Below are 56,888 nucleotides of genomic sequence, written 5' to 3'. Positions count from 1 at the left end.
GCTGGTGTTGTTTCGCGTTGTCATAGCAGCCCTGGCGCTGCATATTTATCTTGGAAGCCGCGGTGTTAATTTCTGGGACTATCGTCGCCACGCGCTCGGTTTTGCCGGACTCGGCCTGTTGAACAATGTCATTCCCTTTTCTTTGCTTTTCATCGGGCAAACAGCGCTAGGTGCTGGTCTTGCCTCTATCTTCAATGCAACGACCCCTATCTGGACGGTCATATTGGCGACCATACTGACCGCCGACGAAAAGGTTACGGCAGCCAAGCTTGCCGGCATTTTCATGGGTATCGTGGGTATTGTGGTCATGATCGGGCCTGGAATTTTGACTGGCCTTGGCGGGCCGCTATGGGCCGAGCTTGCTGTCATAACCGCAACTATATCCTACGCCTTCGCGAGCATCCTGGCCAAACGCTTTAAAGGCATCCCGCCAACAGTAACGGCAACCGGACAGATGACAGCATCCACTCTTATCATGATCCCTGTCGTACTCCTCCATGACGGCATGCCGCATTTGGATGGGATTAGCCTGGGCGTCTGGTCCGCCATTCTCGGATTGGGGCTGCTATCGACAGCTTTCGCCTATATCCTGTTCTTTTCAATCGTGAAAGCTTCGGGAGCAACCAATGCCTCCCTCGTCACCCTGATTGTTCCGGTCAGCGCGGTTTTACTTGGAACAATTTTTCTTAGCGAGAAACTGGCGGCGCAAGACATTGCCGGGATGGCCCTCATCGCTTTGGGTCTGCTGATCATTGATGGCCGTATTCTAGCGCTTTCCAGAAAGCCGAATAGATAGAATTGTCATAAAATTTCTGTAGTTAGCCCGAAACTCCAAGGCTTAATCCTGTTCGAAATGTGGCAAAGCAACACACTAACGAAAACTGCGATAATTTTACCGCACTGCAAAATTTTACCGCCAGCAAAGAATTTTTTCGATTTTTTCGACATTTTCAAACGTTTAAATACGTTTAGTTTCAAAAACTTATCGCTACTGTAGAAAAAATTTCTACACTCTTTGTCATCGTTCGGTAATATTTGGGCTTTTTCTGTGGCGAATTTGCGCTATGTTATGAGGGTTAACTGCAGGAGACAAGCGATGGGACTAACTCGATCGATGAATGTCCTTATGATCTGTGCAGCGTTCGCATTTATTGGTGCAATGGTCGTAGGACTGATACCTTGAATTGAAATATGAGCGCTACGGATATGGTCTCTGACCGTTAAGTGAGTGAAACAAAAGAAACGGCCCGGTTATAGCAACCGGGCCGTTTCACTTTTAACAAGCTGTTATCAAGCTGCTGCACCGGCTAGATTGGATTGGAGTGCTACAGCTTCCGGACGAATACCGATGAGATGACAGATCGCAAAGGCGAGATCAGCCCTGTTCATCGTGTAAAAATGGAAATCCTGCACGCCACGTTCGACCAGATCAAGAACCTGTTCCGCTGCGACGGCTGAAGCTACCAGAGCATGAGTCTGCTCGTCATTCTGCAATCCATCAAACCGCTCTGCCAGCCATGTAGGTATGTGAGTACCAGCTTTGGAGCAGAAATTGGTAACCTGGGTGAAATTATGGATTGGAAGTATACCAGGCAAAATCGGAATATAGATTCCGGCACGACGCACCTTTTCAACATAGCGCTCATATTGGTCGTTCTCGAAAAAGAACTGCGTGATGGCACGCGTCGCGCCATTATCGACCTTGCGCTTCAACATATCGATGTCGGTAGCAAAATCCGGGCTCTCGGGATGCTTTTCGGGATATGCAGAAACCGAAATATCGAAGTCAGCGAAAGCTTTCAATCCAGCGACAAGTTCGGCACCGTTTTCATACCCACCCGGTGTCGGTTTGTAATGAGCACCTACGCCGCTTGCCGGATCGCCGCGCAAGGCGACAAAGCGATTGACACCCATGGCGGCAAATTCGCGGATTACCGTGTCCACCTCTTCCTTCGTGGCATCAACACAGGTCAAATGTGCCGCTGCATTCACATCGGTTTCGGTTAAGATGCGCTTGATCGTGCGGGCTGTGCGTTCACGAGTGGAGCCACCTGCCCCATATGTCACAGAGACAAATTCGGGATTAAGCGGAGCCAGACGCGTTACAGTCTCCCAGAGACGCTCTTCCATCACCTCGGTCTTTGGCGGGAAGAACTCGAATGAAACCTTGATATTGCTACCAAGATCGGCACGGCGGGATTGGCGGAAAAAACTCATTAGACACTCTCCGTAACGCGGGAGGTTGAAACAGGATCGGCAATTAGCAAGCGTGGGTCGCGTGCCAGCCACAATTTAACAGTCAGTTTGTCTTTATCTTTTGGTTGTAATTCCATGCTCTGTTCCAGCGTCAGTCCGGCTTCCGTCAGCCAGTCTTTAATCTGTCCGTCATGAAAACCGAGGCGCAAATGGGCATGTCTGTCGCGTAGAAATTCAAGTTCGTGTGGAGCAAAATCGACGATCAACATTCGGCCGGAAGGACGCAAGGCACGCGCAGCTTCACGAATGGCCTCGGCCGGATTATCAAGGAAGTGCAAGACCTGATGGATTGTCACCAGATCGAAAGACTCTCTGTCTACCGGCAAGGAATAGACGTCACCTTGACGGACTTGCGCGTTGGCAATGCCGGACTTCTCAAGATTTGACCGGGCAATCGTCAACATGTCGCGATTGATATCGATACCGACACCGCGCAAGTAGAGCGGAGCAAAGAGCTCAAGCAGGCGCCCGGTACCCGTACCGACGTCGAGCATCGCTTGAAACGGTCTTGCACCTATGATCTTGGTAAGGGCCTCTTCCACAGCGCCGTCTGGAACATGCAACGAGCGGATAGCATCCCAGCTTGAAGCATTCGCGCTAAAATAGGCAGCCGCACGTTCACGGCGCTGAAGCTTCACAGAGGAAAGACGTTCAAGGTCACGCTCCAGCAGGGGATCAGAACAATCCAGGCGATCTAGCAGGGAACGGGCAATATCTCCCACAATCAATGATTCCGCCAAACGGAAATAGGCCCAGGAGCCTTCCTGATAGCGGTTGATAAGACTTGCTTCAAAGAGCAATTTCAGATGTCGTGACACTCGCGGCTGAGATTGTCCTAAAATGGATGTGAGGTCGGAAACGGTTAGATCACCACGCGACAACAAAGCAAGAATGCGTAGCCGACTAGGCTCAGCTGCCGCTTTCAACGTATCAACCATCAGGTCGAGATTAAGATTGTGCCGGTCCATAACCAATCCTCAAAAGACATAAAGATATGTTTATGTCATGAGGCGACGATTGGCAAGAGGTTTTTGCCATTGACGACAATTTCTGCCGCGTCTGAAATAGGCGCCAGAATCAAATTAGAAAGACATCAATGAGTGCAGGAACGAACCGTCAGCGTTCAATCAACAAAGCGCTGACCTTGCTTTTACCCGCCGTTCCCTACTCCGATTCGGAACCAATACGCGCGGCCGCAGGTGCGCCCCATATGAAGACCTTGCCGCCGCCGATTGCCGTATGGTTGGCCGCTATTGCCCATGTGCGGCATCAACATACAGACTATGATGCGCTGCGCGACGAAGGCTATGACAAAGAGTCCGCTCGTTTCTTCGTGCTTGATGCGATTAATCGCAAACTGACGGAATGGCGGGCGACACGTCTTCTGGATCCGGATGAGGAAGATCTGAGCTGAGCTGGCCCCAGCCTTCTTCAAAAATAAGGTCCTGTAATTGGATTCTTTTGCGCCAGCCCTTTTTTTCCAGCTCCGGTGCATCAAAAAGCTCGTCGACATAGCCCAGGCATAGATAGGCAACAATCTCAACGTGATCCGGAATACCTAATATTTGGCGCATGTCATTGTCGTGATAGATGCTCACCCAGCCAACGCCAATACCTTCAGCACGGGCAGCAAGCCACAAATTTTGGACTGCACAAACGGTGCTATAGACATCCATCTGGCGGTTGTGGGTGCGACCGAGCACGACCGTTCCACCGCGTGTCCGGTCGCAGGTGATGCATAAATTGACCGGCGCTTTAAGGATGCCTTCCAATTTGAGAGAGGCATACAGCGCCCGGCGTTCATCTTGAAACAGGGCCTTGGCTTCCTCGTTGGCTTTGGCGAAAGCGCGGTGCACTTGCCTCTTGCGGGCCATATCGCGAATTGTGATGAAGTTCCAAGGCTGCATGAAGCCTACAGATGGAGCATGGTGCGCCGCATCGAGCAATCGCATCAAAACATCATAGGCGATCGGTTTTGACAAAAACTGATCGCGGACGTCTCGCCGGGTATAAATCGCCTTATAAACGGCCGCACGCTCATCGTCAGTAAAATCACCCGCTGGAACCGGACTATCAAAAGCTTCGTGCATTGTTTGCTCCTAACAACGCTTGAGGCCCTCGCCGCCGTCCGCGCAGCTTGGGCTATGGGGTCCGGCCGGTCTTCTGACTTGGGTTCAGCTGAACCGTGCGCCTTCCTGTGGCCTCTCGGCCACCGTGGCATAATGCACGGTCATTCCCCTTACAGCGCTGGGCACGTGCCGGATTTTCACCGGCTTCCCGATTCTCCGCAATCGTCTAAATTGCTGGCACCGGACCTGTTTTCTATTCGCCATGAAAAGGCACTTGGCGCAAGCCTTAGACCCTGTAAATCCACTGTTCGGGAATACGAATATCAACTTTTTCACCGGCGCGTATGATCCCGGGCTTTTCAACCCAAGCGACGATACCCCGCGAGCGCTTGGACACGCGTACAAAATCCAATGCAGTGGTGGTTTCGTCAGGAGTACCCGCATGCGAAGCAATAGAACGACCAGCAATCTTGCAGGGCGCATTCTGTCCATCGACTTTCAACGTCACGCCACCTTCAAAAAACATCAGCGATCTGGGTGGTAGCATCGAAAGGGATGGAATACCGGAAATCACCATGTTTCCACCGATCCATTCAGCTTTCAGCTGAGGCAAGCCCATGCCTCCTGCGATCTCGTCAAGCTCGTCGGCACTTAGAATGGAAAGGTGGCGTTCGTTGCGCATCTCGGTGCCACGCGGATACCAAGGCTCACGTCCGCCAGAGCGACGCGTCTGACCCGCGTGAAAGTCACCGACAATACCGTCAAAAGTCAGTTCCAGTGAATCTGTTGGAGAAGTGACAAAATCCCTGTCGAGTGCCTCAAATAGCCCGATCACACGACCACTGACCTTACGCGAAGGGACTATTTCGTCACGATTACCGAACAGGTCAGTCATCATTTGCTCCAAAGAGTTCCCTGCTTTAGAAAAGCGGCAAATTATCTGGCGATTACACCAGCAAAGACAACGGGGAACCTTGCGGTTCCCCATCTATATTTAGCGTGTCAGAGGCTTGTAGCTTGGACGCTTTGGATTGACGCTATCGGGACCGAGACGACGAATCTTGTCGTTTTCATAATCTTCGAAATTGCCTTCAAACCATTCGACATGGCTATCGCCTTCGAAAGCCAGGATATGCGTCGCGAGACGGTCAAGGAACATGCGATCATGGCTGATGATCACAGCGCAACCTGCATATTTTTCCAAGGCATCTTCAAGTGCTGCCAAGGTTTCCGTGTCTAGATCGTTTGTCGGTTCGTCGAGGAGCAAAACATTGCCACCGGACTGAAGCATCTTGGCCAGATGCACGCGGTTACGCTGACCACCAGAAAGATTTCCAACTTTCTGCTGCTGGTCGGTACCCTTGAAGTTGAATGCTGAAACATAAGCGCGGGAGTTCATCTCATGCTTGCCAAGCTTGATGATGTCAGTTCCGCCGGAAATTTCTTCCCAGACATTCTTGTCGGCTTTCAGGTGATCGCGACTCTGATCGACATATCCGAGGTTAACAGTCTCGCCGACGCGAATAGTGCCGGAATCCGGCTTTTCCTGACCGGTGATCATCTTGAACAGAGTGGTTTTACCCGCACCGTTCGGACCAATAATGCCAACAATACCGCCGGGTGGCAGTTTGAAAGTCAGGTTTTCGATCAGCACACGATCACCGAAAGACTTGGTGAGATTTTCGGCTTCGATAACCACCTGACCCAGCCGTTCACCCGCCGGTATCAGAATCTGGGCATCGCCGGGGCGCTGGTCGTTAGCGGCATCAACGAGCGCATCATAGGCCTTGATACGCGCCTTCGATTTTGCCTGACGTGCTTTCGGGCTGGCGGAAATCCACTCGCGTTCGCGCTCGAGAGCTTTCTGACGGGAGTCATCTTCACGGCCTTCCTGCAGCATGCGCTTGGACTTGGCACCAAGATAGGCAGAGTAATTGCCTTCATAAGCAATGCCGCGCCCACGGTCGAGTTCGAGAATCCAGCCGGTCACATTGTCAAGGAAGTAGCGATCATGCGTAATCAGAAGCACGGAGCCCTTATATTCGCGCAGATGTTTTTCAAGCCAGGCGGTCGTTTCAGCGTCCAAATGGTTGGTCGGTTCGTCGAGCAGAAGAAGATCAGGCTGTGACAGGAGCAAGCGGCACAAAGCAACACGGCGGCGCTCACCACCGGAAAGATTGGTTACTTCGCTGTCGCCGGGTGGGCAACGAAGTGCTTCCATCGCCATCTCAACTTGCGATTCAAGGTCCCAGAGGTTTTGAGAATCGATGACATCCTGTAACTTGGCGCCTTCATCGGCGGTCTCGTCGGAGTAATTCATCATCAATTCATTGTAGCGATCGAGAATGGCCTTCTTGTCGGCAACGCCATCCATGACATTGCCCATAACGTCCTTGGCTGGATCCAAATAAGGTTCCTGCGCCAGATAGCCAACGGTAGCGCCATCCGCCAACCAAGCCTCGCCTGTATATTCCTTATCCAGACCAGCCATGATTTTCAGAACTGTAGACTTACCAGCACCATTTGGACCCAGAATACCAATCTTGGCATCTGGGTAGAAGGACAAGTTGATATTCTCAAGAACCTTCTTGGTTCCATATGCCTTGTTCAGGCCGGACATGTGATAGATGAATTGGCGTGCCATAACGCGCGTCACTCCGATGCTCGGGATTTCTTTTGAATGAATTTGCGCCGTATGTAGGCGAAAGCCTCAGCCGTGGCAATGGATGCCCATCAATTTCGACCTTCGCCAAACGAGCGAAACCGGGCGCGGATATTTCCGTCACCCGGTTTCCCCTCTGGTGCCGCAACAGGAAGCGTCCTCTTCTCCCGGTAGCGGCCATGTAAACTAACTAGACGAAATACGTTTCGTCATTGCAACAACATCATCCGATTCGCGATTACACCGCAAAATTGCAATGCCCGCGAAACTCATATGCTTCAGGTTTAAAGTTCTGCGGCAAGTTTAACGGGTTTGCAAGGGGTTTTGCAAAATAAAATTGCACACCAAATCGCCTGACTAATAATTGAGCACAATAGTCCAAAATTAAGAATAGTTTGTAGATTGTTTTCCACATTGACTAATTTTACGGCACCCTCTCAACTGGGCTTCTCGCAAAGAGGTTGCCATGAGTTTTGATGATACCGACGTTTTGACCACCAGTACTGGTGCAGCCCTTGCAATACGACACATGCCCGCAAAGGGTCGGGTTCGCGGGATCATTCAAATAAATCACGGAGTGGCCGAGCATTCTTTGCGCTACAAACGTTTTGCAGGATTTCTGAGCGAGCATGGTTTTCACATTTATGCACATGATCATCGGGGGCATGGCCTGACGAGAGCACAAGACGCACCGGCGGGACGCTTTGCTGCAAAAGATGGGATGGACGCCGTGTTGCGCGATGTTGATGCGGTCAACAATGAAGCGCGCCTACGCTATCCGGATTTACCCCTGATCATTTTCGGGCATTCCCTCGGCGGACTTGTCGCGCTTAATTACGTTTTCAAACATCAAGAAAAAGTGGATGCGGCTGCAGTCTGGAACGCAAATTTTTCGGCCGGAATGTTGGGAAGGTTCGCCCAATGCCTATTGCTGGCTGAACGTATGTTTTTAGGTTCTGATGTCCCAAGCATGCTGCTGCCAAAACTTACATTTCAGGAATGGAATCGCAGTGTAGCCAATCCGCGAACGGATTTTGACTGGCTCTCGCGGGATTCTGCTGAGGTTGATTTGTACGTGAAGGATCCCCTTTGCGGCTGGAGCCCTACTGTGAGCATGTGGCGTGATACATTCGATTTGGTATTCACCGGAGCAAAGGATAGCTTGTTGAGTAAATTGCGTCGCAACCTACCCTTCAACCTCGTTGGCGGTGCCAAAGATCCGGCGACAGCACAAGGCACTTCCGTCAATCATCTGGACCATAGAATGCGCAAGCTCGGCTTTACAGACGTTACGACCAAAATATACCCCGATACGCGCCATGAGGGCCTTAACGAAATCAACCGTGAACTCATCATGAGAGAATTTGCCAATTGGGCTATCCGCACAGTGTCAAAGGCAAGCCGATGATTGCTGAGCAAGCGGCAGCCCCGCTTAAAGGCATACGCGTCATTGAACTAGCCCGAGTGCTGGCTGGCCCATGGGCCGGACAGGTTCTCGCTGATCTTGGAGCCGATGTCATAAAGGTGGAAAATCCCTCCGGCGGCGACGAGACACGCGGCTGGGGGCCCCCTTTCATCACCAGCGCAGAAGGCGAGAACCTTTCCGCAGCGTATTTTCACTCTTGCAACCGAGGCAAGCGCTCCATCACGGTTGATTTTACAACCGCTGAGGGACAAGAAACCGTAAAAGCGCTCTGCCGAACAGCTGATGTTGTGCTTGAGAATTTCAAGGTGGGCGGACTGGCAAAATACGGACTGGATTACGCCAGCCTAAGCACTGAGAACCCGAGACTAGTCTACTGCTCAATAACAGGTTTCGGCCAGACCGGCCCATATGCATCGCAGGCTGGTTATGACTTTATCATTCAGGGAATGTCCGGCCTGATGTCGGTGACGGGCGACCCTGATGGCCAGCCTCAAAAAGTAGGTTTGGCAGTCGCGGATGTATTTACCGGACTCTATTCGGTCATTGCTATTCAGGCAGCCCTTGCCCATGCCGCTAAGACCGGTCAAGGTCAAATGGTGGATATGGCGCTGTTCGATGTCCAGTCAGCTGTTATGGCCAATCAGGCAATGAATTTTCTGGCTACGGGGAAAAGCCCGAACCGTATGGGCAATGCACACCCGAATATCTCCCCTTATGAGGTTGTTCCCACATCTGACGGACACCTGATCCTTGCTGTCGGCAATGATGGGCAATTCGCCAGATTCTGTTCAATCATCGAGCATCCGGAATGGGCGAGCGATGAGCGGTTTCTCACAAACCGATCCAGACTTGAAAATCGCACGATACTAACAACGCTCATCAGCACGGAAACCTCAAAAAGAACCCGGGCTGAGCTGCTGAACGCCTGTGCCAAAAATGCGGTGCCAGCGGGACCGATCAACAAGATTGGTGAGATGTTCGACGATCCGCAGATCGTGGCGCGGCAATTGCGACTTGACCTGGAAGACTCCCATGGCAGTTCTATCCCTTCTGTGCGAACGCCGATCATCATGTCACAAACACCATTGACCTACACACGGCCCTCGCCTCGCTTAGGCGAACACACTGCCGATATACTCCAACAGTTGAAGGATGCATCCGAATGAAGACGGGCGGTGAATTGATCGTTGAAGCTTTGGCCGCAAATGGTGCAGAGCGTCTCTTTTGCGTACCGGGTGAAAGCTATCTGGCTGTGTTGGACGCGCTTTATGACGCGAAGATTGGCATAACGATCTGCCGCGCGGAAGGCGGGGCCGCCATGATGGCGGAGGCTTGGGGCAAGCTTACAGGAAAGCCTGGAATTTGCTTTGTCACACGCGGACCTGGCGCGACAAATGCTTCACCCGGCATACATATCGCCATGCAGGATTCAACTCCAATGATCCTGTTCATCGGGCAAGTTCAGCGCGATGCCCGCGAACGAGAGGCATTTCAGGAGGTAGAGTACCGCCGCTTTTTTGCCGATACAGCGAAATGGGTCGCAGAGATTGATGATGCCCGGCGTATTCCCGAATTCGTAACCCGTGCATTTTCTGTCGCGACCTCCGGACGACCAGGCCCGGTTGTTCTTGCTTTGCCTGAAGATATGCTCACGGACATGGTAGAAACCGTGACGGCACAAGCATGGCAACCCGTAGAAACCGGCCCGTCCGCCGCCAGCATAGAAAAGCTTGCCGACATATTACAGGCTGCTTCCAAACCATTCATGATATTGGGGGGATCCCGTTGGAGCGCAGATGCCGTTGCATCAATCACCCGTTTTGCCGAGAAGTGGCACCTTCCCGTGGGTTGCTCCTTCAGGCGGCAGATGCTGTTCGATAATCTACATCCCAACTATGCAGGCGATGTCGGAATCGGCATTAATCCGGCGCTGGCCAAGCGGGTGAAAGAAGCTGATGTTTTACTTCTTGTAGGCGGAAGGTTTGGTGAAATGCCCTCTTCCGGCTACACACTCATGGACAGCCCGTATCCCAAGCAAACCCTCATCCATATCCATCCGGATGCAAATGAATTGGGTCGGGTTTACCGGCCTGCTCTTTCGATCAATTCGGCGCCAGACGCATTTGCTGAGGTGGTCGAACATCTCGCCCCGCCGTCTCATATCAATTGGCCGGACCAAGCTGATATCGCGCATAAATCGTATCTCGCCTGGTCAACGCCGCCACAGAGCGGACCGGGCAAAGTCGCAATGGGACCGATCATGTCCTATCTTGAAACCGTCCTGCCCGAAGACGCAATCATGACCAATGGTGCCGGCAATTACGCGACCTGGTTGCATCGGTTCCATCGTTTTCGCCGTTTCGCAACGCAAGCCGCTCCCACATCAGGATCAATGGGCTATGGCCTACCCGCGGCGGTTGCTGCAAAACAAATTCATCCTGAACGCATGGTAGTATGTTTCGCCGGCGATGGCTGCTTTCTCATGAACGGTCAGGACTTCGCCACTGCGGTGAAGTACAACCTGCCCATTATTGTTCTCGTCATCAATAATGGTATCTATGGCACTATCCGCATGCATCAGGAGCGCGAATATCCTGGACGTGTGTCAGGCACGGACCTGACCAATCCTGACTTCGCAATGCTGGCAAGAGCCTATGGTGGTCATGGCGAAACCGTGGAAGCTACCAGTGAGTTTGAAGGGGCTTGGCAACGCGCAGTACAAAGCGGAAAGCCTGCGATCATCGAAATTCGTTTGGACCCGGAAGCGATCACTCCGGCCAGATCATTGAGTGACATCCGCAACCGCACATAATCCCAATGGTGCAGAGCGTCATTCAGTGATATTGAGCCCGCGCGAGAGGGAAAGCCCTCCCTGAATAATATGGAGATCAGCAATGGCTGAAGCATTTTCCAATTGGCTGCATACGGTTTTTATCGAACAGTTTGACGCCTGGATTTTGCTGGGCTTTTTCGCTCAGGGATGTTTCACCATGCGCTTCGTCGTCCAGTGGCTCGCGTCCGAAAAAGCAAAGAAAAGCGTAATGCCTGTAGCCTTCTGGTTTTTTTCGCTTTTTGGCGGAGCGCTGCTTTTTGTCTATGCGATCGTCCGCAAGGACCCTGTATTCATAGCTGGCCAAGGCTTCGGTTTATTTGTCTATATCCGCAACCTTTGGCTGATCGCCAATGAAAAGCGAGCACTCACTCAAGATGTGTAAGCGGTGGCTTACCCAACAAGCGGTCTGCCGACTGAATAATATTCAAGGCCCGAGCCTTCGAGTTCCTGTTCATTAAAGACATTACGCAGGTCGAAGAGAATATTGCCGCTCATCAATTCTGAGACTTTTTTCAGATTAAGTGCGCGGTATGCGTTCCACTCCGTCAGCAACACGGTAATGCCGGCGCCTTCAATCGCATCATAGGCAGAGGTGCACCAGATAACACCGGGCAGAACCGGCTCGGCAGCGCTGCGCGCTTCTGGATCATGCGCCCGCACGGCAAGACCTGCATTCTGCAAGGCTGGAATAATATCAAGTGCTGGAGCCTCCCGAATATCATCCGTATTCGGCTTGAATGCGATGCCAAGCACGGCAATCGATTTGGTCCCGCTCTTTTTCGCAGCTTCAACAATCCGCTCAGCCATTGACCGTTTGCGCTGCTCATTGACAGTGACAACCTGTTCGATCAGCGTTTGAGGCGCATTCATCTTGCGTCCCGTTGCAGCGTAAGCTCGTGTGTCCTTCGGGAAACACGAACCGCCGAAACCCGGACCGGCATGCAGGAACTTTGAGCCGATGCGATTATCCATGCCGATGGCACGGGCAACATCCTGCACATTTCCGCCTGTCTTTTCGCAAAGGTCTGCCACTTCGTTGATGAAGGTGACCTTCATGGCCAAAAAGGCATTGGCCGCATATTTGATGATCTCAGCGTTTTCCAACGTGGTCACAATCATCGGCGTCTCGCGCAGATAAAGCGGGCGGTAAACACGCTTCATGGCAGCTGCTCCCGCATCGTCATGAACACCGACGACAACGCGGTCCGGTCGAAGAAAGTCTTCAACTGCTGAACCTTCACGAAGAAATTCCGGATTGGACACCATGGAAAACGGCACACCGGGCCGGGCCTTGGAGATGCGGTCGCGCACGATGGCATTGGTGCCGACCACCACTGTGGACTTAATCACAATGACAGCATTTGGCTTCATCGCCGCAGCGATCTCATCCGCCGCTGCATGAATATATTGCAGATCAGCCTCACCATCGCCACGTCTGGACGGCGTACCTACCGCGACGAATATCACGTCGGCATCTGCAACTGTCTCAGCGAGTTCGGTGGTAAATGTCAGCCGACCGTCGCGCGCATTGCGCGCAAGCAATTCATCGAGGCCAGGTTCGAAAATGGTAACTTCGCCCGCCTGCAAGCGCTCGACAATAGCCGGGTTTTTATCAACGCATGTGACAGAGAAGCCGAATTCGGCAAAGCACACTCCCGACACCAGACCGACATATCCGGTCCCGATCATCGCAATCTTCATTGAAAAGTTCCATTCCGCTTGTTCAGGCTATTTCTGTTCTGCCGCAGACATTTCGCACAATTGGCGCGTTCTGCCAATTGCTTACATGCCCGGCGACCTACTCCGCCGCCGAAGCATTGTTCTGTCTGACGTGTCAGTCCAATTTGACCGGCTTGCGCTCTGGCCCTTTTCGTTCGGCCGAAGCAGCCCAAAGATTGACATTGGCATCGTTCGCATAGGTATCAATCTGAGCCAACTCCTCGTCGCTGAACTCAAGATTGTCGAGCGCTTTTACACAATCAATGACCTGCTGCGGCTTGCTCGCACCAATCAAAGCCGTCGTAATACGACCTTTCCTCAAAACCCACGCCAACGCCATTTGAGCGAGCGTTTGTCCGCGGCGCGAAGCAATCTCGTTTAGTGAACGGATATTGGCGATATTCTGATCGCTAAGAAATTCAGGATTGAGTGATTTTCCTTGTGCAGCACGACTCTGTTCAGGAACACCTTTGAGATATTTGTCTGTCAGCATTCCTTGAGCCAGCGGCGAAAATACAATCGAGCCAATTCCCAGATCTTCCAAAGTATCAACCAAACCATCTTCCTCGATCCAGCGGTTAATCATGGAGTAGCTTGGCTGGTGAATAAGGCAAGGCGTGCCAAGTTCTTCAAGAATGGCAGCCGCTTCGCGCGTGCGATGAGAATTATACGAAGAAAGCCCGACATATTGAGCACGACCAGATCGCACGATGTGATCCAGTGCCATCATCGTTTCTTCAAGCGGCGTATCTGGATCAAAACGATGCGAATAGAAAATATCGACATAATCGAGACCGAGTCGCTTCAAGCTTTGGTCACAACTGGCGATCAAATATTTCCGGCTACCCCATTCGCCATAGGGGCCTGGCCACATGCCATATCCTGCCTTGGAAGAGATAATCAACTCATCGCGATGGGCTCTGAAATCCGTACGCAGGATTTCGCCAAAAGCTGTCTCGGCAGAACCGGGAGGTGGTCCGTAATTATTGGCAAGATCGAAATGGGTAATGCCGAGATCGAATGCCTGACGGCAAATTGCCTGTTTGAGATTATGGGGTGTGTCATCGCCGAAATTGTGCCAAAGGCCGAGAGAAATCGCTGGCAGTCTTAGGCCGCTGCGACCACAGCGATTGTACTTCATAGTGTCGTAGCGCTTGGAATCCGGGATATAGCCCATAACATCGATCCTGTTCTCGTCAATAAGTATGCCGCGCACGAAGAGACTCTGCGCGGCGGCGACTATGACCCAAACAGTCTATGATGTCATGACATGAATCGTCACGATTTGATGACCTGTCCTTCGTTGTCAAAGCGATAAGTGCGCCCGGCATCTGGGGTTGCATATAGAATGCCATCAACTTCGTACTGATGCTCTCCGAACAGTCTGACCGTCAAAGGTCCAAAGTCCGTTTGGAGATAGATGATTGTATCAGCACCCAAATGTTCGACATGGATGACCGAGCCCTTCCATTCTCCGGATGTGCTGCTGACCTGAATATGCTCCGGGCGAATACCAATAGTTTTCGCATCGGTATGGCCAAGCTTTGCCGCGTCAATCAGGTTCATCTGCGGCGATCCGATAAAGCCGGCAACGAATACGGTCTGCGGAGCATTATAAAGCTCCATAGGCGAACCTACCTGCTCGATCTTACCTTTGTTCAGCACGACGATCTTATCGGCGAGCGTCATTGCCTCAACCTGATCATGTGTCACATAGATCATGGTCGCCTTAAGCTGGCGATGAAGCCGAGCGATCTCCAATCGTGTATTGACGCGTAGGGCCGCGTCAAGATTTGACAATGGCTCGTCAAAAAGAAACAGCTTGGGCTCGCGCACTATGGCACGCCCGATAGCAACACGTTGGCGTTGCCCGCCTGAAAGCTCTGAAGGACGACGCTCAAGATAATCGTCAAGCGACAACATGGAGGATGCGACTTTGGTGCGCTCCTTGATTTCGTCTGCGGGTTTTCCGGCCTGTTTCAACCCAAGACCCATATTGTCGCGAACCGACAGATGTGGATAAAGCGCATAGGTCTGAAATACCATCGCAATGCCCCGCTTGGCTGGCGGCGTATTATTGACCTTCTTGCCATCAATAAGAATTTCGCCAGCCGTCGCGTCTTCCAGACCAGCGATGATACGCAGCAGCGTTGATTTACCGCAGCCCGATGGTCCGACAAAAATGACGAACTCGCCGTCCTCTACCTCAAGGTCAATACCTTTCAGTACGTCCACATGGCCAAAAGACTTAACGATATTTTCGATCTTCAAAGAACCCAATGTCTTGTTCCCGTTTCTTGGATAAATTTATAGGTTTACTGGCTGACCGGTACGAACGCTTTCGTCGGCTGCAAGACACACGCTCAAGGAGCGCACCGCATCCTGCATGTGACGTGTAAGATCAATATTTTCCCGGATTGCCTTGAGGACATAGGCTTGCTCAAGATCGCACAGCTCCTGATGGCCGGGCTCACCAGCCATATTCAGCAATTCGTCCTGCTTGGTAAAACGACCATCTGCATCCATTGCTGCTGAGTGCAACTTTATCGTTGACGTCTTGGTATGGGAATCGATGTCATCTGATTTGGCATTCTGATCCATCACGATGGAGACACAACCATTGGGAGATATGACGTCTTTCACGAAGAAGGCGGTTTCCGAAATCATCGGACCCCAGCCGGCCTCATACCACCCCACAGTCCTATCATCGAACAGAACCTGGAGATGACCATAATTGTACATGTCTGGCGCAATCTCATCCGATAGCCGCACGCCCATGCCGCGTACCTGAACCGGCTTTGCATCGGTGATTTGCAACATCACATCGAGGTAGTGCACGCCGCAATCGACAATTGGAGACGTTGTCTGCATAAGCGCCTTATGCGTGTTCCAAGTTGCACCACTGGATTGCTGATTGAGATTCATCCGGAAAACATAAGGTCCGCCGAGTTTTCGGGCCTCTTCAATCAGCCGAACCCATGACGGATGGTGGCGCAATATGTAACCAATCACCAGTTTACGGCCATATTGCTTGGCGGCAGCTACCACACGCTCCGCATCGGCAACTGTTGTAGCCAATGGCTTTTCAACGAAGACATCCGCCCCCGCTTTCATTGCCGCCACAGCATAGTCTGCATGGCTGTCGGAATAAGTATTGATGGACACCAGTTCCGGTTTGAGCTCCGCCAAGGCTGCCTCAAATGATTGGTGAATCGTGTACCCTTCAAGTTCCGGCTGCAAGGGCACGACAGATCTGTTTACCAACCCAACGATCTCAAATCCCGGATTATTATGGTAGGCGAGCGCATGACTGCGGCCCATATTGCCAAGCCCGGCAACAAGAACGCGGATCGGCTTTTGTTCGCTCATTTCACGGCTCCTGCTGTGATGCCGCGGATCAACTGCCGCGAAAAGATAAGGTAAAGGACAAGCACCGGCACAATCGCCAGAGTAAGTGCAGCAAGAACAGCATTCCAGTTAGTCACGAACTGACCGATAAAGACCTGACTGCCAAGCGTAATCGTCTTGGTCGCGTCGCTGGGCGCAAGGATCAGCGGGAACCAGAGATCGTTCCAGATCGGTATCATGGTAAAGACAGCGACAGTTGCCATGGCTGGCCTTATCAACGGCAAAACAAGACGGAAGAATATGGAATATTCCGAAAGGCCGTCGATACGTCCGGCGTTCTTCAAATCATCGGAAACCGTCTGCATAAATTCAGTAAGGATGAATACGGCTAGTGGAAGACCCTGTGCAGTATAAACCAGAATGAGCGCGGTCAACGTGTTGACCAGACCGGCAGCAACCATCCCCTGTAGGATCGCTACTGTGCCCAGCCGAATCGGGATCATGATACCAAGTGCAAGATAAAGTCCCATTAGGGTGTTGCCGCGGAAACGATATTCCGACAATGCAAAAGCAGCCATCGCACCAAACAGCAGAACGAAAAAGATCGATACAGCGGTAACGATAAAACTGTTTTGAAAATAGAGTGTGAAATCGCCTTGCTTCAGCACTGTTTCATAACCAACGAGACTGAAAACCGATGGAGTAGGTAGCCCCAGAGGATCGCGGAAAATAGAGGCGCGATCCTTGAAAGAATTGATGACAGTCAGGAACACGGGGAATAACGCGATAAGCGTGTAAGTTATCAACGCGAGGTGGACGAGACCGGTCCGAACTGGGGATGTCGTGGTTTTTGCCATGATCGTAATCCTAAAACTGATACCGGCGCATGCGCCGCTGAATGGCAAACAGATAGAGGCAAACGCCAGAGAGGATGATGAGGAACATCACCGTCGCGATGGTTGCGCCCATGGACTTGTCACCGATCTGAAGCTGGAAGCCAAAGAATGTACGGTAAAGCAACGTTCCGAGAATATCGGTCGCTCCATCCGGCCCTGCCAGTGCACCTTGCACGGTATAAACCAGATCGAACGCGTTGAAATTGCCCACAAAAGTAAGGATCGAGATGATGCCGATTGAGGGCAATATCAGCGGAAGCTTGATCTTCCAGAATTGGCTCCATCCGGTAACACCGTCGCACTCTGCTGCTTCCAGAACTTCGTCCGGAATGTTCAGCATCGCCGCGTAAATCAACATCATCGGTATGCCGACATACTGCCACACTGAAATCAGTGACACCGCAATCAATGCTGAACCGGGCTTACCGAGCCATGGCGAGAAAAGTGATTTGAGGCCAATCAAATCCAAAAGGAATGGCGAGACGCCCCATATCGGTGAAAGAATGAGCTTCCAGATAAACCCGACAATGACAAATGAAAGCAGCGTCGGCAGAAACAAAGCGGTGCGGTAGAAGGCACCAAAGCGCAATTTTGGCACGGATAGAAGCGCTGCCAATGCAACCCCGATTGGATTTTGCACGACCATGTGAATGAAAAAGAAGATGAAGTTATTCTTAAGTGCGTTCCAGAAGCTTGCCGCCCAACGCGGATCTCCAAATAGCACAGCAAAATTGTCCAAGCCCACAAAGACGCTTTGGCCATCTTTGACGTTGAACAGCGAAAGACGCAGTGTTTCGATGAGCGGAAGGATCATCACCGCCGTGTAGACGAGCAAAGCTGGTGTCAAAAATACCAATATGTGCCAGCGCCAAGGACGCTTATCGTTGCCGCGGTCGGCCGATGCTTGCTCGACTGTGCTCATGGATAACAGAACCCCTGCTTTTGGTTTTGGCCGCATCATAAAACGGCGTGCGACTGCCGTGGAAAACCATCAAGTCGAATAATCGACGTTTTACTCAAAGCATAAACGGGGCATCAGGCGATGCCCCGTTTATGATCAAGTGCTTATTTGGCAGGCTTGTACCAGCTGTCCAGACCGTCTTGCAGCTTCTTGGCTGCTGCTTCAGGCGTGTCGGTACCATTGATCACGTTAGCAGATTCTACCCATGTCTCGTTTTCGAGATTAGGTGTGCCGCGCGACAATATCTGGTAAGTTGAACGGATTGTCGGCTTGCACTTTTCGCGCCAGGAAACGAACTCCTGCGCCAATGGATCCTGCATCTTTACCGGCGTCGAGTTCAGGCTGAAGAAGCCAGGCAGCGCATTGGCATAGATGTCGGCGAACTCGGGCGAAGCGACCCAATCGAGGAACTTCTTGGCTTCTTCCGGATGTTTGCTCTTGGCGTTCAGACCCGCGCCAATATCGTTATGATCCGAGATGTAGCATGCATCGCCAGCATTTTTCACGGGTGGCGGGAATGCCCCCATTTTGAACTGAGCCTGCGTATTGAAAAGGCCAATTTCCCATGAACCAGCTGGATAAATTGCAGCACGACCCAAGGTGAACAGATTCTGGCTGTCCGGATAGGTCTGAGCTTCAAAACCATCGCCCAGATAATCTTTCCACTTCAGCAAAACCTTGTAAGGCTCGACCCAAGGGGCGTCCGTCAGCTTTTCCTCGCCCTTAATCAGCTTGGCGCGGCCTTCTTCACCCTTCCAATATGTCGGGCCGATATTCTGGTAGCCCATGGTTGCGGCTTCCCAAAGGTCTTTCGTACCCATTGCCATTGGAATATAGGTGCCATCGGCCTTGATCTTGTCTAGCGCTGCAAAGAATTCAGCTTCGGTCGTCGGAATAGCAATGCCAAGCTTATCAAAGGCATCCTTGTTGTAGATGAACCCATGAATAACCGAGGCCATCGGTACGCAGAATGCGTCCTTGCCATCATCAGTCGTCCACGCAGCCTTGGCAACGTCGGAGAAATTTTTCATGCCGGGGAGATCAGTGAGGCTGGCGAGATTGCCGCGTTTGAACTGTTCAAGCGACTTGTCAAACGGACGGCAAGTGATGATATCGCCAGCGCTGCCTGCATCAAAACGCGCACCAAGGGCGGCATCATATTCGGTGGGCGGTGTTGGCGCGAATTTAACCTTGATGCCGGGATTCTTTGCTTCGAACGCTGGGATCAGCTTTTCCTGCCAGATGGCAAGATCATCCGTACGCCAGCTTTCAATTGTAAGCTCGGTATCAGCGGCATGAGCAAAACCGGCTGTTGCCAGGATGCTTGTCGCCATTAGCAGTGATTTTAGTGTCTTGCTTCCCATTTTAGTCTCCTGTTGCACCCTCATGAGTAGTGCCGTTAATGAGAACCCGGCCCCCTAGCGGGACCCAAGGATCTCTTTCAGTTCCGAAAGCGCCGGGCGAAGCCTCTGTTGATTGCTTTCGAGAATTCTTGTTGCTTTGTTCGCATCTTTTGCGCCGGCAGCGAGTAGTACCGCCTCTTTTACTGAGCCGCCGCTTGCATCAAGCCATTTTGCAGCTTCACCCGGATCGCAAACGCTTATTGCCGAGACAATCCGAACCGCCCTCTCGCGCAATTTAATGTTGTCCGCCACCAGATTGACCATGTAGCCGTCATGTACATGCCCAAGATGGATCGCCATCAGGGTAGATAACAAATTAAGGGCGATTTTCTGCGCCGTACCGGCACCCATCCTGGTCGAACCCGCGACCATTTCCGCCGGAGTTTCCAATGCAATGGCAACATCAGCACCGTCAAAGATCGGTGCGTTACGATTATTGGCAATCGAAATGATTTTAAGCCCGCGCTTCCTGGCTTCGTCAATTGCTGCCAGAGCATAAGGCGTTGTACCGCTTGCCGACACCGCTAACAGACAATCGCCTGCCCTCAAGCCTGCCTCGGCGATATCTTTGGCAGCTTGACTAACGTCATCCTCATAGGTTCCGGCAAGACGATTAAGGCTGGCAATACCTCCAGCGATCAGAATGACAATCCTGTCCGGAGCGATACCATAGGTGCCAGGAATTTCCAGCGCATCGGCCAGAGCCATGAGACCTGAACTTCCTGCAGCTGCATATACCAACCTGCCGCCACCCGAAATGGTTTCAGCAGCGATCTGTGCCGCCTCCGCAATTGGATCCAACGCATTAGCGACGACTTCTGCAGCAGCGATTTGCGCATCAAGCAGCAAACGTACAACAACGTCCGGCGACTTCTCGTCAAGACCGGTCGCTCTATCATTGCGTTGCTCGGTGCGGCTAGGTTCCACTCTGCTCTCCTCGTTTTTATAATTAATGCCAAAAAAATACCACTTGTCCAGTAAATCTTAAAAAAATCCTGCAGTCATTTGCATCGGTGTAATTTTATGCATATATAACAATGAATTATAGAAAAATTTGAAAATACGTAAATTAACGCTTGGCTATTGGTACTTTATTGGTATTCTATTTATGGAGGGCTATTTGTCGTGACTTATCTCCTAGGAATCGATGGCGGTGGAACAGGTTGCAGAGCGGCATTGGCCGATCTGAACGGCCGCATCCTTGGTATAGGCAAGAGCGGCTCCGCCAATGTCATGACCGATATGGATATGGCGCGCGGCAATATAATGGACGCCACTGATGCTGCATTTGCCAGCGCAGGCATCGATAAATCACACGTAGGTTCTCTGTCCGCAGTGTTGGGGCTCGCCGGCGCGAATGTTGGCGACAACGCTGCAAACTTGAAAGCCTCACTCCCGTTCAAGGATGCATTGGTTTTATCAGATGGCTTGATCGCGCTTCAGGGCGCAATAGGCAATAATGACGGTACAGTCGTCATTCTGGGAACGGGCTCGCTCTTTATTGCGCGCGAAGGAGATAAGGTCCAGTTCGCGGGCGGTTGGGGATTCAAGGTCGGCGATCTCGGCGGCGGCGCACGTTTAGGTCGACATCTGCTCGAGGAAACGCTTTTAGCATATGATCGTTTCCGCCCTGCATCCGAACTTACACAAGCCGTCATGCAGCGTTATGAAAACAACCCGCATAACATTGTACGATTTGCACATGCGGCAACTCCAAGCGACTTCGGAACGCTCGTGCCGATGATCTTCGACTATGCTGCCGTCGAAGATGCGGTTGCTCTTGCTATCCTACAAATCGCCATAGACCAGATTGAGCAGGGTCTCGACACTATCATGTCAGCACGACAGACACGCCTTTCCCTTCTGGGCGGCCTTGGTCCGCTCTATGAAAAGCGCCTGTCAGCGCGCTATCAAGAGAAGCTGCAAAAACCGCTGAACGACGCTCTTGCCGGAGCGGTGCAACTCGCAGTTTTGAATTTCGCTTCAAAATCGGCGGAGTATATTCATGTCTGACGGCCTGATTAATATTCTTCCGACCCTCAATGACGGATCGATTGCCGGTGGCCCTCTTTATGTAAAATTGCAGCGGCTAATTGAAAATGCCGTGCTTGATGGCTTACTGAAACCCGGAGACGCATTGCCGCCGGAACGCGAGCTTGCCGCAATTGCCGATATTTCTCGCGTAACTGTTCGCAAAGCCGTTCAGGGTTTGGTGAGTGATGGTTTACTCATACAGCGTCACGGCTCCGGCACATTCGTCGCGCCTCGCTCTGCTCGGGTGGAGCAATCGCTGACACATCTGACATCATTTACGGAAGATATGGCGCGGCGCGGCATGGTTGTTCGCTCGACATGGCTTGATCGTGGCATCTATGTCCCCTCGCCTGAGGAAATGGTGACGCTGGGTCTGACTTCTGGCGAAAGAGTATCCCGGATCAGCCGCCTGCGTGTTGCCAACGATACGCCTATGGCAATCGAGAGAGCCGCTTTGTCCGTGCATGTTTTGCCCAATCCGGAACTGGTTACTCTGTCGCTTTATGCAGTGCTGGCCGCCAGCGGCAATCGTCCCGTTCGCGCGATACAGCGTATCTCGGCGGCAATACTTAAAGAGAACGATGCAAAATTGCTTGAGGTTCCTGTCGGTTCGGCCAGTTTGAATATTGAGCGAATCTCCTATCTTGATTCGGGAAAAGTGATTGAGTTCACCCGGTCCATTTATCGCGCAGACGCCTATGAGTTTGTTGCTGAGCTGAAACTCGGCGACAGTTCGGAAATATCAGGAGCAGTACTTTGAACAAGGCAACATTGATGCGGGAAGAGATATTGTCGATTCCCGACGTGACAACTCGTTTTCTGGATAGCTCCCGCGCCACGCTTGCCGCAGCTGGTGCAAAGCTGCGCGAAAAAAATCCACCATTTCTGGCATCCATAGCACGGGGGTCGTCAGACCATGTCACGGCATTCCTGAAATATTCCAGCGAGTTAACGGCAGGTATTCCAGTTGCATCACTTGGGCCATCGGTCGCTTCCATTTACGGCATAACCTTGAAACTGGGTAGCGCGGCCACTTTGTCCATCTCGCAATCCGGCAAGAGCCCCGATATTGTCAGCATGACAAAGGCAGCGCGCGAAAGCGGCGCACTTACCATCGCAATTACAAATGTAATTAATTCCGATCTTGCCAATGCAAGCGATCTGCCAATCGACATACTTGCCGGTCCAGAGCGTAGTGTTGCGGCGACAAAATCCTTCGTGAGTTCCGCAGTTGCAGGCCTTGCTTTGATCGGGCATTGGACCAACGATCAAAAGCTGCTTGCTGCCATCGATGACCTTCCTTCGGCAATGGCGAAGGCCGTGATGTGCGACTGGTCGCCATTCGCAGCGGCGTTGGAAAACGAAAACTCGCTTTTTATTCTTGGGCGCGGACCTTCTCTGGCCATTTCCAATGAGATTGCCTTGAAATTCAAGGAAACCAGCGGTGTTCACGCGGAATCATACAGCGCCGCAGAAGTGATGCATGGGCCAAAGGCAATTGTCGGCAAAGGCTTTCCAGTTTTGGTGCTTGCCGCAAGGGACGCCGCAGAAGCATCGCTCGTCGATGCCGCCGATCGTCTTGCCGATCAGGGTGCTGCTGTCTTCCTGACATCAAACAAGCCGTCAAAGGCAACGGCCCTGCCCTTTGTCGCTACGTCGCATCCACTCACCGATCCGCTGGCGCTGCTCGTTTCATTCTACGCATTTGTAGAAGGGTTTGCCCGTAGCCGTGGCTTTAATCCCGATGAACCGCCTCACTTGCGAAAAGTGACGGAGACCATATGAGTACCGTCTACGCCATTACCGGTGCCGTCATTTTCGATGGAGAAAACTGGCACGAAAACGCCGCACTGGTTGTGGAACACGGCACAGTTAAAAGCATCGAAGCCACAAGCGCTCTAACTGCGGATATTCGCCGGGTTGAGATGAACGGGGGAAAACTTGTACCCGGGTTCATCGACGTTCAGGTGAATGGCGGTGGCGGGGTATTGCTCAATGACGGGCCGAGTATCGACGCTATCCGGACCATCTGCGATGCACATTTTGCTTTTGGAACAACGGCTCTGCTGCCAACGCTGATTACAGATACGCCGGAAACGACGGCAGCGGCTATTGCGGCGAGTAAAGCAGCGGCACAGGAAAAAGTCGCTGGGTTTATTGGTCTCCACCTCGAAGGCCCTCATCTGTCTGTTAGCCACAAAGGCACGCACGATCCCAAGCTGATCCGGCCTATGGACGATGCAGATTTGATTGCAATTATCGAAGCTGTTCAGGAGATTCCGGTACTTCTCACCACCGTCGCCCCCGAAACGGTATCGCCGGAAAAAATCAAGGCAATGGTCGACGCAGGCGTCATTGTTAGCCTTGGTCACAGCGGGGCATCATATGAAACAGCCTTGGCTGCGCAAGCGGCTGGCGCATCAATGGTCACACACCTTTTTAATGCAATGAGCCAGCTTGGTCATCGCAGCCCTGGCGTTGTGGGTGCGACTTTGCAATCGGGAGAATTGTCAGCCGGACTGATTGCCGATGGTTTTCATGTCGACAAAGCGTCCATGTCGATTGCGCTGCGAGCCAAACAAGGCCCAGCAAAGATATTTCTGGTGACTGACGCAATGTCTACAATAGGCACGGACATCACGTCATTCACCCTTAACGGCAGAACCATAACGCGCGCCGGTGGCCGCCTGACGCTTGAAGACGGCACACTTGCTGGTGCCGATCTTGATATGATCTCGGCCGTTCGCTTCGTGCACCAGCAATTGGGGCTTACGCTTGATGAATCATTGCGCATGGCCTCGCTTTATCCTGCCCAGAGTATTCGCATTGATCACACTCATGGCCGCTTATTGCCGGGCTATGAGGCAAATATTGTCCATTTAACTGAGAATCTTGACGTTGATCACGTCTGGATTGGCGGTGACCTTCACTATGCGCGTTGACGTCCGGCTCTAATTGACCATAGACTCCACGCCATTCTACAGGAGTGCATCATGGCCAAGGACGCATTGATCGTCATCGATGTTCAGAACGATTTTTGCGAAGGCGGTGCCCTAGCCGTGTCTGGTGGCAACGAAATTGTTCCGATCATCAACAAGCTGATACTCCGCTTCGACAGAGTTATCCTGACGCAGGACTGGCACACACCAGCTCATTCGAGCTTCGCATCAAGCCATCCGGGAAAAGCGCCCTTTGAAACCATTGCCATGCCCTACGGCGAGCAGACTCTTTGGCCGGATCATTGCATACAGGGCACAAATGGCGCCGATTTTCATCCTGATCTGGAATGGACAAAAGCCGAGCTTGTCATTCGAAAAGGCTTTCGCCCGCACATTGACAGCTATTCGGCATTTTATGAGAACGACCATGTGACGCCAACTGGCCTTGCTGGTTATCTGCGAGAGCGTGGAATCACTCATGTGACGCTTGTGGGTCTCGCTACAGATTATTGTGTGGCTTACTCCGCCCTTGATGCCGCCGCCCAGGGATTTTCCGCAGAAGTCTTACTTGACGCTTGCCGGGCGATCGATCTTGGTGGTTCGCTCGCAGCAATGACCATCACAATGCGCAAAGCTGGTGTCACGCTGATTTAGAGCAAAAAAGTGAACAGCTGCGCATTTTTTCCACAGGCTGACCTGCATCATTTGCCCAAAGTCAAATAACTGTTGTTTCTCTGTCACATAATGAGGATACTTAGCCCAAGCGCGCTAAAGACGACGCCTCACTATGGGAGATTATAATGACTAATCACGGCACCAAACTCACCGTGGCCTTCGGCATTTTGTTGGCCTCATCATCTGCATCGTTTGCTGTTACCGAAATCAGCTGGTGGCATGCAATGCCTGGCGCCAACGGCGAAGTCGTGCAGGCTTTGACAAAAGAGTTCAACGAAAGCCAAAGCGAATACAAAGTTGTGCCTGTGTTCAAAGGTACCTATCCGGAAGCGCTCAATGCTGGCATTGCCGCCTTCCGTGCAAAACAAGCTCCAGATATCCTTCAGGTTTTTGATGCCGGTACAGGCGTTATGATGGGAGCGGAAGGCGCGATCAAACCAGTTGCCGACATCCTTTCGATGGGCGAAACCAAGTTTGACAAGAGCCTCTATCTGCCGGGCATCGTGGCTTATTATTCAAAGCCGGACGGCACTATGCTGTCATTCCCCTATAACAGCTCTTCGCCAATCCTCTATTACAACAAAGATATATTCAAAAAGGCTGGTTTGGATGAGAATACTCCTCCAAAAACTTGGCCAGAAGTTTGGGAAGCTGCGAAGAAAATCAAGACAAGCGGCGCCGCTAATTGTGGTTACACAACAGCTTGGATGACTTGGATTCATACAGAAAATTATGCTGCATGGAATGATATTTCCTGGGGCAGCAATGAAAATGGCATCGGCGGCGTCGATGTTGAGCTGAAGATCAACTCGCCTCTTTTCGTCAAGCATTTCCAGGAACTTGCTGATCTGGCGAAAGATGGCACGTTCCGTTATGGCGGACGCACATCTGAAGCCAAGCAGCTATTCACGTCTGGTGAATGCGGCATTTACAATGATTCCTCGGGCGGCCTTGGCGACATCATCAAGTCCGGCATGAATTATGGTACCGGTCAGCTCCCTTATGAACCGGAATCCAAAAACGCGCCACAAAACACCATACCGGGCGGCGCGAGCCTCTGGGTGTTTGCCGGCAAATCAGACGAACAGTACAAAGGTGTGGCTGCCTTCTTCAACTTCCTGTCTAAGACTGAAATCCAATCAAGGCTGCATCAGGTTTCGGGCTATTTGCCAGTTACGCTGGCTGCCTATGAAGACACGAAGAAATCCGGATTCTACGAAAAGAATCCTGCTCGTGAAATTCCGATCAAGCAGATGATGGGCAAGGCACCGACCGAAAACTCAAAGGGTGTTCGTCTCGTAAACCTGCCGCAGGTTCGCGATATTCTGAACGAAGAATACGAGAACATGCTCGCTGGCAAGCAGACCGCTCAACAGGCACTTGATAAGGCCGTTGAGCGTGGCAACGCAGCAATCAAGCAGGCCATTGGCCAGTAACTAAGCCGTCAAAGATACCCGCCCGTATAATCTCATACGGGCGGGCTTTGTTTAAAGCGAGGCATCATGGCATCGTCAACGCGTGTCACTTTTCCCAACAAGTTTCTGCCCTACCTTCTGCTGGCACCTCAGTTGGCAATCACGGCCGTCTTTTTTTACTGGCCTGCATCGCAAGCCATTCAGCAGTCCGTATTGCGGGAGGATCCATTTGGATTGTCGACGCAATTTGTCGGGCTAGCCAATTTCAAACGCGTTCTGAACGATCCCAATTATCTGAACTCCCTTCAGGTGACCGTGATATTCTCGATTGCCACGGCCTTGATTGCCATGGCCTTTGCACTGTTGCTTGCGGTGATGGCTGATAAAGTCATACGTGGCAAAGGCGTGTACCGGACACTGCTGATATGGCCCTATGCCGTAGCTCCTGCGATTGCCGGCATGCTTTGGCTGTTTCTATTCAACCCCTCAATGGGTACATTGGCATATCTCCTTCGCTCGACGGGATATAATTGGGATCCGCTGCTTAATAGTGATCAGGCGATGGTGCTTGTCGTTGCTGCCGCTTCTTGGAAACAGATTAGCTACAATTTCCTGTTTTTCGTTGCGGGCCTGCAGTCCATTCCTAAATCGCTGATCGAAGCTGCGGCCATTGATGGCGCCGGAGAAACAAAGCGTTTTTGGACCATTATATTCCCGCTTCTCGCGCCAACGACATTTTTCTTGCTGGTCGTTAATACGGTTTACGCCTTCTTCGATACGTTCGGCATCATTCATGCCGTTACAGGGGGCGGTCCGGGAAAAGCAACAGAAACTCTGGTCTACAAGGTCTACAATGACGGGTTCGTCAACCTGATCCTTGGCGACTCGGCGGCGCAATCTGTTATTCTGATGGTAATTGTCATTGCTATGACAGCGGTACAATTCCGCTATGTCGAGCGCAAAGTCCATTACGGCTGAGGGGAACCAGAGTCATGATTCAAAACAACCCCATAGGCCGCATCATCGCCCATATCATTTTGATTGTCGGCATTTTGATCGTTGCATTTCCAATCTACTACACCTTTGTAGCGTCAACCCAGACATTGCAGGATATTATCCGTCCGCCACTATCGTTGTTGCCGGGAGGTCATTTCTGGGAGAATTATTCCAGCGCTCTTTTCGGTGGCATCAGCAAGATCGGCGGCGTTGGCGTTGACCGTCTTTTGCTCAACACACTTGTCATGGCGCTCGGCATTGCCATCGGCAAGATCATCATTTCCATCTTGTCCGCCTACGCGATCGTATTTTTCCGCTTTCCGGGACGCATGTTTTTCTTCTGGTTCATCTTTATAACGCTGATGCTGCCCGTCGAAGTGCGCATTCTGCCCACCTACAAAATTATGGTCGACCTTGGACTGATCGATACCTATACAGGCCTTATCCTTCCCCTCATGGCTTCGGCTACGGCCACACTTTTGTTCAGACAATTCTTCATGACAATTCCAGGCGAGCTGGTTGAAGCAGCCCGCGTGGACGGGGCTGGCCCGTGGCGCTTCTTCAAGGATATTCTGCTGCCCTTGTCGAAGACCAATATCGCGGCCCTGTTCGTCATCCTCTTCATCTATGGCTGGACCCAATATCTCTGGCCATTGCTCATGACCAATCGCAACGATATGGCGACCATCGTCATTGGGCTGCGCAAAATGATCGACTTCACCGACGCCAACACACAATGGCATCTGGTGATGGTCACCTGCATTCTCGCCATCCTGCCCCCAATTCTGGTCGTTGTTTTGATGCAGCGCTGGTTTGTGCGCGGACTGGTTGAAACGGAGAAATAATATGGCAAGTGTAGAACTAACCGATGTCCGCAAAGTCTATGGAAGCTCCGTTGAAGCGGTAAAGGGCGTAAATATTTCTATCAATGACGGTGCGCTATGCGTGCTGGTCGGTCCATCGGGCTGTGGAAAATCTACTCTGCTTCGAATGATTGCCGGCTTGGAATCCATTACCGACGGCACTGTGAAAATCGATAGCACAGTCGTTAATAATCTCGGTCCCGCTGAAAGGGACATCGCCATGGTTTTCCAGAATTATGCGCTTTATCCGCATATGAAGGTCTACGATAACATGGCATACGGGCTGCGTAACCGCGGCATGCCTAAAGACGAGATCGACAAACGCGTTAGGGACGCCGCACAAATCCTTGAATTGACTCAGCTTCTCGAGCGACGCCCCAAGGAGCTTTCCGGTGGCCAACGTCAGCGTGTCGCAATGGGGCGCGCCATTGTACGCAGTCCGAAAGTGTTCCTCTTTGACGAACCGCTTTCCAATCTGGATGCAAAATTGCGTGGCCAGATGCGAGTGGAAATTAAAAACCTGCAACGCCAACTGGGCGTGACCAGCGTTTACGTTACCCACGATCAGCTGGAAGCAATGACGCTTGCAGACATACTCGTAGTCATGAACGGCGGTGCGGTCGAGCAAATCGGAGCTCCGCTGGATATATACGAGAAACCGGCCAGCACCTTCGTCGCAAGTTTTATTGGCGCGCCGCCCATGAACCTCGTCCCTGTCACGGCCGATGGTTCGGGACTCATCCTCAAGGATGGCACGCGTATTGGTGCTCAAGGTCTGGCGGTTCCAACATCGGGCGCTGTCATCGGCTTCCGTCCTGAAGATCTGGAAGTATCAGCCGGAACCAACACTCATATTGGTGGTTTGGCGCTTGATCTGAAGGTTCTTGGTGTAGAACCAGTCGGCGCGGAGAGCTATGTTTATGGCATTATTGGCGGTGAACGTGTCGTTGTCCGTGTGTCCGGACGCTCTACCTCACAGACTGACGATCATCTGCGCGTGATAATTCCAAAGGAAAAGCTGCATCTCTTTAATGAGGCAGGAAAACGTATCTGAAAGCAAAAAACCTCCCCCGTTTCCAGGGGAGGTCTTCATTCGGACTGGCAATATTGATTACCAGCTTGGAACGGCAGCGCCCTTATACTTGTCCAAGATGAACTGCTTTACAGGCTCCGAGTGATAGGACTCGACCAATGTCTTTACCCAAGGCTTGTCCTTATCCGCGGTGCGGACTGCAATCAGGTTGATGTAGGGTGCCTTCTCGCCTTCCTTCAAGATCGTATCCTTCATCGGATCAAGACCGGCTTCAAGCGCGTAATTGGTATTGATTGCTGCTGCATCAACGTCATCAATGGAACGTGGCAGTTGAGCGGCATCGAGTTCAACGAATTTAAAGTTCTTGGTGTTTTCCGTCACATCGGCTGGAGTAACTTTCAAGCCCACGCCGTCTTTCAGCTTGATTGCACCCTTGTCAGCCAGAATAAGCAAAGCACGTCCGCCATTGGTCGGATCGTTCGGAATCGCAATTGTAGCTCCGTCCGCCAACTCATCGAAACTCTTCACTTTTTTCGAATAAATGCCCATCGGAAAATTGACCGTGTAAGCGACGTCAACAAGGTCGAATTTGCGATCTGCAATCTGATTGTCGAGATATGGCTTATGTTGGAAAGAGTTGGCATCGAGCTCGCCATCGTTCAGTGCCTGGTTTGGCACGACATAATCGGAAAATTCCAATATCTCGATATCAAGACCCTTGGGCTTTGCAACTTCCGCAACCTTTTCCAGAATTTGCGCGTGCTCGCCCGGTGTCACACCAATCTTGATTGTTTCGGCCAAAGCCACAGTCGCGCTTAGGCTTATTGCCAAGGCGGCGACGCCAAGAATCTTTTTTAGCATTTTATACTCCTGTTCAAGAATGATTACTTTGGTCGATTACGCTTGTCGAATTGACGAGCTAGCCGGTCACCCGCGCTCTGCACCAATTGCACGAGCACGATGAGGACGACCACGACGATGGCCATCACATCCGGCATGAAACGTTGGTAACCATATCGGATACCAAGATCGCCTAGTCCGCCACCGCCGATTGCGCCGACCATGGCTGCATAGCCAATGAGGCTGACGATCGTAAGCGTCAGGGCTGAAGCGATACCGGGCCGGGCTTCGGCAAGCAGAACCTTGAAAACGATCTGCATCGGACTAGCACCCATAGCACGCGCAGCTTCAGTAAGACCGGGATCGACCTCACGAATCGCCGTTTCAACCAAGCGGGCAATAAAGGGTATCGTTGCAATGGTCAGCGGAACAATCGCGGCGGTTGTACCAATGGAGGTGCCTGCAATAGCCCGCGTGAATGGAATGATGGCTACAACCAAAATGATAAACGGAGTGGACCGAGTGGCGTTGACGACAAGTCCCAACGCTTTGTTTATTGAAGGAGCTGGAAAAAGTTCGCCGCGACCGCTCGTTGCCAGAAAAACTCCAAGTGGAATGCCAAATAACGATCCTATCAGGCCGGCCACGGCAACCATGTACAGTGTCTGTCCTGTTGCCTTGAATAAAAGTGCCAGAATATCAGCGGACATAGCCCAACACCTCCGATGACAGGCCATGATCGGCGAGGAAATTGCGTGCTAAATCTATTTTTTCCAGATCAGCCAAGAGCGAGACAACCAGCATGCCGAAGGGTCTGCCTGCAATCTCGTCGACTGCTCCAGCCATGATATTGACCTCAATACCCAGATCACTGCCAAGCCGCGCAAGCATAGGCTCCGTTGCGTTCTCCCCCTTAAAGATAACTCGCAAGATGGTATGCGAGCCAGGTGTGGCAACGTTGGTCATGCGGCTGGTGAGAAACTCGGGAAGATGCATTCCAGCCAAGCCGCCGAGAAGTGCCCGTGTCGTTTCATGCTTGTGGCCGGTGAACACATCGAATGTTGCACCCTGCTCGACAATGCGGCCACCATCAATAACGGCCACATGAGCGGCTATCGTTTTGATCACTTCCATTTCATGCGTGATCAAAAGAACTGTAAGCCCCAGATCGCGATTGATTTTCGTCAAAAGCGCGAGGATGGAGCGCGTTGTTTCCGGATCGAGTGCCGAGGTCGCCTCATCCGAAAGCAATAATTTGGGTTCCGTCGCCAAAGCGCGGGCAATACCGATACGCTGCTTTTGACCGCCAGACAGTTCAGACGGGTAGCGGTTACGTTTATCGGAAAGCCCGACCAGATCAAGCAGAGGGGTAACCCTCTTCTCTATCGTCTGCTTGTCGATACCGGCAATTTCCAAAGGCAAAGCAATATTATCAAAGGCAGTCCGGGAAGACAGAAGATTGAAGTGCTGGAAAATCATGCCAATCGAGCGCCGTACGGAGCGAAGGTTCTTCTCATCCAGACCTGCTACATCCGTACCATCAACCAGGACATGACCGGAGGTAGGTTTTTCAAGACCATTAACCAAGCGGATAAGCGTCGATTTACCTGCCCCCGAACGGCCGATGATGCCAGTTACTGAACCACGAGGAACGATGAGGTCGACATCGTCCAGTGCAACAACCTCGGCTCCGCTACTGCCAGCGCCAAAACGTTTTGATACTTGTTGAAACTCAACCATAGGCTTGGCGGTCGATCCATCGCCTGGCCGCAGATCGAGGGGGCTTTGTGCCGTTTTATTCATAACTGCCATATTCATTTGCGGCGCTCGCACAACCGCCCTGTTGTCTGTTTGCGACCGTCTATATAGACGATCTGCGATTTTCGATAGGCCTTGACAACAGACATGAACATTTCAACTTCGGATTGTTGATGGCAGCTATGTGCCGTTGCCATCAACATAGGTGATGCCTGCCGAAATCGACACGCAAGATATTTCTCAAATTTAACGCGGGCCGGAATCTTGTTCTAAAGATCGCGGCTATCGTAGCCAATTAGGCTGTTATCTAATTTATTATGCTGCAGCGCGGTATCGCTCCAACCAATGGGCATATGCTGGTGGCAGAATCCATGACGGCTTTTCAACGCCAAGTTCTTTGGCTGCGCGATAAGGCCAATGAGGCTCGTCGAGCAGCGGGCGACCAAGCATGACAAGATCAACCGATCCATCACGCAAAAGACCCTCCGCCTGTTGCGGGGTGCTGATGTACCAGGATGTTGATGCCGGCAGGCCGGTTTCATTTTTAACACGGGCAGCAAGAGGACCAAGGAAAGCAGGGCCCCAAGGAATATTGGCTTTGCCACCGGAGAAGCCCATACTGACGTCGATGAAGTCCAATCCATCGGCCTTTAGCAGTTTTATCAGCTCGATTGCTTCCGCCACTGTTTCTTCATCATTGCCATCATACTCAATCACGCCAAGGCGCATTGTCAGGGGTAAGTTCTGCGGCCAGACCTTGCGTACTGCCTGCAGCGTTTCACGAAGAAAGCGCGAGCGGTTTTCGAAACTGCCGCCATAGGCATCTGTACGTTGGTTGGAATGTTTGGACAGGAAGCTTTGGGCAAGATAACCATGCGCAAAATGTAGTTCCAACCACTCGAAGCCACTCGCAAGAGCCCGTGTTGCACTGTCAACGAAAGCATTTTTTATGCCTTCTATTTCGGCCAGCGTCATTTCCCGAGGCACCTTCGATAAGCCGCCGCCATAAGCTATCGCGGAAGGCGCAATAATTTCCCAACCGCGCGGATCATCGGAAGCGATGTGATCGTCACCTTCCCATGGCCGATTTGCACTTGCCTTACGTCCGGCATGTCCGATCTGTATACCTGCAACTGCTCCCGCCGCTTTGATCGTTTTGACCGCCTTAGCCAATTCTGCTGCTTGGGTATCGTTCCATAGTCCAGAGCAAGCCGGAGTAATCCGGCCTTCCGGAGTGACGGCTGTCGCCTCCACAATCACAAGGCCAGCACCTCCTCTGGCCAAACCGCCCAAATGTACATGGTGCCAATCATTGATTACACCGTCGACCGCGGAATATTGGCACATTGGTGATACTGCGATGCGATTACGTAGCGTGACGCCCTTAAGGGTAAAGGGCTCAAAAAGAGTGGTCATAGGTTTTCTCCAACTGCAATTGTTCGATTGTTCGATATTATTCGAACAATAGCAATACACAAAAATTTGTGTTATCAAGGAATCATGAGACAGTTTGTGCATCCTTCTTCGTCGGATATTCGGCTTGAATCCGTACTTCACGCTTTGAGCGATCCGGTTAGACTTTCAATTGTCCGGCAATTGGCCCGTGAAGGTGAAGCCACATGTGCAGCGCTTGATGGCGGTCGCCCCAAGTCAAGCATGTCCCATCATTTCCGTATTCTGCGGGAGTCGGGCGTTGTAAAAACCCGCAACGAAGGGACATCCCATATGAACGAGCTTCGATCACATGATCTGGAGAACGTTTTCCCTGGCTTACTGACGGCAATTCTCAATGCCACGCCAAATATTTGAGCCCCAAACTTCAGCTTGAGCCGTCACATTTCCTAAAGGGACGGATGCTTCAAGCCAAATTCCGCTTATCAATAAGTCAAACAAGAGTGAATTCTATAAAGACTATACTTTGCGCAGGAAGTATACGATAATAAATAATAAATTGTTATTTTGCCGATATATGCAGTCAACAATTAGATTCCAACCAATGATAAATATGTTGCACTTGACATCTATCCTCAATTGTCTAGATTTTTCTGCCTTAAAGACATTGGTAACTAATATAAAGAATGTGAAGTATTTTAACGAATACAGAACTCAAAACGGATAAGACTGACTGGTCCGTTTTATCTTGCCGAGGCTCCGCGTGCGACTGTCAAGCTTCCATACTTTTGACGCTGTCCGATCGATGTTCGGCATGCGCGGAAACATAAATCCCGTTGTAAAACGCCGTGTTTACGCGGAGCAGATGGACGTTGCGCTCAGGCTGGCGCCTTTCACGGTTCTGGTGGCAATGTGTGTTGTGTTCGTTGTCACTTACGTTTTCTGGGACCTCGGCCCCCGCCCCTATTTGGCTGGCCTGGCGTTGGTCGTCGCTTTCATGACCGCCGTTTCCCTATTTGCCTGCTGGCAATGGTACAATGTTCCGAAAGTAAAAGAACTGGGATTTGATGCCATAAAATACCTCATCATCGTATCTGCTCTCTATGGCATTTGCCTTGGGAGCATACCCCTGATGCTTTTCCTGGATGCCGACGCCTATCACCGGCTCCTCATAGCTTGTACCGCCGCAGGTCTGATGGCGACGGGTATCGGGGTAGCCGTCGTGCCGCTTGCAGCGATCGCTTATTCCGGCACGATCATCACCGGCTCCTTTTTCGCATTAGCCTCCACCGGCGAGGATTTTTTCCTTTTCATCGCAATTTTGCTGGCCTTCTACGCGCTTTTCATTTTGTTCACCATTGTTCACATGAGCAATCTCATTGTTATGAGGACTCTCGATCAGATCAAGGTGGAGCAGCAAAAAGAGGTTATCAGCCTGCTACTCTATGATTTTGAAGAAAATGCCAGTGATTGGATCTGGGAAACTGATGCTGATCTCAAACTACAGCATACATCGCCTCGCCTTGCTCAGATTTCCGCGAAAGCAATGCGCGACCTGCAGGGCATGCCTTTCGCGCAGCTTTTCAAGATAGACCAATCGCATGCAGACGCAGCGATAAAGGTCGGTTCGATTTGGCAGGCAATCGAAAACCGAACAACTTTCCGCAACCATATCCTGCCGGTGAATATCAAGGGCGAAACACGCTGGTGGTCGCTTACGGGCAAACCAATTTTCGATAATGCCGGCCAATTCGTCGGATATCGCGGCGTTGGGTCGGACGTAACTGCGGCAAAACAATCCGAAGACCAATTGTCTTATCTGGCGCGCTACGACGTGTTGACTGATTTGCCCAACCGCACCTTGTTCAATGATCAATTGAGCGAGGCGACAAAGAACCTGGAACACGGCCTTCGCAGCTTCGCTGTGTTCTGTATAGATCTTGATGAATTCAAGACCGTTAATGACAGTTTCGGCCACGGCATTGGCGATCAATTGCTGAAACAGGTCGCCGATCGTCTTCGGGGCAGTTCGCCGTCCACCTACACCGTTGCTCGTTTGTCGGGAGACGAGTTTGCCATATTGGCAAATGGCGCCGACCACGCCGCGGCAACGGAACTTGCCCATCAACTGGTACACAATATTTCGCAGCCATTTTGGATCGACGGCATCCAGATCAACATCCATATCAGCATTGGCATTGCGATTGCCCCGACCGATAGCGTCAATGATATTATGCGCTGTGCAGATTTGGCGCTTTACCGTACCAAGAATGAAGGGCGTAATAGCTATCGGTTCTATGAAGTCGAAATGGATGCTCGGATAGAAGCCAAGCGTGCACTCGCCATGGACCTGCGCGGTGCTTTGGCCCGCAACGAATTCATCTTGCACTTCCAGCCGATTGTTTCGGCCTCAACGCTCAAGACTGTCGGGTTTGAAACGCTGTTGCGATGGAAGCATCCCGTTCACGGATTTATCTCGCCGACGGTCTTCATTCCCATAGCAGAGGAAACCGGTAACATTATTCCGCTTGGGGAATGGATCATTCAGGAAGCGTGCCGGACAGCGGTCGATTGGCCCGCCGATATCCATGTGGCAATCAATATCTCGGCGATCCAGTTTCGCCATTCCGATCTTGCCTCGATTGTGCGCGATGCGCTGACAAAGAACAAACTTAATCCCAGCAGGCTCGAACTGGAAATCACGGAATCCGTATTTCTAGAAGCAAATGTCGCTGCTATTTCGCTGCTCCGGCAGTTCCGCGCCATGGGTGTCAGCGTTGCGCTTGATGATTTTGGTACCGGATATTCCAGCCTGAGCTACCTGCGAAAAATGCCCTTCGACAAAATCAAAATCGATCAGTCTTTTGTTCGCGACCTTCCACATAATCGCGGTAGCTTGGCAATTATCAGAGCGGTCATGGGTCTGGGGGCAAGCATGGGCATGAAGATTACTGCTGAAGGTGTCGAGACGCGCGAGCAACTTGCATGCCTTCAAAAGGAGGGCTGCGATCAGGTGCAAGGCTTCCTTTTCAGCCCAGCCGAGCCGGTAGAGAAAACCTTTGCCCTGCTCGAATTTGATCGCGAAAGATATCAGGTCGCAAGCTAGAGCAAATTTTTCTTAGAGTACATGGATCGATCCTGATTGGGCACGCTTGATATCAGGCTTGTCGCTTTGACTGTTCAATCGTTTTCGGGTGGTAGCTAGGTGACAGACGCGAGTCTTTTGGCCAGTATGCCAAAAAGCCCTTGATGACCTCTCCGGGTATGTCGAGCGGGTTATAATTGTCCCTGTCAACAAACATCAATGATTGCTCGCCATGCCCTAGAAGGCCTTGCGAACGGCTGTGAATCTCGTGACTTAAAGTCACGAACTTTCGATTGTGACGAGCAATCTTGATCCTGACAGTGATCTGCTCGAACTCTTTCGACTCCCGCCGGTAATCATGCGTGAAGGAACGGGTAAGAATATAGAAGCGAGTGGTAGCAAGATCAAAATCCGGCATGCAGACATTGAAAAACAACTCGCGCGCTTTGCCGACCCAGCGTACATAATTTGCAAAATATACATTACCGACCGAGTTGGTATCATCGTAGGTCGGAACAAGCTGCATAACGAACCACTCCCCATCGAAGCCATGTGAAGGTGTTGTTTCTTCATTACCCGACGACATCAAAGGTGCAGACATCGCCATACGCAAGGGTTGATCGACAATGTCCACGGGGATGGCTTTAGAGCGCGGCCCGACCAGCTCGATAATAACTGGAAGAGCACCGATAAGACCAATGAATGGCGATATCACCAAGAAACCCGGAATTGGCTCGACATAGCCAATTACAAAAATCAACGATGATCCACATCCAATCATGAAACTCAAAACCGGATCGAAGCGCGCCTTCGCTCCCAAAGCCTCACAAACAAGATTTGCCGACGCGCTGACAAACAGTGTCGCAAACGGCATCATAAAATACATCAGCGAAAAATTTGCTGGCACGGCAGCATAGGAAACCCATGTTGCTCCAATCAGCAGCCAGAGCGGTGAAGACGCAATGTTGTCCGGAATGAGCGCAAGCAACGGACTGTTACTACGCAGGTTTTTTCCCTTCAAAAACCACGAAGTTGCACAGTAAAAGCTGTCAACGGTCGACGCCATGGCTATCGTTGTCCAAATCACGAAGGCCACTGCAAGATAGGGCTGGCCATTTTCAGCAGCCAGTACCGTTGCTGCTGAAACTGCCCCTTGCGCGCTTGGCAAACCATCAATGGAAAGAATGCTGCCAATAGGGCCTACGGCTGACGCCGTAAGTGCATTGAGAAACAGAAACCCAAAAAAGAGCAAGGCTCCCATGCCGTAAGCGAGCCCAACATTTCCGCCTTCGCGCTTGATAGTCACAGCACGTTGCCAATGCTGTATATCCAACCATGGCCCGAGTAAAAAGCCGATCAGCGTTGGCATAATCAGGCCATAGAAACGCGCATCAAAACTTTGCAATGGAACGCCAGGATAAGACGAGGTTTTTGCCAGCCCCAAGTAAAGCACTATGCCGGCGGTCACACCAACCCCCGTATAAACAATGTGTAGCAACTTCAATTGCTGCAAGTTCAGTGCATGGCCAATAGCGCAGGCAAACAGGAGCAGAAGAGCAACACCAAGACCGGAACCTTCACCAACGACGGGCTGCCAGAGATAGGCGACAAATCCGAAGATTGTTACAACCAGCGCGGCCATCTGAAACAGGAGGAAAACGCCCGCATAGCGGCCTTCAATATCTTTGATAATCTGGTCCGGCGAGCGTTTGGTACGCCCTAGAATATAACCGAATAACCAAAGCCCCCCGACATTGGCTATTGCAAATCCAAAGAAGCCCAGCCAGCCATATGTCAGCGTGACATGAATGGAATAAAAGAATCCCAATCCCCAAAGCCAAGAGAGGCCAATTGTCGGCGCCCAAAGTAAATCCCGCACAAACTTCATGATATCCAGCTTTTCCAAAACCGGTGACCCACACACCAACATTAATCGATGTTATTCGCCGTGATAAGTCAATGATTTGCGCCCCATGCGCGCATCATGAAACCGTACTTTTTTAACGTGCTCAATTTGAAGGCAGAATTACTTCATCTAAAGAGGTTTTTGTGCCTATTTGAGCTTATCACCTGCCTAATGTCAGACCAATAACACATCTTCATGGCGACATGCTTTCAAATTTGAGGGCGGGTGCTATTGCCACCATAACAGTCGGATGATCTATAATTGTGGCAGGAAGGAATATTCATGAATCGCAATATGCTTTTACTGGTCATCGGCGGGCTGATCGTTCTGGTCGCAGGTTTGGGATTTTACATTTACGACAAAGAGTCAAAGCCCGATGGCATCGAGCTTAAGATCAATGAGAGCGGGATTTCCATTCAGGAAAACTAACGAGCGTCGAATCGCTTACAGGTTTGCAATTTCCCGCAAATCATTAACGGCGCCCAGGGCAGCGGCAAGGACGGGCGCTCCCTTTGTAAGCCCGTCACCCTTGACCGGAAATGGATGATGCCAGCCACCAGCCTCTTTAACGAGACAATATCCAGCCATACAATCCCAAGCGTGCATGTAGGGTTCGTAATAGCCTACCAGTCTACCGGCTGCCACATAGGCGAGCATCAGCGCACCAGAACCGTTACGGATGAAGTTTCCACCAGCATCCAGTAGCTTTTCGACAATAAGAGCGACACTTGCCGGGCTCACATGATGGTTCGCACCTATTCCTGTGACCGCGTCACGGATTGTTCGCTCGCCATTAAGCGTCAGCAGCTTGCCATTCAGTCGCGCGCCCATTCCCACCGCTGACGCATATAGCTCGTCATTGCATGGAACATAGATTACGCCGATGGCGATTTCTTCGCCGTGGAGCGCAGCAATCGAAATACACCAGCTAGGCATGCCATTGACGAACGGGCTGGTACCATCGATCGGATCGATAACCCACGTATAGTCAGATGTACCGGAGCTAACGCCGTATTCTTCGCCCAATATTGCGTCATCGGGGAAGCTTCCGATAATCCGGGACCGGATAAGCTCTTCTACTTCCCGATCTGCGATGGACACCACATCTTGAGGATCGGCTTTTGTCTCGACAATCAACTGTTCTCGCGCATTGAAATATTTCAGTGCAAGCACTCCGGCTTCAACTGCCATCTTTCGGGCCAAATCCAAGCGGTCTTCAAGATGGGCGGCATGCGATGTCATTATCTGTTCCCCTGATATAAATAGTGGTCGTTCAACTATTGATGAGTGCTATGCCACGGTGGTGAAATCCGATGCTAATATTGGTCCCTGGTTCCAAGCGCTGATCTACCGCCGGATCGACGACAAAGAGCGTGCCAGATTCCGTCTCGACTTCGTATTCCACGTGATCGCCAAGATAGGCCATAAACTTGATTCTCCCGGGAAACGCAGCATTCTCCGCAGCCGATAAAGTGATGGCATTCGGCCTCACCGCAAGTTTGGCCGGACCGGGCACAGAATGACTGCGAGCCGGAACGCTATGTTCAAGCTTTCCAACTTGTACGATCGCTTGGCCATTTTCGGTGCGAAGCACTTCACAAGGCACAACATTGGCTTCGCCTATGAAATCGGCAATGAACGAAGACACAGGTGCTTCGTAAAGTTCGCGCGGAGAACCCTGCTGTGCCACAACGCCATTCTGCATCACAATAATTCGATCGGATACAGCCAAGGCCTCCTCCTGATCGTGTGTTACGTAAACGGCTGTAAAGCCAAGGCGTTGTTGCAGTTCGCGAATTTCTGTTCTCACGCGGCGGCGCAACCGTGCGTCAAGATTGGATAGTGGCTCATCCAGCAACAAGACTTGTGGTTCCAGAACCAGAGCGCGGGCAACCGCAACGCGTTGCTGTTGCCCCCCAGAAAGCTCAGCCGGCAATCTTTGGCCATAGCCAGCAAGTCCAACCTGGTTCAGCCCCTCTTCTGCCCGTTCCCTCGCCTCCGCTTTTTTCATCTTTGACGATTCAAGGCCGTATGCCACGTTTTCCAGAACTGACATATGCGGAAACAGCGCATAGGACTGGAACACCATTGATACGTCCCGCTCGTTTGCGGGGAGCATTGTAACATCCTTGCCGCCTATCAGTATCCGTCCGGCAGTTGGATGCTCCAGACCGGCAAGCATGCGCAGCGTGGTCGTTTTGCCACAACCGGACGGCCCGAGAAGGGTGACCAAGGTTCCGGGTTCTATGTCGAGCGACAGATCATGTATGGCGGTAAATGTGCCAAACTGCTTTTTGACGTTGGAGAAAACAACTGATCCTGTAACATTCGGTGCCATTACGCGGCCTTCTCTGGAGATGCAGATGGTATGAAAGCAGTTGCAACACGGTTCTCGCGGCGCAATTTCCTCTCTCCCACCAAAAGCTGGAAACAGGTGATGATAACAATCATGACAATGATGAGCATGGAAGAGTAAGCAATCGCCACGCCGTACTCACCATTTTCGACAAGGCCGACAATATAGGCGGTCGCCATATTGTATTCAGCGCTGACGAGGAAGATGACCGCGCTAATCGAGGTGATGGCCCGAACAAACGAATAGACGAGCGCTGCAACGATCGCTGGGCGCAGCAGGGGCAAAATCACCTTGCGAATTGTCCGGAAGCTGGCGGCGCGCAAGGTCAGCGAGGCTTCATCGAGGCTCTTATCGAGCTGGCTCATGGCAGCAATGCCGCCCCGCACACCTACCGGCATATTACGGAAGACAAAACACGCAACCAGTATCAGCGCGGTTCCGGTCATTTCCAGCGGAGGGAGATTAAACGCCATAATGTAGCTGATACCTATAACGGTACCCGGGATAGCAAAGCTCATCATAAGCGCAAATTCGAAGATGTTTCTGCCAACGAAACGCTGCCGGACGATGAGGTAGGCCGTCAGCAATCCAACTGCCGCTGTTAAAGGCGCTGCGATCAAGGCGATCTTGATGGTCGTCCAGAATGAGTTCCAGGCGACGCCAGTCCAGGAGATGCCGCCATCAGCGAAAGTGAATGAGAAGGCCCGCTGGTAGTGCTCGAAGGTCAGCGTATTATCAAGCCCCCAAGTGCGCACGAAACCGCCAAAGAAGATCATTCCATAGATAACGAGCGTGAAAATGATCCACGGTATAACAATCGCATGGACACCTATCGACAGTGATTTTGGAAGGGCGATATGAGCACCTGAATCACCCTTCCCTGTCACCGTTGCAAAACTCTTGCCGGATAGCCAGAAGCGCTGTGCCAGAAAGGCTGACAGAGTGAAGAACAGAAGAATTATCGCGAGTACCGCGGCGCGTGACGGATCGTTTTGCGAGCCGACAACAGCAAAGAATATCTCGGTTGAAAGGACGCCGTGACTGCCTCCGAGCACAAGCGGATTGCCGAAATCGGCCATGCTTTCGATGAAGCCGATCAGGAAAGCATTTGCCAGGCCGGGTTTCATCAAGGGAAGCGACACCTTCCAGAATGTACGCCAGCGATCTGCCCGAAGGGTTTGCGAGGCTTCCTCCATCGACGGGCTTACGCCTTCGACCACACCGATAAGAACGAGAAATGAAATTGGCGTGAACGACAAAACCTGAGCGATCCATATCCCGGTCAGACCGTAAAGCCAGCGGCCCGGCTCAATCCCGAAAAGGCTCGATAGCTGTTGGGTGACAACGCCTGCGCGACCAAAGAGGAGAATCAACGCAAGGCCGATGACGAAGGGCGGCGTGATGATCGGCAGAATAGTCAGCAGACGAAGGCCCTTTTTGAAGGGAAATCGCGTACGCGTTGCAACGAGCGCAAAACAAAGCCCGAGCAAAGTAGATCCAAATGCTGCCAGTATCGCCAGCAGAAGCGTGCGCCATGCGATGCCGCAGCGGTTTCCCCCTATAACGCAGTCCAGACTCCAGATTGATGGGTCTTGAATGTTCCGGATGAATCCGGACGGGTCAAAGGAACCGTCAAAGCTTTGGAATGCTCCGACAAGCATGCTTCCAACCGGATAGAACACAAAAATTGCCACCAGGAAAATGAGCAATGCGATGGATGCCACAACAAACGCATCGCCTCTCAATACGCCTCTTTCAGCAAGGCCGAACGAGAACAGCAATACAAAAGACAGGGCGACCAGACCGGCACCGGCGCCCATCGATGGCTGTCCATCAGAAAGTGGACCGAACAAATGCTCGCTAATGAGCCAGGTCCACCCGGTAAAACCGACAGCGAGCCCCTGAAGAACCAGAAATATAAGACCGGCGGCTCCAGCAGCAACAAGAAGATTTGATCGAAGTTTCGACACGGTCAAGGTTCGCGCAATAAGGCCAACCGCAAAGATCAGCGCGATGATCGCGATAGTCCATCGGCCATAGGCGAATATCTGGACGAGCCCCGGTCCTGCCGCACTAGCTGGAAAACCATCGAGCCAATCAAACCCGTAAAAACCTGTTTCAACTTTGTACCAAGGCAATAGAATCAGACCCGTAAGCCCAATACCGAGAGCGATGTTCAATCTCCGGTCACTGCGTTCCATAAGGCCTTCCGCGCGCTATCTTCAAAAATATGGCGAGAGATGCCCGGAAACCCTCCGGGCATGCTCCAGATTAATAGACAATCAATTAGCGCTTGCGCCGATTTCCTTATCCCAACGCTCAAGCAATTCCTTGCGCTTGGCAGGATCACCATAGGTTTTGAAGTCGTAATCAATGAGCTTGATGTCTTCAAACTTCGGAGCTTCCGGCGGAACGACGGCACTCTTGTTCGAAGGCAGCTGGAAGGATTTTGCATCCTTCATGTGCGATTGCGTTTCAGCACTCAGGGCCCAATCATACCACTGCTTGGCTTCGTCAAGGTTGCGAGCCCCCTTGATGATCGACATCGAGCCGATCTCATAGCCGGTGCCCTCGCATGGTGCGACAGCCTTGATGGGAAAACCTTCCGATATCTGCGCCACAGCATCGTGCATAAACACAATACCGAGCGCAGTCTCACCGCGGGCCGCAGCCTTAACCGGCGCCGAACCGGATTTTGTGTATTGTGAGACATTGGCATTGAGCTGCTTCAAATATTCGTAGGCTTTATCTTCTCCCATAATTTGCACGAGAGATGCCAAGGCCGTGTAGGCCGTACCCGAGGAATTGGGGTTTGCCATCTGAATTTCGCCCTTAAAGGCAGGATCAACCAAATCAGCCCAGCATTTGGCTTCCTTGAGACCCTTCTTTTTCACGATTTCCGTGTTGTATCCCCAGCCAAGCGCACCGGCGTAGACGCCCACTGTTTTATAATCAGCGCTCTCAGCCTGTTTTTTGGCCCAATCCTGCAGCTGGTCCAGGAGCGGAGATTTATACTCCTGCGTCAGGCCTTCGGAAGCAGCCTGAAGGTGAGGATCACCGGTCCCTGCCCACCAAATATCGGTTTTTGGATTACGCGCCTCTGCGCGGATTTTGGCATAGGTCTCTCCAGACGAGAGTCTCACCATATTCACGGAGATCCCCTTCTCTTTCTCAAACCTGTCCTTCATCATTTCGCAGATGACGACATCGGCCGAGCAGATCAAATTGAGATTTCCAGCTGCCTTGGCTTCGCCCGGCACCATCTGAAGTCCAAAAGCAAAAGCAGCGGCAATTGCGAACACTGAACGCATCATTATTCCTCCCTGGATAACACGGCACCTCCATGCCGCACGCATTTTGCAAGCGTGTGCAAAAGTTTCACATGCAAAGTCCCGTTGTCAAGTAAGGAACTTGAATACTTCCGATAAATTTGCATATGAATGCAGTTATGTTGTACGCAAGCGTGTGCAAATCACGCTAAGGGAGGGCTTTTTGAGTAAGTCATTTGTCAGCGCTAATGACGTCGCACGTCATGCGGGCGTATCGCGATCAGCAGTTTCTCGCGCGTTTACGCCTGGCGCGAGCGTTTCAGAAGATACGCGCAAACGCGTCATGAATTCGGCTCAAATTCTGGGATACCACGTCAATCAGCTCGCGCGGGGCCTCATGCGCAGCGAAAGCGGTATTGTCTGTCTCGTCGTATCCGAAATGGACACGCCATATCGTGCACGGCTCGTTCGCGCTTTCTCTCACGAACTGCAAAAAGCCGGAAAAATATCAATGCTCATCAATACCGATCGTTCAGACGGCGGTGTTGATGCAGCTTTACGGCAAACATTGAACTATCGCGCTGATGCTTCAATATTGCTTTCGGGACTTCCTGACAAAGCGATCACAAAGCTGTGCCTCGACAGCGGACAGAGGATCGTTCTCATCAATCGCGACGATAACATTAATGGTCCTTTTCACATCAATCTCAACGACCATCAGGCAGCCAAGGTAGCTGTAAATGCCTTTTTAAGAGCGGGTTGCCGTGCACTTGCGTTTGTCAACTCAGAAGTGGGAACGCCGAGCCTGATGGCCCGGGAAAACGGCTTCCTGGCTGCGGCAGCAAGTTTTGGTCTCAATGTGACAGTTACCCGCCATGGTAATACGGTTTACGAGAGTGGCAGGCATGCTGCGCACTCCCTTCTAACCAGTTTTGATCGACCGGATGCCGTTTTTTGTGTCAATGATTTGATGGCGCTCGGATTTATAGATAGTGCCAGGCAAGATTTTGGCGTCCGGATACCCGAAGATCTTTGCGTGATCGGCTTCGACGACATTGAGCAAGCTAGCTGGTCTTCCTATGAACTGACCACTTTTACTCAACCGATTGATCAAATCGTTCAGGCGAGCCTGTTGTGGTTGAGCGAAGCCGCCGATACCCAGAACGTCAAATCCCAGACTTTCAATGCTCCCCTAGTTTGGCGAAAAACCGTTCGAGGCAATCATCAGCAAGTTAGCTGAATGCTCCCCAAAGACTAGCTCGCCCACGTCCATTGCGTTTGGACTGGTAGAGTGCAGTGTCGGCCAGGTTCAAAAGATCGTCCGGCCCGGCGATTGCCGCTCTATTGTTTTCGTCAAGTATCGCTATACCGAGGCTAATCGATACCAATCCACTCGGGCTCGCCTCATGTTTAATTTTCATTGCAGTGACGGAATTAAGCATCTGAGTTGCGGTTTTCATCACCTCGTGCTTGGAAACACCGGATAAGAGCGCGGCGAATTCTTCACCCCCGAAACGAGCCAGCGATCCGCTTGTCTGTTTTACAACCTTGTTCAAGCTGCGAGCGACATGAATAAGACAGTCATCGCCTGCGAGGTGCCCGTAAAAGTCATTATAGGTTTTGAAGTGATCAATATCGACCATTATCACGGCGAGATCCTTGTGGACATCATGAGCCTGTCCAAATGCTTGCCGCAAAAGATGAGCAAATTTTCGTCTGTTCGGCAAATTGGTGAGATGATCGCGCTCAGAAAGATTCCTGAGCTTGCGATTAGCAGCCAAGAGTTTCTCTTCGAGCTTCAATCTCAATTCGACCGTGCTCGAAAGTTGTTCTTCGATACGCTTTTGCATGCTGATGTCGACACTGGTCGCCAGCAGGCGCAACGGCGCACCGTTGGCGTCATATTCAACAATCTTGCCGCGACTTAATATCCAAGTATCGCCGCCATCAGGCCGTTTTACGCGATAGATTGCTTCAAAAAGCGGGTTCTTGCCACTGAGTGCATCATCGAATGCCTGGAGTGTGTGTGCCCGGTCGTCCGGGTGCAGAATGTCCCAGCCAACGCTTGGCTTTTCAGCCGCATTCGGGTCAAGCCCGAGTAGAATGCGATATTGTGGTGAGCGCCACACCTGGTTGGCTGGTATATTCAGATCCCATATCCATTGGCCGGCATTCTCAAGGGCATAGGCAGTCCGCTGTTCAGTTTCCTGCAACTTGCGGGTGGCCCGGCGTAATTCGGTAATATTGGTATAGGCAACTGAAATACCGGCAAACTGGCCCAGATCATTCATCACAGCAGCAGCAGAAACCATGAAGCTTTCTTCAGCGATCTCGACTTCACCATCCGCAATGACTTCTCCACTCTTGGCCGCTGCCAAGCCTTTGCGCAAAAGCGGAGCGTGGAGTGGAACAATGTCCTCTATGTTACGGCCAACAGCTATCTTGCTTTCCACGCCTAGCAAGCGAGACAGTTGGTCATTGATCGTGACAATCAATCCATCTTGATTGAGGTAGCAAAGGCCGACCGGCACCCTGTCATAGACTGCTTCAATCTGAAGCAAACGATCACCACCACTTTCATTCGCTATATTGAAGGGTGATTGTCGCGACTTGCTGATTGGCATGGCTCTACTTCCACTTTGCAACCTCACATTGCCTAAAGAAGAAAGGTGCAGTCAAGAATAATACTATGTGATTGCGCCGATAGATTGTTCTAGATCAAATCAGCTACCCAATAGATCGCCACGGTGCCAGAAAATTATTCTATAACGTTTCCGATCTTACCAAAGCGCTTGACGATCCGATCCCGTCGCAATTTGGATAATCGATAAATCCAGAAAATCCCATCGAGTTGATCAATCTCATGTTGCAGACAAACTGCAAGCAGACCATCGGCGGCTTCCGTTTGCTCGCGGCCCGACAAATCCTGATAACGTATCCGGATTGCAGCAGGGCGCTCTATGGATTCCGTGACGCCCGGCATGGAAATGCTTCCTTCGTCATACCGCGCCGTTTCGCTGGAAGACCATTCCACCATGGGATTAACATAAATTGATGGTCCCGCCCCTCCAGGAATCTCTATAGCAATAACGCGTTCCAGCACACCAATATGAGGGGCAGCAATACCAATTCCAGGTGCCGCTCGCATTGCCTGCAGGAGATCATCTGCCAATTCCTGCAAATGTTGATTGAACTCTTTCACGGGCTTGGCAATCGCTCGCAAACCAGCATCCGGAAACGTTAAAACCCTTCTTCTTGTCAACGCAATTCTCCATTATGTAGACGGGCGAGAGAGGTCATGAAATAACCTTTCTCGCCGCTATAGCGCAATGTCCTGCGGGAAGCTTGCTTTACAAGGGAAGCTGGGAGCGATAATCGAAATGTCGTCGCTCCGATAAATTCGAGCGGCACAAAGAGGCTGACGGATGCCGGGCGACAAAAGCATATTGAAACCGCAGGTATTACCCAAGGGTGCGTTAGGAATGACGCTCTTGGTTCTGGCGACCACGATCATCTCCTTTGTCGTCATGATGGGTATAACCGGAATTTCTCCGACGAAGACTGTTACGCAGGTCATCGTCGGGGCGAATGCTATATCAATTCTCGTGCTCATTTATCTGTCTTATGCAACGTTAAGAAAACTGATTTTTTTCAAGAGCAAAGAGAAGAATCGTGACCTGCATACCAGCATCACTATTATCTTTGCTCTGATTGCCTCGATTCCATCAATTATAGTTGCTTGCTTCTCGCTTATCGTTCTCGACAACCGGCTGAATTCTTGGATTAATCCCGAGAATAATCAGATCATCGACATGTCGATCAAAGCTGCGCAGTCTTATACCGAAGACAATGCCCAAAGCCTTTTGTCCACGACCTTATCGATGGTCATCGAACTTGATCAGCGCAGGCTGCTCTACAATCTTGATAGGGGCGCTTTTTCGGATTGGCTAACATATGACGCTGATCGCAATAATCTGCTGGGTGCCTCGCTCGTCAAATCCACGGGAGAAGTCGTCGTCAGCGCGCGATTGTTCAACGATTTGGTCTTGCCGGCGGTGCCCCTGAAAGCGATTAGCGGTGCAGCCGGTGATCGCCCAGTTTTGATTCCGCCAGGATCAACCAATCTTGTAGGGGCTGTGATCAAAACGCAGGCTCTGCCTGATCTCTACCTTTACACAATACGCTCGGTAGACTCGTCCGCCCTCAACAATATGCGTATTATGAACGATAATAATACGGAATATCAATTACTTGCCAGTAACAGGTCTAATACACAAATTGCCTATGCGCTCCTATACACCGAACTAACCTTGTTGCTTCTATTGACGGCTGTCTGGACAGGTATCGCTGTTGCAAATCGTGTCGTGCAGCCGATCCGCGCCCTTATTAGCGCAGCAGAAGAGGTGGCGACTGGCAATTTCGATATTTCCGTGCCTGTAAAAGGTTCCGACGGCGATATTGGAGCGTTGTCGCAGACATTCAACAACATGGTCGGACAGCTAAAAACCCAGCACGATGATCTCACGTCAGCCAAGGATGAGATCGACGAACGTAGGCGTTTTACGGAGGCGGTGCTATCGGGCGTCACCGCCGGTGTTATCAGCGTCAATGCAAATGGCGAAATTGCGGGTTTGAACCGCCCTGCTGAAAACATGCTTGATATCAATGTATCGGAAACCCTCGGTCAGCAGCTTACCTCGGTGTTTCCGGAGATCAGCGAAATCTTTGCTCTGGCCGGTATCAACGATCGATCATCAAGCCGCAGACAGATCAGCATTACCCGCAATGGCATTGCCCGCTCGCTCAACGTTCAAATAACGCGCGAAGATGCCGACGCCAAAAACGCTTCTTATGTCGTTACAGTTGATGACATAACTGATCTCGTAGCCGCCCATCGTTCGTCTGCCTGGGCAGATGTGGCCAGACGTATCGCACACGAAATCAAAAACCCGCTTACCCCCATTCAATTGTCTGCCGAACGCATCCGCCGCCGCTATGGTAGAGTTATTGTTGAAGATCGCGCAATTTTTGATCAATGCACCGACACGATTATTCGTCAGGTTGGTGACATTGGCCGTATGGTTGACGAGTTTTCAGATTTTGCTCGAATGCCAAAACCGGAATTCGTCACCACAAATGTAGTAGACGTGCTTAAAGACGCTTCGTTCCTCGTTGAAATCAGCAATAATCGCATCACATTCGAGCATGAGTTCGACGATGAGCCGCTTCTTGGCAATTTCGACAATCGCCTGCTCGGCCAAGCTTTCGGGAATATCATCAAGAACGCATCTGAATCAATCGATGCGGTACTTGAGCAAGGCATCATTGATCAAGGACACATTCTTGTTCGCGCAAAGGGCTCCGGCGCCTCAATCCTGGTCGAGGTGCTGGACAATGGTAAGGGATTACCCGCGGAAAACCGCCATCAACTGCTTGAGCCATACGTTACGACCCGAGAAAAAGGCACCGGACTTGGTCTGGCAATCGTTAATAAGATCATTGAAGACCATGGTGGCCATCTGGAATTGCTCGACGCGCCCGCAAACTTCCATGGCGGACGCGGCGCACTGATGCGAATGGTCTTTCCTAGACTTGTTGAAACCTCTGCGGCTTAAACTGCATCACGATCTTTCATGACACACATCAAAATGTGATGATGTATTAGGCCCGTAAAAATTGAACAAGATTAATAAAATGATTATAGTCGCGTCTCCGGTATCTGAAGCGCGAAAACACTATTTCGCAGCCAAACGGAAACAGGATCATGAAATCGACCAACGACATTGGCGCTAGCCAAGGTAGTCACGTGATCGTTTGAGGACATTCTGGATTATCCAGTTTCGCTCAGGAGGAGTCGATATGATGCGGCACATAAAGCAAAATGGTGACCTTTCCAACGGCATAACCTGCTCCATGATTTTGTTCGGAGCTTTTGCAGTGATGGCAGTGCTCTTGGCTGTATAGACACCAGGAATAACGACATTAAACTCACCATGTTCGCTGAGCTCTGCTCTGGCGTAATGTCTGTTGCTGATCGATTGAAAAACAGAGGTCGGGCCGTGAGTGAACGTATCGAAACCTGCTCGTGTTTTTGCGGAGATATCAAAGCGGAACTTAAGGGAGAGCCTTTCTGGGTTAATTTCGACCACGATGACGATTGCCGGAAGGCGATTGGCAGCCCACTCACTGTATGGGTTGGTTATCGGCCATCGCAGTTTCAGCTCCTTTCTGGTGAACTCAAAACCTTTTCCAAAACGCTTGGCATTGAGCGTAGTTTTTGTGGACGTTGCGGCACATCCATCGGATATCAAGACACCGGAATTGCCGACGAACTTTACCTTACAATAGGATTTTTTGACCGTCCCGAGAGGTTTCCGCCCTCCGTTCACGGGTATTGGAGCATGCATCTGCCCTGGGTGAAGTTTGACGATGATCTTCAAAGGATAGACACCTACACACGTAATCGTCATCCTGCCGTCGGCACGCCAGCAGAACGCATGGCAAAAGGCGAAAAAAGCTGAAACCCCAGCATTTGCCTGCAGATAATTGGCAGCGTCGTCCCTCAAAAAAATGCCGGTTTACATGGCATTGATGTGGTACAAGAAAGCGGCCATGATTGCCTATAGACTTCATTCTTAACCAAGCGCAATCTCCGCTTGGAGGTGACATCATGGAACGCCTGGATCATAAATTGGACTGTAAGGACTGCGGCACCATCTATCTGAAAATTCCGAAAGATGTGCAAAGCGACACGCCAATCTATTGCAGCACATGCGGGGTTTTGCTTGGGCGGTGGGAAGAGTTGGAACGGGACTTCAACCGGCAGGGCGGTCAGGACGGCGTCTTCAAAATGAATGATGGACAGATTGAACGCTTGGATTAGCATCACCAATTGCTTAAAATGACCTGCGTTTCTGCTGTCTCGACTTGAAGAGATAACCGTCCAGCATAAAAACCCTGCATCGCATCGTGAGCTTGATCCGACGAGCTGCAAACTGCGTCACTGACCAGAATTACCCTATAGCCCAGATCAACGCCGCCAAGAACAGTTGCCAAGACGCAGACATCCGTCTCTCCTCCCGAAATCAATAGCGTATCGACATTCGCCATCCGCAGCGTCTGGTGGAGTTGGGTAAAGTGCCAAGGAGAGTAAACGCTCTTATCAACGACGCGCGCTGGCGGAACAAATAATTCGAGTTCAGCGACCAGATTCACATCTTCAGGAGGAAGCTGGTCAAGCGTCATGCAACGCCATTTATTATAATACCGCGCCCAAGCTCCGCCCGAATTTTCCGGCGATAAAGGAGGTATGAACCTCGTAAACACTGTATGAGTAGGCCGCTTCTCAACCAGCAGGCACACATTGGGTAAAACGCGCTCAAACCACGGCATCGCCCAAGGGCTCGAGCCTGTAAAAAGGCACTGCATATCCACACACAGATGCACAGTGTTTTCTCCGATAGGTCCGAATCTCAATCCCGAAGCCATGTCAACAATGCAGTGTAACGTTGAAGGACGTGGTTAAATTTGCGAACGCAGATCACGTTCAAATCAGCATAAAATTGTTCCCTTCAGGCAGCGGAATGCACACGGCCTGAATTCCATTCGACAACCTCCTGACTGCCATCATCATAAACCACTGTTAGCGCTGTTTCCGAACTTGAAATGACTTTCGCCTGCCTCCACTTGCTATCGTCTGGGCAACCCGAGGCCAACTCGTGCCTGAGAATTTTCACATCATCCCCTTCTTTCAAAGAAGCTCTGTATTTCGAAACCAGATCTGGCTGTTCCATGATCAGTCCTCCCAGCTACTACAACCTTTTTATCGAGCAAGGGTTGCAGCCAAGGGAACTGATTCATTGCAGGAACCGTTTCCAACTCAAGAGGTTTGCTCCTTCAACAAAATTCAGGTCATGGCTCGCCGACCGGAGCGCGCTGTTGCAATCGACGTAAGGTTAGGAAAAGGAGACGGGACGTGACAACAAGAATAGCTTGGATCTGCGCCGCTGTTGTCGTAATCGCGACGGCTGCATTCATTATTATCAATCCGCTTGAAAATCGCACGACCGGGCAACAACCATCACCGCATGCGTTAGATCAATCCGGGCAATAAGTCTTGCCTTCAAACCCCGGCGTGCACCCTCTTGTTTTCCACTTGGCTACACGGTTAGATTGCGCTGTAACAAAGAGGGCAAGTTGATGATCGCCGCTTATATTGACGAAGTGATTATGTTTTGTGCCGGATTATGGATGACGGGTGTGGGCTTCCGTTATCTTTCATTTCCAACTCCCGATCAAAGCGCCAAGAATGCTTGGCTTGCAAACATCGTTCCTCATTTCAAATGGATGGGACCTCTATTGCTAATAATCGCAATCGTTTTAGCGATTGCATCGCCAGCTTGATGCAGTTCCGGCTGAACGGATCTGACAGCATCTGCTTGAGACTACTTAGCTGGCGCTTGCCGATCACGTTCGTTTTCTTTTGCGCTTGATTTGAATGTGGCATCACCATCTTCCTTGCCGGACATAATTCGCGGGTTGGCGCTGGAGACCCCATCATTTTTCGCGCCATGCCGAGTTTTTGCAAACTGACCTTTGGCGTCTTTTTTCGGGTCATCCTTACCCAATTTTTCTGTCAACGTAATGTTCCTTTCGAGATCCATATCTGTTCAGCATCACTGCGGCGTGGCGCTTGGAGGGTTTGCTTGCGTTCCTCCACCAGTGCCGGTCTGCGGCCTAGCATTTTCGGCTGGCGGATTGGTGGTGGGTTGATCGCCAGACGGAGGTGTTGCCTGATCGGAAGGTTTATTCTGACCGGCTGCAGGCTCGGTTATAGTTGCACTGTTGTCAGTACCTTCTCCGAACAATTCGGCACCGCCCCAAGCAATCAATGCAAGAAGCAGCCCGCCTATTAAAACATACAATATCGGCTTGCCCAGTGGGCCCTGCCTTGCCTCTTTCCCGGTTTCTTTCACATTATGGTTCGATGAGCGCGTATCGGTCATGACTGCCTCCTTCCGTTTGAAAGATGAACCATCGAAAATGATTATGGTTCCGACATGCCACACGCGGGGCGAACAGGATTGTCCTCTTTATTTACTTCGACGCAACCGCTTTTCCAGCCCGCATTGGAAATGAAATTTATACAAAAGTCTTGAAACCCTTACTTCTCAAAATTATAATTTACGCCATCCAAACAACCCAAAACCTACACCACGCTTAATCCGTGGGTGCAGTTTGTTATTCTTCAGGGAGTGGCAAAACATGGAAGGACTGACTCTAAAAACTACTAATCGCGTGGCTTCACCGGAGCTCCTTAAACAAATCAAGGCTCAGGTGGCTCGAGACTACGCACCGCCTGAAACGATCTCCCAAATCCTCCGCAAAGCCAAAGGTGGCTGTATGCGTCGCCGCATAAGGTTGGGAAAAGCCTGAGGTCAAAGCTCACGAACTCTCGGTTTTCCATTCAGGAGGACTTGATGAACTCATATTTTGAAAGCCCGATCTTCGTAAAAGATGGGTCGATGATCGTTCAAGAAATCGCAACCCTCGATGAGGCGATCGAATTTTTGGACAATTGGCCGGAAAGAAATCGCGACCTCATTCATGAAACCGCGACGCGAATTTGCCATGAAGCATTCGATGGTCACAAACCGTTAAGTGTGGCCCACTCGGCATTCGAAGGTTTTGCGCGAAAGGCAAAAATCCTTGAAGATCCAGCTGCTGTGATGCCCTGGATCATGAAAGCAAAGCCGAACGGTGGTCTTATGACTGCCTGAGCATAAAGGACGGCTCCTGCCCGCTGGGGCCCTATTTATCAGCCTCGGCGGGCGGCTTCGATTGCGGCGACGTCGATTTTCTTCATATCCATCATCACTGCAAATGCGCGTTTAGCTCCATCGCCTCCGGCAAACAAAGCTTCAGTAAGTACTCGTGGCGTGATTTGCCATGACACGCCCCATTTGTCCTTGCACCATCCGCATGCGCTCTCTTGTCCGCCATTCCCTACTATTGCGTTCCAATAACGGTCTGTTTCTTCCTGATCATCCGTAGCGATTTGAAACGAGAAAGCTTCATTATGTTTGAATGCCGGGCCACCATTGAGACCGAGGCACGGTATCCCAGCGACAGTGAATTCAACAGTCAGTACATCTCCCTTCTCACCAGACGGAAAGTCACCGGGAGCATGGTGAATAGCTGTAACTGAACTGTCGGGGAAAATTTCTGCATAGAAGCGTGCAGCAGCCTCAGCATCCTTGTCGTACCAAATGCATATTGTGTTTTTGGCGATTGGCATCACTTATCCTCCCTGTTCAAGCCTATACTGCATACAGTGTAGAAGCTGATCAACAGGCAAAAGGCGTGTAGCAACCATCATGGCGCACACGCGACAAGATGTGCTCATCACCTGCATTTGAAATCGCCGGGCACGCGCTTGCAAGTTCCTATGATGGCAACGGTGATCAGCTACATTGATGGGGAGGTAAAATAATATGGATTGGCGATAAAGAAATAAAACCCGCCAAATGCAATGGCAACGAGGATAACAAAAAGCAGGGTCATGAATAATGCCTCCAGCAGCACAAATCTTGAAGATCGCTTTCTAGCCTGCATTATTGCCTCATTGCACCGGCGCTGATTATGTTCCGTCCAATATGTGAAAATTCTCAGATAGGCAACGCGCATTTTTGAGGCCTTCAAAGATGCGCCACGCCAATAGGTAATCAACGCTGAAGAGCCGAATTGCTCCGGCCCGCCAACATTATTCAAATCAAGCAATCAGAACTTCACCTTGAAGCCTGTTGTTCCGTTGACGCTATAGCTGTCGGCAAAATTGCTCAGGCTGGTATTCAGCGAAACCTCACCGAAGATGGAATATTTGTCATCGGCCCAGCTATAAGAACCGCCAGCACCGATGCCGCCCCACGTCCGATCTGTTTCATTGGCAAAGTTCACACCAGCCACACCAACATCCGATCCATCAAGGAACTCATGGTACAGATTGGCAAGGCCGTAAACATTACTGCGCGCCATCCTGCCTGAAGCATCCTGCCAAGCGTTTTGATATTCAGCTGCAACCCCGACGCGCCCCTTAAGGCTCTCACTTCTGTCCATCGAGACTCGAGCGCCAAACGGGTCGGTAAAGCTGTCAAAGTCCACGTTGGAATATGCCAGCTGCGCCTGCGGCGTGACTGACCAGTTTCCATCAAGGGCAATCCGCTTGCCTGTTTCAAGGCTCAGCGAATAACCAAAACCATCATTGTCATTGGCCAGGCTGCGTGCCAGCGTATCGGAACCAATGTCGGTTTCATACCATGTGACCTGGACCTGACCATCAACATAGAGGCCGTTTTGCGCCAGCCAGGTCAGCGTTCCGCCAAAGCCATATCCGTCCGTGTCAATCGAACCATCGCCGAATACTGAGGAAGCATTAGTTGAAACTTGTCCATAATGGACGGTGACGCCGCCCATCAAGATGCCGAATTCGGTTTCATGCAGCTTGCCGTCCAGCCCTGACTGCAATCGCCAACTATTATGGTCATAGTCGGAGCGTGTTGTGGAGGTGGGGGATCAATGCTTGAATGCGCTCCATCAATACGTGTCCAAACGGCACCACTGTCTAACGCTCATCATATAAAGGCATTAAAAGGCTTGTTGGGTGTGAATTACACTTAGGCGATGAAAGGCTCTAACTCCGAGCAGAATTTATCAATCGGATGTTGCGGGAGAGAGCTTTGAAAAGATCAAAGCCGACGCTTGGTAATCCAAAGCGCTATTCCATGGAAATCACTTGTCTAATGGAAAAATGGTGGGCCCGGGAGGACTTGAACCCCCAACCAAGCGGTTATGAGCCGCCGGCTCTAACCAATTGAGCTACAGGCCCCACCTGAGGCAGCGTTGCAAGACACGCAAGCCGTGCGGGGATCAATAACGGGAAAAATCCTGAATGCAATCCCCGACTTGCCAAACAGTCCAATTACCTCAACTTTTTCTAACAGAAATTTCGGTTCGCGCCGTTTCGCCATCGGCCAGCGCAAGCAATTGTCGGGCGCTTTCTTCATCGGTGATAAATACAGTTGGCCGAATGAGCTTCATAGCTCCATGAAGCGCATTGATCTTTTCCCGCCCGCCCGATGTAAGCACGCGCACTGGCACCCTTTGTATGGTGTCGATGCCGACAGACATGACGAGATCATGAACCGGGTGATCGACCAGATTTCCCTGCCTATCATAAAAATGGAATAACAGATCGCCAACCGCGCCTCTTTCAGCCAGTGAGGCTTGATGCCCCTCATTGAGAAACCCGATACGATAAGGTGTGCTTGATGCAGTTTCGATGGCGCCAACGCTGAGCAGCACCATATCCAGGTCTTCCGCCATTTCGAACACGCTTTTCAATCCGCATCGCTCAATGAGCGCGGTTCGGGTTTCAATGCTGTCCACCATTGCCGGAGCGGGGATAAGATAGCCTTCGCCCTGAAAAAGCTGGGCGAATTGCCATGCAAATTCCGCCGGATTGAATCGGCGCGGTTGGCTGATTCCACCCAAAAGCGAGATCACGGTGAAGTCTTCCAGCGCTCGCGCTTCAATGAATGAGAGCGTGCTGAGCAATGTGCGGCCCCAGCCCACCCCCACGCGCATGCCATTACTGACAACATCGGATAGATATGCGCCAGTTGCAGCGCTGATGGCAGGTATCGGATCGCTTACCGCTTGGGACAAGGGTGCGATAATCACCTTCTCCAAGCCGAAT

54 protein-coding genes, 1 tRNA gene, 1 pseudogene and 1 riboswitch (2 of these 57 cut by a window edge) are annotated in these 56,888 nt (G+C 51.3%); of the genes and pseudogenes, 24 read left to right on the top strand and 32 right to left on the bottom strand.

Annotated features, from left to right (window positions below; translation table 11 throughout):
- A protein-coding gene (locus tag ACTJI9_RS02000; RefSeq protein ID WP_440805663.1) for a DMT family transporter crosses the window boundary here: on the top strand, positions 1-796 show its 3' portion. The gene continues 140 nt to the left of window position 1, outside the view; only the last 796 of its 936 coding nucleotides appear in the window; the start codon falls outside the window, past its left edge; the stop codon is at positions 794-796.
- 494 nt (positions 797-1,290) lie between these two features.
- On the opposite strand, the gene metF is transcribed toward ACTJI9_RS02000, so the two are convergent.
- On the bottom strand, positions 1,291-2,217 hold the full coding sequence (metF, locus tag ACTJI9_RS01995) for a methylenetetrahydrofolate reductase [NAD(P)H] (protein WP_115052525.1): 927 nt from the start codon (positions 2,215-2,217) through the stop codon (positions 1,291-1,293).
- Positions 2,217-3,224, bottom strand: a complete 1,008-nt coding sequence (locus ACTJI9_RS01990) for an ArsR/SmtB family transcription factor (protein ID WP_115052524.1) — start codon at positions 3,222-3,224, stop codon at positions 2,217-2,219. Before ACTJI9_RS01990 ends, metF begins: the two co-directional genes overlap by 1 nt.
- 128 nt (positions 3,225-3,352) lie before the next feature.
- Between ACTJI9_RS01990 and ACTJI9_RS01985 the strand changes: the two genes are divergently transcribed.
- Positions 3,353-3,670 carry a DUF2293 domain-containing protein gene (locus ACTJI9_RS01985; RefSeq protein ID WP_115052523.1) on the top strand — a complete coding sequence of 106 codons (318 nt, stop codon included), beginning with the start codon at positions 3,353-3,355 and terminating at the stop codon, positions 3,668-3,670.
- On the opposite strand, the gene bluB is transcribed toward ACTJI9_RS01985, so the two are convergent.
- The 3 genes from bluB to ettA all read right to left on the bottom strand — a co-directional run bounded on the left by bluB (position 3,603) and on the right by ettA (position 6,969).
- On the bottom strand, positions 3,603-4,346 hold the full coding sequence (gene bluB, locus ACTJI9_RS01980) for a 5,6-dimethylbenzimidazole synthase (protein ID WP_115052522.1): 744 nt from the start codon (positions 4,344-4,346) through the stop codon (positions 3,603-3,605). The genes ACTJI9_RS01985 and bluB overlap by 68 nt on opposite strands.
- Positions 4,347-4,392: 46 nt before the next feature.
- Positions 4,393-4,585: riboswitch (cobalamin riboswitch) on the bottom strand.
- Between the two features lie 26 nt (positions 4,586-4,611).
- Positions 4,612-5,220, bottom strand: coding sequence for an MOSC domain-containing protein (locus ACTJI9_RS01975; RefSeq protein ID WP_440805659.1), 609 nt, complete (start codon positions 5,218-5,220; stop codon positions 4,612-4,614).
- 99 nt (positions 5,221-5,319) lie between these two features.
- Positions 5,320-6,969 (bottom strand): energy-dependent translational throttle protein EttA, encoded by a 1,650-nt coding sequence (gene ettA / locus ACTJI9_RS01970; protein WP_115052520.1) that lies wholly within the window; start codon positions 6,967-6,969, stop codon positions 5,320-5,322.
- A gap of 484 nt (positions 6,970-7,453) precedes the next feature.
- Here ettA and ACTJI9_RS01965 point away from each other — a divergent pair, with 484 nt between their 5' ends.
- From ACTJI9_RS01965 to ACTJI9_RS01950, 4 genes are all read left to right on the top strand, one after another.
- A complete protein-coding gene (locus ACTJI9_RS01965; protein WP_440805655.1) occupies positions 7,454-8,395 on the top strand; it encodes an alpha/beta fold hydrolase in 942 nt (313 codons plus the stop codon).
- Positions 8,392-9,579 carry a CaiB/BaiF CoA transferase family protein gene (locus ACTJI9_RS01960; protein WP_115052518.1) on the top strand — a complete coding sequence of 396 codons (1,188 nt, stop codon included), beginning with the start codon at positions 8,392-8,394 and terminating at the stop codon, positions 9,577-9,579. The genes ACTJI9_RS01965 and ACTJI9_RS01960 overlap by 4 nt, the downstream gene beginning before the upstream one ends.
- Positions 9,576-11,225 carry a thiamine pyrophosphate-binding protein gene (locus ACTJI9_RS01955; RefSeq protein WP_440805652.1) on the top strand — a complete coding sequence of 550 codons (1,650 nt, stop codon included), beginning with the start codon at positions 9,576-9,578 and terminating at the stop codon, positions 11,223-11,225. Before ACTJI9_RS01960 ends, ACTJI9_RS01955 begins: the two co-directional genes overlap by 4 nt.
- Positions 11,226-11,307: 82 nt before the next feature.
- Entirely contained in the window at positions 11,308-11,628 is a 321-nt protein-coding gene (locus ACTJI9_RS01950; RefSeq protein WP_115052516.1) for a lipid-A-disaccharide synthase N-terminal domain-containing protein, read from the top strand.
- Between the two features lie 8 nt (positions 11,629-11,636).
- On the opposite strand, the gene ACTJI9_RS01945 is transcribed toward ACTJI9_RS01950, so the two are convergent.
- From ACTJI9_RS01945 to ACTJI9_RS01910, 8 genes are all read right to left on the bottom strand, one after another.
- Positions 11,637-12,947 carry a UDP-glucose dehydrogenase family protein gene (locus tag ACTJI9_RS01945; RefSeq protein ID WP_440805649.1) on the bottom strand — a complete coding sequence of 437 codons (1,311 nt, stop codon included), beginning with the start codon at positions 12,945-12,947 and terminating at the stop codon, positions 11,637-11,639.
- 133 nt (positions 12,948-13,080) lie between these two features.
- Positions 13,081-14,142: an L-glyceraldehyde 3-phosphate reductase gene (gene mgrA, locus ACTJI9_RS01940; RefSeq protein ID WP_440806198.1), complete on the bottom strand. Its 1,062-nt coding sequence runs from the start codon at positions 14,140-14,142 to the stop codon at positions 13,081-13,083.
- A gap of 101 nt (positions 14,143-14,243) precedes the next feature.
- Entirely contained in the window at positions 14,244-15,245 is a 1,002-nt protein-coding gene (locus ACTJI9_RS01935; protein ID WP_115052514.1) for an ABC transporter ATP-binding protein, read from the bottom strand.
- Positions 15,246-15,272: 27 nt separating this feature from the next.
- Positions 15,273-16,334, bottom strand: coding sequence for a Gfo/Idh/MocA family protein (locus ACTJI9_RS01930; RefSeq protein WP_115052513.1), 1,062 nt, complete (start codon positions 16,332-16,334; stop codon positions 15,273-15,275).
- The gene (locus ACTJI9_RS01925) at positions 16,331-17,170 is read right to left on the bottom strand and encodes a carbohydrate ABC transporter permease (RefSeq protein WP_307279263.1); all 840 of its coding nucleotides are present in this window, start codon (positions 17,168-17,170) and stop codon (positions 16,331-16,333) included. The genes ACTJI9_RS01930 and ACTJI9_RS01925 overlap by 4 nt, the downstream gene beginning before the upstream one ends.
- Positions 17,171-17,180: 10 nt before the next feature.
- Complete coding sequence (locus ACTJI9_RS01920; protein WP_336439766.1) at positions 17,181-18,131, bottom strand: carbohydrate ABC transporter permease; 951 nt, start codon at positions 18,129-18,131, stop codon at positions 17,181-17,183.
- A gap of 143 nt (positions 18,132-18,274) precedes the next feature.
- The gene (locus ACTJI9_RS01915) at positions 18,275-19,534 is read right to left on the bottom strand and encodes an ABC transporter substrate-binding protein (protein WP_115052511.1); all 1,260 of its coding nucleotides are present in this window, start codon (positions 19,532-19,534) and stop codon (positions 18,275-18,277) included.
- Positions 19,535-19,588: 54 nt separating this feature from the next.
- Positions 19,589-20,500, bottom strand: coding sequence for an N-acetylmuramic acid 6-phosphate etherase (locus tag ACTJI9_RS01910; protein WP_440805644.1), 912 nt, complete (start codon positions 20,498-20,500; stop codon positions 19,589-19,591).
- Positions 20,501-20,698: 198 nt separating this feature from the next.
- Here ACTJI9_RS01910 and ACTJI9_RS01905 point away from each other — a divergent pair, with 198 nt between their 5' ends.
- From ACTJI9_RS01905 to ACTJI9_RS01865, 9 genes are all read left to right on the top strand, one after another.
- A complete protein-coding gene (locus ACTJI9_RS01905) occupies positions 20,699-21,586 on the top strand; it encodes a BadF/BadG/BcrA/BcrD ATPase family protein (protein WP_440805642.1) in 888 nt (295 codons plus the stop codon).
- On the top strand, positions 21,579-22,367 hold the full coding sequence (locus ACTJI9_RS01900; protein WP_115052508.1) for a GntR family transcriptional regulator: 789 nt from the start codon (positions 21,579-21,581) through the stop codon (positions 22,365-22,367). Before ACTJI9_RS01905 ends, ACTJI9_RS01900 begins: the two co-directional genes overlap by 8 nt.
- Before the next feature lie 14 nt (positions 22,368-22,381).
- Positions 22,382-23,392: an SIS domain-containing protein gene (locus tag ACTJI9_RS01895; RefSeq protein ID WP_336440194.1), complete on the top strand. Its 1,011-nt coding sequence runs from the start codon at positions 22,382-22,384 to the stop codon at positions 23,390-23,392.
- Positions 23,389-24,549: an N-acetylglucosamine-6-phosphate deacetylase gene (gene nagA / locus ACTJI9_RS01890; RefSeq protein ID WP_440805639.1), complete on the top strand. Its 1,161-nt coding sequence runs from the start codon at positions 23,389-23,391 to the stop codon at positions 24,547-24,549. The genes ACTJI9_RS01895 and nagA overlap by 4 nt, the downstream gene beginning before the upstream one ends.
- Before the next feature lie 51 nt (positions 24,550-24,600).
- Complete coding sequence (gene pncA, locus ACTJI9_RS01885; RefSeq protein WP_336439760.1) at positions 24,601-25,200, top strand: bifunctional nicotinamidase/pyrazinamidase; 600 nt, start codon at positions 24,601-24,603, stop codon at positions 25,198-25,200.
- Positions 25,201-25,346: 146 nt separating this feature from the next.
- Positions 25,347-26,657, top strand: a complete 1,311-nt coding sequence (gene ugpB / locus ACTJI9_RS01880) for a sn-glycerol-3-phosphate ABC transporter substrate-binding protein UgpB (protein ID WP_115052505.1) — start codon at positions 25,347-25,349, stop codon at positions 26,655-26,657.
- 66 nt (positions 26,658-26,723) lie between these two features.
- Entirely contained in the window at positions 26,724-27,614 is an 891-nt protein-coding gene (ugpA, locus tag ACTJI9_RS01875) for a sn-glycerol-3-phosphate ABC transporter permease UgpA (protein ID WP_115052504.1), read from the top strand.
- 14 nt (positions 27,615-27,628) lie between these two features.
- A complete protein-coding gene (gene ugpE / locus ACTJI9_RS01870) occupies positions 27,629-28,477 on the top strand; it encodes a sn-glycerol-3-phosphate ABC transporter permease UgpE (protein ID WP_337354504.1) in 849 nt (282 codons plus the stop codon).
- A gap of 1 nt (position 28,478) precedes the next feature.
- Positions 28,479-29,549, top strand: a complete 1,071-nt coding sequence (locus ACTJI9_RS01865) for a sn-glycerol-3-phosphate import ATP-binding protein UgpC (RefSeq protein ID WP_307279296.1) — start codon at positions 28,479-28,481, stop codon at positions 29,547-29,549.
- A gap of 57 nt (positions 29,550-29,606) precedes the next feature.
- Here ACTJI9_RS01865 and ACTJI9_RS01860 read toward each other — a convergent pair whose 3' ends face one another.
- The 4 genes from ACTJI9_RS01860 to ACTJI9_RS01845 all read right to left on the bottom strand — a co-directional run bounded on the left by ACTJI9_RS01860 (position 29,607) and on the right by ACTJI9_RS01845 (position 33,542).
- The gene (locus tag ACTJI9_RS01860) at positions 29,607-30,389 is read right to left on the bottom strand and encodes a MetQ/NlpA family ABC transporter substrate-binding protein (RefSeq protein ID WP_337354503.1); all 783 of its coding nucleotides are present in this window, start codon (positions 30,387-30,389) and stop codon (positions 29,607-29,609) included.
- A 23-nt stretch (positions 30,390-30,412) separates the two neighbouring features.
- Complete coding sequence (locus ACTJI9_RS01855; RefSeq protein ID WP_115052501.1) at positions 30,413-31,078, bottom strand: methionine ABC transporter permease; 666 nt, start codon at positions 31,076-31,078, stop codon at positions 30,413-30,415.
- Positions 31,068-32,171: a methionine ABC transporter ATP-binding protein gene (locus ACTJI9_RS01850; protein WP_440805635.1), complete on the bottom strand. Its 1,104-nt coding sequence runs from the start codon at positions 32,169-32,171 to the stop codon at positions 31,068-31,070. Before ACTJI9_RS01850 ends, ACTJI9_RS01855 begins: the two co-directional genes overlap by 11 nt.
- Before the next feature lie 270 nt (positions 32,172-32,441).
- Positions 32,442-33,542 carry an NADH:flavin oxidoreductase/NADH oxidase gene (locus ACTJI9_RS01845; protein WP_115052499.1) on the bottom strand — a complete coding sequence of 367 codons (1,101 nt, stop codon included), beginning with the start codon at positions 33,540-33,542 and terminating at the stop codon, positions 32,442-32,444.
- Between the two features lie 84 nt (positions 33,543-33,626).
- On the opposite strand from ACTJI9_RS01845, the gene ACTJI9_RS01840 reads away from it, so the two are divergent.
- On the top strand, positions 33,627-33,935 hold the full coding sequence (locus ACTJI9_RS01840; protein WP_115052498.1) for an ArsR/SmtB family transcription factor: 309 nt from the start codon (positions 33,627-33,629) through the stop codon (positions 33,933-33,935).
- 397 nt (positions 33,936-34,332) lie between these two features.
- Positions 34,333-36,624 carry a putative bifunctional diguanylate cyclase/phosphodiesterase gene (locus tag ACTJI9_RS01835; RefSeq protein ID WP_307279308.1) on the top strand — a complete coding sequence of 764 codons (2,292 nt, stop codon included), beginning with the start codon at positions 34,333-34,335 and terminating at the stop codon, positions 36,622-36,624.
- A gap of 52 nt (positions 36,625-36,676) precedes the next feature.
- Here the strand turns inward: ACTJI9_RS01835 and ACTJI9_RS01830 are convergent, their stop codons facing one another.
- On the bottom strand, positions 36,677-38,491 hold the full coding sequence (locus tag ACTJI9_RS01830; RefSeq protein WP_307279312.1) for an acyl-CoA thioesterase: 1,815 nt from the start codon (positions 38,489-38,491) through the stop codon (positions 36,677-36,679).
- A gap of 300 nt (positions 38,492-38,791) precedes the next feature.
- Between ACTJI9_RS01830 and ACTJI9_RS01825 the strand changes: the two genes are divergently transcribed.
- Entirely contained in the window at positions 38,792-38,938 is a 147-nt protein-coding gene (locus ACTJI9_RS01825; protein ID WP_307279315.1) for a hypothetical protein, read from the top strand.
- Positions 38,939-38,953: 15 nt separating this feature from the next.
- On the opposite strand, the gene ACTJI9_RS01820 is transcribed toward ACTJI9_RS01825, so the two are convergent.
- The 4 genes from ACTJI9_RS01820 to ACTJI9_RS01805 all read right to left on the bottom strand — a co-directional run bounded on the left by ACTJI9_RS01820 (position 38,954) and on the right by ACTJI9_RS01805 (position 44,176).
- Positions 38,954-39,751, bottom strand: coding sequence for an inositol monophosphatase family protein (locus ACTJI9_RS01820; RefSeq protein ID WP_115052497.1), 798 nt, complete (start codon positions 39,749-39,751; stop codon positions 38,954-38,956).
- A 31-nt stretch (positions 39,752-39,782) separates the two neighbouring features.
- Positions 39,783-40,847, bottom strand: a complete 1,065-nt coding sequence (locus ACTJI9_RS01815) for an ATP-binding cassette domain-containing protein (RefSeq protein WP_115052496.1) — start codon at positions 40,845-40,847, stop codon at positions 39,783-39,785.
- On the bottom strand, positions 40,847-43,066 hold the full coding sequence (locus ACTJI9_RS01810) for an ABC transporter permease (protein ID WP_336439756.1): 2,220 nt from the start codon (positions 43,064-43,066) through the stop codon (positions 40,847-40,849). The genes ACTJI9_RS01815 and ACTJI9_RS01810 overlap by 1 nt, the downstream gene beginning before the upstream one ends.
- Before the next feature lie 81 nt (positions 43,067-43,147).
- Entirely contained in the window at positions 43,148-44,176 is a 1,029-nt protein-coding gene (locus tag ACTJI9_RS01805; RefSeq protein WP_115053235.1) for an extracellular solute-binding protein, read from the bottom strand.
- A gap of 181 nt (positions 44,177-44,357) precedes the next feature.
- Here ACTJI9_RS01805 and ACTJI9_RS01800 point away from each other — a divergent pair, with 181 nt between their 5' ends.
- The gene (locus ACTJI9_RS01800; protein ID WP_354344208.1) at positions 44,358-45,374 is read left to right on the top strand and encodes a LacI family DNA-binding transcriptional regulator; all 1,017 of its coding nucleotides are present in this window, start codon (positions 44,358-44,360) and stop codon (positions 45,372-45,374) included.
- Here ACTJI9_RS01800 and ACTJI9_RS01795 read toward each other — a convergent pair.
- Together ACTJI9_RS01795 and ACTJI9_RS01790 are read right to left on the bottom strand one after the other, a co-directional pair.
- Complete coding sequence (locus tag ACTJI9_RS01795; protein ID WP_440805629.1) at positions 45,367-46,758, bottom strand: diguanylate cyclase domain-containing protein; 1,392 nt, start codon at positions 46,756-46,758, stop codon at positions 45,367-45,369. The genes ACTJI9_RS01800 and ACTJI9_RS01795 overlap by 8 nt on opposite strands.
- 134 nt (positions 46,759-46,892) lie before the next feature.
- A complete protein-coding gene (locus ACTJI9_RS01790; RefSeq protein ID WP_307279332.1) occupies positions 46,893-47,396 on the bottom strand; it encodes a peptide deformylase in 504 nt (167 codons plus the stop codon).
- 220 nt (positions 47,397-47,616) lie between these two features.
- Here ACTJI9_RS01790 and ACTJI9_RS01785 point away from each other — a divergent pair, with 220 nt between their 5' ends.
- The 3 genes from ACTJI9_RS01785 (at position 47,617) to ACTJI9_RS01775 (ending at position 51,017) form a co-directional block, all read left to right on the top strand.
- Positions 47,617-49,749 (top strand): sensor histidine kinase, encoded by a 2,133-nt coding sequence (locus tag ACTJI9_RS01785; protein ID WP_307279335.1) that lies wholly within the window; start codon positions 47,617-47,619, stop codon positions 49,747-49,749.
- Between the two features lie 378 nt (positions 49,750-50,127).
- Positions 50,128-50,655: a GFA family protein gene (locus ACTJI9_RS01780; protein WP_440805627.1), complete on the top strand. Its 528-nt coding sequence runs from the start codon at positions 50,128-50,130 to the stop codon at positions 50,653-50,655.
- Positions 50,656-50,804: 149 nt separating this feature from the next.
- Complete coding sequence (locus tag ACTJI9_RS01775; protein WP_307279341.1) at positions 50,805-51,017, top strand: hypothetical protein; 213 nt, start codon at positions 50,805-50,807, stop codon at positions 51,015-51,017.
- 2 nt (positions 51,018-51,019) lie between these two features.
- On the opposite strand, the gene ACTJI9_RS01770 is transcribed toward ACTJI9_RS01775, so the two are convergent.
- Both ACTJI9_RS01770 and ACTJI9_RS01765 read right to left on the bottom strand, forming a co-directional pair.
- The gene (locus ACTJI9_RS01770) at positions 51,020-51,622 is read right to left on the bottom strand and encodes an isochorismatase family protein (RefSeq protein WP_115052489.1); all 603 of its coding nucleotides are present in this window, start codon (positions 51,620-51,622) and stop codon (positions 51,020-51,022) included.
- Positions 51,623-51,705: 83 nt separating this feature from the next.
- Positions 51,706-51,927, bottom strand: coding sequence for a hypothetical protein (locus ACTJI9_RS01765; RefSeq protein WP_336439750.1), 222 nt, complete (start codon positions 51,925-51,927; stop codon positions 51,706-51,708).
- Between the two features lie 406 nt (positions 51,928-52,333).
- Between ACTJI9_RS01765 and ACTJI9_RS01760 the strand changes: the two genes are divergently transcribed.
- Positions 52,334-52,537, top strand: a complete 204-nt coding sequence (locus ACTJI9_RS01760) for a hypothetical protein (protein ID WP_115052487.1) — start codon at positions 52,334-52,336, stop codon at positions 52,535-52,537.
- Positions 52,538-52,578: 41 nt separating this feature from the next.
- Here the strand turns inward: ACTJI9_RS01760 and ACTJI9_RS01755 are convergent, their stop codons facing one another.
- A complete protein-coding gene (locus tag ACTJI9_RS01755; protein WP_336439749.1) occupies positions 52,579-52,773 on the bottom strand; it encodes a hypothetical protein in 195 nt (64 codons plus the stop codon).
- A gap of 36 nt (positions 52,774-52,809) precedes the next feature.
- A complete protein-coding gene (locus ACTJI9_RS01750) occupies positions 52,810-53,139 on the bottom strand; it encodes a hypothetical protein (protein WP_440805624.1) in 330 nt (109 codons plus the stop codon).
- A 474-nt stretch (positions 53,140-53,613) separates the two neighbouring features.
- Between ACTJI9_RS01750 and ACTJI9_RS01745 the strand changes: the two genes are divergently transcribed.
- Positions 53,614-53,913 carry a DUF982 domain-containing protein gene (locus ACTJI9_RS01745; protein WP_337354491.1) on the top strand — a complete coding sequence of 100 codons (300 nt, stop codon included), beginning with the start codon at positions 53,614-53,616 and terminating at the stop codon, positions 53,911-53,913.
- A 38-nt stretch (positions 53,914-53,951) separates the two neighbouring features.
- On the opposite strand, the gene ACTJI9_RS01740 is transcribed toward ACTJI9_RS01745, so the two are convergent.
- The 4 genes and pseudogenes from ACTJI9_RS01740 to ACTJI9_RS01725 all read right to left on the bottom strand — a co-directional run.
- A complete protein-coding gene (locus tag ACTJI9_RS01740) occupies positions 53,952-54,425 on the bottom strand; it encodes a VOC family protein (protein ID WP_115053233.1) in 474 nt (157 codons plus the stop codon).
- A 488-nt stretch (positions 54,426-54,913) separates the two neighbouring features.
- Positions 54,914-55,681, bottom strand: a pseudogene (locus ACTJI9_RS01735) (autotransporter family protein); the annotation flags it as partial.
- Positions 55,682-55,941: 260 nt separating this feature from the next.
- Positions 55,942-56,018, bottom strand: a tRNA-Ile gene (locus ACTJI9_RS01730).
- Between the two features lie 98 nt (positions 56,019-56,116).
- Positions 56,117-56,888, bottom strand: the 3' portion of a protein-coding gene (locus ACTJI9_RS01725; protein WP_440805622.1) for a sugar-binding transcriptional regulator. It continues 284 nt past the right edge of the window; the window shows 772 of its 1,056 coding nt (coding positions 285-1,056); its start codon lies off the right edge, out of view; its stop codon occupies positions 56,117-56,119.

The organism is Phyllobacterium sp. 22552 (assembly GCF_052044585.1).
Taxonomy (GTDB): domain Bacteria; phylum Pseudomonadota; class Alphaproteobacteria; order Rhizobiales; family Rhizobiaceae; genus Phyllobacterium; species Phyllobacterium ifriqiyense.
The sequence above is the reverse complement of the archived record's forward strand: the minus strand, read 5'-3'. Positions and strand labels throughout refer to the sequence as shown.

What these genes read in the sequence shown, in the direction of transcription:
- ACTJI9_RS01810 (WP_336439756.1), bottom strand. Translation starts at nt 43,066, where the DNA reads ATGGAACGCAGTGACCGGAGATTGAACATCGCTCTCGGTATTGGGCTT.
- ACTJI9_RS01775 (WP_307279341.1), top strand. Translation starts at nt 50,805, where the DNA reads ATGGAACGCCTGGATCATAAATTGGACTGTAAGGACTGCGGCACCATC.
- ACTJI9_RS01965 (WP_440805655.1), top strand. Translation starts at nt 7,454, where the DNA reads ATGAGTTTTGATGATACCGACGTTTTGACCACCAGTACTGGTGCAGCC.
- ugpE (WP_337354504.1), top strand. Translation starts at nt 27,629, where the DNA reads ATGATTCAAAACAACCCCATAGGCCGCATCATCGCCCATATCATTTTG.
- ACTJI9_RS01805 (WP_115053235.1), bottom strand. Translation starts at nt 44,176, where the DNA reads ATGCGTTCAGTGTTCGCAATTGCCGCTGCTTTTGCTTTTGGACTTCAG.
- ACTJI9_RS01760 (WP_115052487.1), top strand. Translation starts at nt 52,334, where the DNA reads ATGATCGCCGCTTATATTGACGAAGTGATTATGTTTTGTGCCGGATTA.
- ACTJI9_RS01865 (WP_307279296.1), top strand. Translation starts at nt 28,479, where the DNA reads ATGGCAAGTGTAGAACTAACCGATGTCCGCAAAGTCTATGGAAGCTCC.
- ACTJI9_RS01855 (WP_115052501.1), bottom strand. Translation starts at nt 31,078, where the DNA reads ATGTCCGCTGATATTCTGGCACTTTTATTCAAGGCAACAGGACAGACA.
- ACTJI9_RS01840 (WP_115052498.1), top strand. Translation starts at nt 33,627, where the DNA reads ATGAGACAGTTTGTGCATCCTTCTTCGTCGGATATTCGGCTTGAATCC.
- nagA (WP_440805639.1), top strand. Translation starts at nt 23,389, where the DNA reads ATGAGTACCGTCTACGCCATTACCGGTGCCGTCATTTTCGATGGAGAA.
- ACTJI9_RS01765 (WP_336439750.1), bottom strand. Translation starts at nt 51,927, where the DNA reads ATGGAACAGCCAGATCTGGTTTCGAAATACAGAGCTTCTTTGAAAGAA.
- ACTJI9_RS01915 (WP_115052511.1), bottom strand. Translation starts at nt 19,534, where the DNA reads ATGGGAAGCAAGACACTAAAATCACTGCTAATGGCGACAAGCATCCTG.
- ACTJI9_RS01845 (WP_115052499.1), bottom strand. Translation starts at nt 33,542, where the DNA reads ATGACCACTCTTTTTGAGCCCTTTACCCTTAAGGGCGTCACGCTACGT.
- ettA (WP_115052520.1), bottom strand. Translation starts at nt 6,969, where the DNA reads ATGGCACGCCAATTCATCTATCACATGTCCGGCCTGAACAAGGCATAT.
- ACTJI9_RS01895 (WP_336440194.1), top strand. Translation starts at nt 22,382, where the DNA reads ATGCGGGAAGAGATATTGTCGATTCCCGACGTGACAACTCGTTTTCTG.
- ugpA (WP_115052504.1), top strand. Translation starts at nt 26,724, where the DNA reads ATGGCATCGTCAACGCGTGTCACTTTTCCCAACAAGTTTCTGCCCTAC.
- ugpB (WP_115052505.1), top strand. Translation starts at nt 25,347, where the DNA reads ATGACTAATCACGGCACCAAACTCACCGTGGCCTTCGGCATTTTGTTG.
- ACTJI9_RS01960 (WP_115052518.1), top strand. Translation starts at nt 8,392, where the DNA reads ATGATTGCTGAGCAAGCGGCAGCCCCGCTTAAAGGCATACGCGTCATT.
- pncA (WP_336439760.1), top strand. Translation starts at nt 24,601, where the DNA reads ATGGCCAAGGACGCATTGATCGTCATCGATGTTCAGAACGATTTTTGC.
- ACTJI9_RS01785 (WP_307279335.1), top strand. Translation starts at nt 47,617, where the DNA reads ATGACGCTCTTGGTTCTGGCGACCACGATCATCTCCTTTGTCGTCATG.
- ACTJI9_RS01900 (WP_115052508.1), top strand. Translation starts at nt 21,579, where the DNA reads ATGTCTGACGGCCTGATTAATATTCTTCCGACCCTCAATGACGGATCG.
- ACTJI9_RS01825 (WP_307279315.1), top strand. Translation starts at nt 38,792, where the DNA reads ATGAATCGCAATATGCTTTTACTGGTCATCGGCGGGCTGATCGTTCTG.
- bluB (WP_115052522.1), bottom strand. Translation starts at nt 4,346, where the DNA reads ATGCACGAAGCTTTTGATAGTCCGGTTCCAGCGGGTGATTTTACTGAC.
- ACTJI9_RS01780 (WP_440805627.1), top strand. Translation starts at nt 50,128, where the DNA reads ATGTTCGCTGAGCTCTGCTCTGGCGTAATGTCTGTTGCTGATCGATTG.
- ACTJI9_RS01985 (WP_115052523.1), top strand. Translation starts at nt 3,353, where the DNA reads ATGAGTGCAGGAACGAACCGTCAGCGTTCAATCAACAAAGCGCTGACC.
- ACTJI9_RS01850 (WP_440805635.1), bottom strand. Translation starts at nt 32,171, where the DNA reads ATGAATAAAACGGCACAAAGCCCCCTCGATCTGCGGCCAGGCGATGGA.
- ACTJI9_RS01920 (WP_336439766.1), bottom strand. Translation starts at nt 18,131, where the DNA reads ATGAGCACAGTCGAGCAAGCATCGGCCGACCGCGGCAACGATAAGCGT.
- ACTJI9_RS01820 (WP_115052497.1), bottom strand. Translation starts at nt 39,751, where the DNA reads ATGACATCGCATGCCGCCCATCTTGAAGACCGCTTGGATTTGGCCCGA.
- ACTJI9_RS01745 (WP_337354491.1), top strand. Translation starts at nt 53,614, where the DNA reads ATGAACTCATATTTTGAAAGCCCGATCTTCGTAAAAGATGGGTCGATG.
- ACTJI9_RS01835 (WP_307279308.1), top strand. Translation starts at nt 34,333, where the DNA reads ATGCGCGGAAACATAAATCCCGTTGTAAAACGCCGTGTTTACGCGGAG.
- ACTJI9_RS01990 (WP_115052524.1), bottom strand. Translation starts at nt 3,224, where the DNA reads ATGGACCGGCACAATCTTAATCTCGACCTGATGGTTGATACGTTGAAA.
- ACTJI9_RS01945 (WP_440805649.1), bottom strand. Translation starts at nt 12,947, where the DNA reads ATGAAGATTGCGATGATCGGGACCGGATATGTCGGTCTGGTGTCGGGA.
- ACTJI9_RS01815 (WP_115052496.1), bottom strand. Translation starts at nt 40,847, where the DNA reads ATGGCACCGAATGTTACAGGATCAGTTGTTTTCTCCAACGTCAAAAAG.
- ACTJI9_RS01830 (WP_307279312.1), bottom strand. Translation starts at nt 38,491, where the DNA reads ATGAAGTTTGTGCGGGATTTACTTTGGGCGCCGACAATTGGCCTCTCT.
- ACTJI9_RS01770 (WP_115052489.1), bottom strand. Translation starts at nt 51,622, where the DNA reads ATGGCTTCGGGATTGAGATTCGGACCTATCGGAGAAAACACTGTGCAT.
- ACTJI9_RS01930 (WP_115052513.1), bottom strand. Translation starts at nt 16,334, where the DNA reads ATGAGCGAACAAAAGCCGATCCGCGTTCTTGTTGCCGGGCTTGGCAAT.
- ACTJI9_RS01795 (WP_440805629.1), bottom strand. Translation starts at nt 46,758, where the DNA reads ATGCCAATCAGCAAGTCGCGACAATCACCCTTCAATATAGCGAATGAA.
- ACTJI9_RS01750 (WP_440805624.1), bottom strand. Translation starts at nt 53,139, where the DNA reads ATGACCGATACGCGCTCATCGAACCATAATGTGAAAGAAACCGGGAAA.
- ACTJI9_RS01925 (WP_307279263.1), bottom strand. Translation starts at nt 17,170, where the DNA reads ATGGCAAAAACCACGACATCCCCAGTTCGGACCGGTCTCGTCCACCTC.
- ACTJI9_RS01975 (WP_440805659.1), bottom strand. Translation starts at nt 5,220, where the DNA reads ATGACTGACCTGTTCGGTAATCGTGACGAAATAGTCCCTTCGCGTAAG.
- metF (WP_115052525.1), bottom strand. Translation starts at nt 2,217, where the DNA reads ATGAGTTTTTTCCGCCAATCCCGCCGTGCCGATCTTGGTAGCAATATC.
- ACTJI9_RS01955 (WP_440805652.1), top strand. Translation starts at nt 9,576, where the DNA reads ATGAAGACGGGCGGTGAATTGATCGTTGAAGCTTTGGCCGCAAATGGT.
- ACTJI9_RS01950 (WP_115052516.1), top strand. Translation starts at nt 11,308, where the DNA reads ATGGCTGAAGCATTTTCCAATTGGCTGCATACGGTTTTTATCGAACAG.
- ACTJI9_RS01860 (WP_337354503.1), bottom strand. Translation starts at nt 30,389, where the DNA reads ATGCTAAAAAAGATTCTTGGCGTCGCCGCCTTGGCAATAAGCCTAAGC.
- mgrA (WP_440806198.1), bottom strand. Translation starts at nt 14,142, where the DNA reads ATGGGCTATATCCCGGATTCCAAGCGCTACGACACTATGAAGTACAAT.